Source organism: Nocardia sp. NPDC057353 (genome assembly GCF_042667085.1).
Taxonomy (GTDB): domain Bacteria; phylum Actinomycetota; class Actinomycetes; order Mycobacteriales; family Mycobacteriaceae; genus Nocardia.
The window spans coordinates 54,589-109,407 of sequence record NZ_JBHVAK010000016.1 but is presented as its reverse complement, the minus strand read 5'-3'; the positions used below and the strand labels follow the sequence as shown (position 1 = coordinate 109,407).

54 protein-coding genes (2 of these 54 cut by a window edge) are annotated in these 54,819 nt (G+C 71.1%); 31 read left to right on the top strand and 23 right to left on the bottom strand.

Features of this window, described 5'->3' with window-relative positions; genetic code table 11:
* The 9 genes in view from ACFUUZ_RS11195 to ACFUUZ_RS11155 are tightly spaced (at most 42 nt apart) and all read left to right on the top strand, a layout consistent with a single transcriptional unit that may run on beyond the window.
* Positions 1-2,255, top strand: the 3' portion of a protein-coding gene (locus ACFUUZ_RS11195) for an ATP-binding cassette domain-containing protein (RefSeq protein WP_378694918.1). Its footprint begins 469 nt before the window's first position; 2,255 of the gene's 2,724 nt are visible here — the last part of the coding sequence; the start codon falls outside the window, past its left edge; the stop codon is at positions 2,253-2,255.
* Complete coding sequence (locus ACFUUZ_RS11190) at positions 2,252-2,968, top strand: ABC transporter ATP-binding protein (RefSeq protein WP_378694916.1); 717 nt, start codon at positions 2,252-2,254, stop codon at positions 2,966-2,968. The genes ACFUUZ_RS11195 and ACFUUZ_RS11190 overlap by 4 nt, the downstream gene beginning before the upstream one ends.
* 41 nt (positions 2,969-3,009) lie before the next feature.
* Positions 3,010-4,257: an ABC transporter substrate-binding protein gene (locus tag ACFUUZ_RS11185; RefSeq protein WP_378694914.1), complete on the top strand. Its 1,248-nt coding sequence runs from the start codon at positions 3,010-3,012 to the stop codon at positions 4,255-4,257.
* 24 nt (positions 4,258-4,281) lie between these two features.
* Complete coding sequence (locus ACFUUZ_RS11180) at positions 4,282-5,379, top strand: dihydrodipicolinate reductase (protein ID WP_378694912.1); 1,098 nt, start codon at positions 4,282-4,284, stop codon at positions 5,377-5,379.
* 1 nt (position 5,380) lies between these two features.
* Complete coding sequence (locus ACFUUZ_RS11175; protein WP_378694910.1) at positions 5,381-5,854, top strand: SRPBCC family protein; 474 nt, start codon at positions 5,381-5,383, stop codon at positions 5,852-5,854.
* Positions 5,855-5,868: 14 nt separating this feature from the next.
* Positions 5,869-6,732, top strand: coding sequence for an SDR family NAD(P)-dependent oxidoreductase (locus tag ACFUUZ_RS11170; RefSeq protein ID WP_378694908.1), 864 nt, complete (start codon positions 5,869-5,871; stop codon positions 6,730-6,732).
* Positions 6,729-7,775 carry a dihydrodipicolinate reductase gene (locus ACFUUZ_RS11165; RefSeq protein ID WP_378694905.1) on the top strand — a complete coding sequence of 349 codons (1,047 nt, stop codon included), beginning with the start codon at positions 6,729-6,731 and terminating at the stop codon, positions 7,773-7,775. Before ACFUUZ_RS11170 ends, ACFUUZ_RS11165 begins: the two co-directional genes overlap by 4 nt.
* 3 nt (positions 7,776-7,778) lie before the next feature.
* A complete protein-coding gene (locus ACFUUZ_RS11160; RefSeq protein ID WP_378694903.1) occupies positions 7,779-9,938 on the top strand; it encodes a molybdopterin-dependent oxidoreductase in 2,160 nt (719 codons plus the stop codon).
* 42 nt (positions 9,939-9,980) lie between these two features.
* Positions 9,981-11,054, top strand: coding sequence for a dihydrodipicolinate reductase (locus ACFUUZ_RS11155; RefSeq protein ID WP_378694901.1), 1,074 nt, complete (start codon positions 9,981-9,983; stop codon positions 11,052-11,054).
* 257 nt (positions 11,055-11,311) lie between these two features.
* Here the strand turns inward: ACFUUZ_RS11155 and ACFUUZ_RS11150 are convergent, their stop codons facing one another.
* Positions 11,312-11,842 carry a TetR/AcrR family transcriptional regulator gene (locus ACFUUZ_RS11150; protein WP_378694899.1) on the bottom strand — a complete coding sequence of 177 codons (531 nt, stop codon included), beginning with the start codon at positions 11,840-11,842 and terminating at the stop codon, positions 11,312-11,314.
* A gap of 88 nt (positions 11,843-11,930) precedes the next feature.
* Positions 11,931-13,004 (bottom strand): dihydrodipicolinate reductase, encoded by a 1,074-nt coding sequence (locus ACFUUZ_RS11145; protein ID WP_378694897.1) that lies wholly within the window; start codon positions 13,002-13,004, stop codon positions 11,931-11,933.
* A 56-nt stretch (positions 13,005-13,060) separates the two neighbouring features.
* Between ACFUUZ_RS11145 and ACFUUZ_RS11140 the strand changes: the two genes are divergently transcribed.
* Together ACFUUZ_RS11140 and ACFUUZ_RS11135 are read left to right on the top strand one after the other, a co-directional pair.
* The gene (locus tag ACFUUZ_RS11140) at positions 13,061-13,948 is read left to right on the top strand and encodes an SDR family NAD(P)-dependent oxidoreductase (protein WP_378694895.1); all 888 of its coding nucleotides are present in this window, start codon (positions 13,061-13,063) and stop codon (positions 13,946-13,948) included.
* A gap of 14 nt (positions 13,949-13,962) precedes the next feature.
* Positions 13,963-15,018, top strand: coding sequence for a dihydrodipicolinate reductase (locus tag ACFUUZ_RS11135; protein ID WP_378694893.1), 1,056 nt, complete (start codon positions 13,963-13,965; stop codon positions 15,016-15,018).
* A 105-nt stretch (positions 15,019-15,123) separates the two neighbouring features.
* Here ACFUUZ_RS11135 and ACFUUZ_RS11130 read toward each other — a convergent pair whose 3' ends face one another.
* The 6 genes from ACFUUZ_RS11130 to ACFUUZ_RS11105 all read right to left on the bottom strand — a co-directional run bounded on the left by ACFUUZ_RS11130 (position 15,124) and on the right by ACFUUZ_RS11105 (position 22,239).
* Complete coding sequence (locus ACFUUZ_RS11130) at positions 15,124-15,744, bottom strand: TetR/AcrR family transcriptional regulator (protein WP_378694891.1); 621 nt, start codon at positions 15,742-15,744, stop codon at positions 15,124-15,126.
* Positions 15,745-15,753: 9 nt separating this feature from the next.
* Entirely contained in the window at positions 15,754-16,641 is an 888-nt protein-coding gene (locus ACFUUZ_RS11125; RefSeq protein ID WP_378694889.1) for a metal-dependent hydrolase, read from the bottom strand.
* Positions 16,638-17,702, bottom strand: a complete 1,065-nt coding sequence (locus ACFUUZ_RS11120) for a hypothetical protein (protein ID WP_378694887.1) — start codon at positions 17,700-17,702, stop codon at positions 16,638-16,640. Before ACFUUZ_RS11120 ends, ACFUUZ_RS11125 begins: the two co-directional genes overlap by 4 nt.
* On the bottom strand, positions 17,699-18,976 hold the full coding sequence (locus ACFUUZ_RS11115; RefSeq protein WP_378694885.1) for a cytochrome P450: 1,278 nt from the start codon (positions 18,974-18,976) through the stop codon (positions 17,699-17,701). The genes ACFUUZ_RS11120 and ACFUUZ_RS11115 overlap by 4 nt, the downstream gene beginning before the upstream one ends.
* Positions 18,973-20,511, bottom strand: coding sequence for a flavin-containing monooxygenase (locus tag ACFUUZ_RS11110; RefSeq protein WP_378694883.1), 1,539 nt, complete (start codon positions 20,509-20,511; stop codon positions 18,973-18,975). Before ACFUUZ_RS11110 ends, ACFUUZ_RS11115 begins: the two co-directional genes overlap by 4 nt.
* Positions 20,512-20,601: 90 nt before the next feature.
* Positions 20,602-22,239, bottom strand: a complete 1,638-nt coding sequence (locus ACFUUZ_RS11105) for an FAD-dependent oxidoreductase (RefSeq protein ID WP_378694881.1) — start codon at positions 22,237-22,239, stop codon at positions 20,602-20,604.
* 100 nt (positions 22,240-22,339) lie between these two features.
* On the opposite strand from ACFUUZ_RS11105, the gene ACFUUZ_RS11100 reads away from it, so the two are divergent.
* Complete coding sequence (locus ACFUUZ_RS11100; protein WP_378694932.1) at positions 22,340-23,467, top strand: NDMA-dependent alcohol dehydrogenase; 1,128 nt, start codon at positions 22,340-22,342, stop codon at positions 23,465-23,467.
* Here ACFUUZ_RS11100 and ACFUUZ_RS11095 read toward each other — a convergent pair.
* Complete coding sequence (locus ACFUUZ_RS11095; RefSeq protein ID WP_378694879.1) at positions 23,464-23,607, bottom strand: hypothetical protein; 144 nt, start codon at positions 23,605-23,607, stop codon at positions 23,464-23,466. The two genes, ACFUUZ_RS11100 and ACFUUZ_RS11095, sit on opposite strands and share 4 nt — an antisense overlap.
* A 134-nt stretch (positions 23,608-23,741) precedes the next feature.
* Between ACFUUZ_RS11095 and ACFUUZ_RS11090 the strand changes: the two genes are divergently transcribed.
* The gene (locus tag ACFUUZ_RS11090) at positions 23,742-24,284 is read left to right on the top strand and encodes a hypothetical protein (RefSeq protein ID WP_378694877.1); all 543 of its coding nucleotides are present in this window, start codon (positions 23,742-23,744) and stop codon (positions 24,282-24,284) included.
* Here ACFUUZ_RS11090 and ACFUUZ_RS11085 read toward each other — a convergent pair.
* Entirely contained in the window at positions 24,281-24,901 is a 621-nt protein-coding gene (locus tag ACFUUZ_RS11085) for a 2'-5' RNA ligase family protein (protein WP_378694875.1), read from the bottom strand. The two genes, ACFUUZ_RS11090 and ACFUUZ_RS11085, sit on opposite strands and share 4 nt — an antisense overlap.
* Positions 24,898-26,154 carry a hypothetical protein gene (locus ACFUUZ_RS11080; protein WP_378694873.1) on the bottom strand — a complete coding sequence of 419 codons (1,257 nt, stop codon included), beginning with the start codon at positions 26,152-26,154 and terminating at the stop codon, positions 24,898-24,900. Before ACFUUZ_RS11080 ends, ACFUUZ_RS11085 begins: the two co-directional genes overlap by 4 nt.
* 414 nt (positions 26,155-26,568) lie before the next feature.
* Between ACFUUZ_RS11080 and ACFUUZ_RS11075 the strand changes: the two genes are divergently transcribed.
* On the top strand, positions 26,569-26,877 hold the full coding sequence (locus ACFUUZ_RS11075) for a hypothetical protein (RefSeq protein WP_378694871.1): 309 nt from the start codon (positions 26,569-26,571) through the stop codon (positions 26,875-26,877).
* Here the strand turns inward: ACFUUZ_RS11075 and ACFUUZ_RS11070 are convergent.
* Positions 26,834-27,670 carry an SDR family NAD(P)-dependent oxidoreductase gene (locus ACFUUZ_RS11070; protein ID WP_378694869.1) on the bottom strand — a complete coding sequence of 279 codons (837 nt, stop codon included), beginning with the start codon at positions 27,668-27,670 and terminating at the stop codon, positions 26,834-26,836. The genes ACFUUZ_RS11075 and ACFUUZ_RS11070 overlap by 44 nt on opposite strands.
* Positions 27,667-28,428 (bottom strand): SDR family NAD(P)-dependent oxidoreductase, encoded by a 762-nt coding sequence (locus ACFUUZ_RS11065; protein WP_378694867.1) that lies wholly within the window; start codon positions 28,426-28,428, stop codon positions 27,667-27,669. The genes ACFUUZ_RS11070 and ACFUUZ_RS11065 overlap by 4 nt, the downstream gene beginning before the upstream one ends.
* An 83-nt stretch (positions 28,429-28,511) precedes the next feature.
* Between ACFUUZ_RS11065 and ACFUUZ_RS11060 the strand changes: the two genes are divergently transcribed.
* Positions 28,512-29,864, top strand: a complete 1,353-nt coding sequence (locus ACFUUZ_RS11060) for a flavin-containing monooxygenase (RefSeq protein WP_378694865.1) — start codon at positions 28,512-28,514, stop codon at positions 29,862-29,864.
* Positions 29,864-30,796 carry an alpha/beta hydrolase gene (locus tag ACFUUZ_RS11055; protein ID WP_378694863.1) on the top strand — a complete coding sequence of 311 codons (933 nt, stop codon included), beginning with the start codon at positions 29,864-29,866 and terminating at the stop codon, positions 30,794-30,796. Before ACFUUZ_RS11060 ends, ACFUUZ_RS11055 begins: the two co-directional genes overlap by 1 nt.
* Before the next feature lie 52 nt (positions 30,797-30,848).
* On the opposite strand, the gene ACFUUZ_RS11050 is transcribed toward ACFUUZ_RS11055, so the two are convergent.
* Genes ACFUUZ_RS11050 through ACFUUZ_RS11040 form a run of 3 tightly spaced genes read right to left on the bottom strand, consistent with a single transcriptional unit; the run spans position 30,849 to position 33,806 of the window.
* Positions 30,849-32,150 (bottom strand): amidohydrolase family protein, encoded by a 1,302-nt coding sequence (locus tag ACFUUZ_RS11050; RefSeq protein WP_378694861.1) that lies wholly within the window; start codon positions 32,148-32,150, stop codon positions 30,849-30,851.
* A gap of 13 nt (positions 32,151-32,163) precedes the next feature.
* Entirely contained in the window at positions 32,164-33,393 is a 1,230-nt protein-coding gene (locus ACFUUZ_RS11045; RefSeq protein ID WP_378694859.1) for an amidohydrolase family protein, read from the bottom strand.
* A 20-nt stretch (positions 33,394-33,413) separates the two neighbouring features.
* Positions 33,414-33,806 (bottom strand): pyridoxamine 5'-phosphate oxidase family protein, encoded by a 393-nt coding sequence (locus ACFUUZ_RS11040; protein ID WP_378694857.1) that lies wholly within the window; start codon positions 33,804-33,806, stop codon positions 33,414-33,416.
* 99 nt (positions 33,807-33,905) lie between these two features.
* Here ACFUUZ_RS11040 and ACFUUZ_RS11035 point away from each other — a divergent pair, with 99 nt between their 5' ends.
* Genes ACFUUZ_RS11035 through ACFUUZ_RS11015 form a run of 5 tightly spaced genes read left to right on the top strand, consistent with a single transcriptional unit; the run spans position 33,906 to position 38,437 of the window.
* Positions 33,906-35,201: an MFS transporter gene (locus ACFUUZ_RS11035; RefSeq protein WP_378694855.1), complete on the top strand. Its 1,296-nt coding sequence runs from the start codon at positions 33,906-33,908 to the stop codon at positions 35,199-35,201.
* Between the two features lie 38 nt (positions 35,202-35,239).
* A complete protein-coding gene (locus ACFUUZ_RS11030; protein WP_378694853.1) occupies positions 35,240-35,671 on the top strand; it encodes a Zn-ribbon domain-containing OB-fold protein in 432 nt (143 codons plus the stop codon).
* Complete coding sequence (locus ACFUUZ_RS11025; protein ID WP_378694851.1) at positions 35,671-36,819, top strand: thiolase family protein; 1,149 nt, start codon at positions 35,671-35,673, stop codon at positions 36,817-36,819. The genes ACFUUZ_RS11030 and ACFUUZ_RS11025 overlap by 1 nt, the downstream gene beginning before the upstream one ends.
* Before the next feature lie 29 nt (positions 36,820-36,848).
* Entirely contained in the window at positions 36,849-37,652 is an 804-nt protein-coding gene (locus ACFUUZ_RS11020; RefSeq protein WP_378694849.1) for an SDR family oxidoreductase, read from the top strand.
* Positions 37,649-38,437: an enoyl-CoA hydratase/isomerase family protein gene (locus ACFUUZ_RS11015; RefSeq protein WP_378694847.1), complete on the top strand. Its 789-nt coding sequence runs from the start codon at positions 37,649-37,651 to the stop codon at positions 38,435-38,437. Before ACFUUZ_RS11020 ends, ACFUUZ_RS11015 begins: the two co-directional genes overlap by 4 nt.
* A gap of 49 nt (positions 38,438-38,486) precedes the next feature.
* Here the strand turns inward: ACFUUZ_RS11015 and ACFUUZ_RS11010 are convergent, their stop codons facing one another.
* Genes ACFUUZ_RS11010 through ACFUUZ_RS11000 form a run of 3 tightly spaced genes read right to left on the bottom strand, consistent with a single transcriptional unit; the run spans position 38,487 to position 41,464 of the window.
* On the bottom strand, positions 38,487-39,560 hold the full coding sequence (locus tag ACFUUZ_RS11010; RefSeq protein ID WP_378694845.1) for a TIGR03857 family LLM class F420-dependent oxidoreductase: 1,074 nt from the start codon (positions 39,558-39,560) through the stop codon (positions 38,487-38,489).
* Between the two features lie 16 nt (positions 39,561-39,576).
* A complete protein-coding gene (locus tag ACFUUZ_RS11005; RefSeq protein WP_378694843.1) occupies positions 39,577-40,374 on the bottom strand; it encodes an SDR family NAD(P)-dependent oxidoreductase in 798 nt (265 codons plus the stop codon).
* A gap of 10 nt (positions 40,375-40,384) precedes the next feature.
* A complete protein-coding gene (locus ACFUUZ_RS11000) occupies positions 40,385-41,464 on the bottom strand; it encodes a phosphotransferase family protein (RefSeq protein ID WP_378694841.1) in 1,080 nt (359 codons plus the stop codon).
* Positions 41,465-41,634: 170 nt separating this feature from the next.
* Here ACFUUZ_RS11000 and ACFUUZ_RS10995 point away from each other — a divergent pair, with 170 nt between their 5' ends.
* From ACFUUZ_RS10995 to ACFUUZ_RS10950, 10 genes are all read left to right on the top strand, one after another.
* Entirely contained in the window at positions 41,635-42,495 is an 861-nt protein-coding gene (locus ACFUUZ_RS10995) for an MlaE family ABC transporter permease (protein ID WP_378694839.1), read from the top strand.
* Positions 42,495-43,349, top strand: a complete 855-nt coding sequence (locus tag ACFUUZ_RS10990; RefSeq protein ID WP_378694837.1) for an ABC transporter permease — start codon at positions 42,495-42,497, stop codon at positions 43,347-43,349. The genes ACFUUZ_RS10995 and ACFUUZ_RS10990 overlap by 1 nt, the downstream gene beginning before the upstream one ends.
* A 4-nt stretch (positions 43,350-43,353) precedes the next feature.
* Positions 43,354-44,595, top strand: a complete 1,242-nt coding sequence (locus ACFUUZ_RS10985) for an MlaD family protein (RefSeq protein ID WP_378694835.1) — start codon at positions 43,354-43,356, stop codon at positions 44,593-44,595.
* A complete protein-coding gene (locus ACFUUZ_RS10980; protein WP_378694833.1) occupies positions 44,592-45,632 on the top strand; it encodes an MlaD family protein in 1,041 nt (346 codons plus the stop codon). Before ACFUUZ_RS10985 ends, ACFUUZ_RS10980 begins: the two co-directional genes overlap by 4 nt.
* A 5-nt stretch (positions 45,633-45,637) precedes the next feature.
* The gene (locus ACFUUZ_RS10975; RefSeq protein WP_378694831.1) at positions 45,638-46,672 is read left to right on the top strand and encodes an MCE family protein; all 1,035 of its coding nucleotides are present in this window, start codon (positions 45,638-45,640) and stop codon (positions 46,670-46,672) included.
* Positions 46,669-47,760 (top strand): MCE family protein, encoded by a 1,092-nt coding sequence (locus ACFUUZ_RS10970; protein WP_378694830.1) that lies wholly within the window; start codon positions 46,669-46,671, stop codon positions 47,758-47,760. Before ACFUUZ_RS10975 ends, ACFUUZ_RS10970 begins: the two co-directional genes overlap by 4 nt.
* Complete coding sequence (locus ACFUUZ_RS10965) at positions 47,757-48,833, top strand: MlaD family protein (RefSeq protein WP_378694829.1); 1,077 nt, start codon at positions 47,757-47,759, stop codon at positions 48,831-48,833. The genes ACFUUZ_RS10970 and ACFUUZ_RS10965 overlap by 4 nt, the downstream gene beginning before the upstream one ends.
* The gene (locus tag ACFUUZ_RS10960; RefSeq protein WP_378694827.1) at positions 48,830-50,098 is read left to right on the top strand and encodes an MlaD family protein; all 1,269 of its coding nucleotides are present in this window, start codon (positions 48,830-48,832) and stop codon (positions 50,096-50,098) included. Before ACFUUZ_RS10965 ends, ACFUUZ_RS10960 begins: the two co-directional genes overlap by 4 nt.
* 15 nt (positions 50,099-50,113) lie before the next feature.
* Entirely contained in the window at positions 50,114-50,707 is a 594-nt protein-coding gene (locus tag ACFUUZ_RS10955) for a hypothetical protein (RefSeq protein ID WP_378694825.1), read from the top strand.
* A gap of 112 nt (positions 50,708-50,819) precedes the next feature.
* Complete coding sequence (locus ACFUUZ_RS10950; RefSeq protein ID WP_378694823.1) at positions 50,820-51,878, top strand: porin PorA family protein; 1,059 nt, start codon at positions 50,820-50,822, stop codon at positions 51,876-51,878.
* 96 nt (positions 51,879-51,974) lie between these two features.
* Here the strand turns inward: ACFUUZ_RS10950 and ACFUUZ_RS10945 are convergent, their stop codons facing one another.
* The 4 genes in view from ACFUUZ_RS10945 to ACFUUZ_RS10930 are tightly spaced (at most 1 nt apart) and all read right to left on the bottom strand, a layout consistent with a single transcriptional unit that may run on beyond the window.
* Positions 51,975-53,165, bottom strand: coding sequence for an acyl-CoA dehydrogenase family protein (locus ACFUUZ_RS10945; protein ID WP_378694822.1), 1,191 nt, complete (start codon positions 53,163-53,165; stop codon positions 51,975-51,977).
* Complete coding sequence (locus ACFUUZ_RS10940; protein ID WP_378694820.1) at positions 53,162-54,355, bottom strand: CoA transferase; 1,194 nt, start codon at positions 54,353-54,355, stop codon at positions 53,162-53,164. The genes ACFUUZ_RS10945 and ACFUUZ_RS10940 overlap by 4 nt, the downstream gene beginning before the upstream one ends.
* A complete protein-coding gene (locus ACFUUZ_RS10935; protein WP_378694817.1) occupies positions 54,352-54,804 on the bottom strand; it encodes a MaoC family dehydratase in 453 nt (150 codons plus the stop codon). Before ACFUUZ_RS10935 ends, ACFUUZ_RS10940 begins: the two co-directional genes overlap by 4 nt.
* A 1-nt stretch (position 54,805) precedes the next feature.
* On the bottom strand, positions 54,806-54,819 hold the final stretch of the coding sequence (locus tag ACFUUZ_RS10930; RefSeq protein WP_378694815.1) for an acetyl-CoA C-acetyltransferase. The gene runs 1,174 nt beyond the window's last position; only the last 14 of its 1,188 coding nucleotides appear in the window; the start codon falls outside the window, past its right edge — the gene reads right to left on this strand; it ends in the stop codon at positions 54,806-54,808.

Below are 54,819 nucleotides of genomic sequence, written 5' to 3'. Positions count from 1 at the left end.
GGATCTATTTCGGGATCAGCATCGTGGTGCTCGCGCTCGCCCTGGCCGCGCTCTACCGGTTCACCCGTTTCGGGCTGGCGACCCGCGCCACCGCCGAGAGCGAGGAGGGCGCCTACGTCAGCGGGCTCTCCCCGGACCGGATCGCCGCGGGCAACTGGATGATCGGGTCCGCGGTCGCGGGCGCGGCAGGCATTCTCATCGCGCCCATCGTCCCGCTCAGCCCGATCGGGTACTCCCTGTTCATCGTGCCCGCGCTGGCGGCGGCGATCATCGGCCGGTTCTCCTCGGTCGTCGCCGCGGTCGCGGCGGGCCTGGTGATCGGCATGCTGCAGTCCGACGCCACCTACCTGTCGCGCACCTACGAGTGGCTGCCCTCGAGCGGGCTGGTCGAACTGGTGCCGCTGGTCGTCATCCTGGTCGTGCTGGTGATCAGGGCCAGGCCGCTGCCCTCGCGCGGCGCGGTCATCGTGACCGAGCTCGGTACCGCGCCCTATCCGCGAAAGATCCTGCTCAGCACCGGAATGGGCGTGCTCGTCGCGGGGGCGGCGCTGATTCTCTCCGGCGGCGACCTGCGGGTCGCCATCATCACGACGCTCATCCTGGCCGTCATCGGCCTCTCCCAGGTCGTGGTGACCGGGTACGCGGGGCAGGTCTCGCTCGCGCAGCTCGCGCTGGCGGGTGCGGCGGCGCACATCCTCGGCCCGATCGCCGCGGACTGGGGTGTCCCGTTCCCGTTCGCGCCGCTGCTGGCCGCGGCGCTCGCGACCGTGCTCGGCGTCGTCGTCGGGCTGCCCGCGCTTCGCATCCGCGGCCTGACGGTCGCGGTCGTCACCCTGGCCCTCGCCTACGCGATGGAGGCGGTGTGGTTCCGCAATCTCGACGTCGTGCCGTCGAGCGGCATCGACATCCCGGACCCGGTGATCTTCGGCCACAGCCTCGGCATCGGGCGCGGCGAGAACTTCCCGCGCCTCGAGTTCGGCCTGCTGTGCCTGGCGGTGCTGGCCGCCGTGGGGGCCGGGGTCGCCGTACTGCGCCGCAGCAGGCTCGGCACCCGGATGCTCGCGGTGCGCGCCAACGAGCGCTCGGCGGCGGCCTCCGGTGTCGACGTGGTCCGCACCAAGCTGGCCGCGTTCGCGATCGGCGCGTTCATCGCCGGGATCGGCGGCAGCCTGCTCGCCTACCAGCAGACCAACGTGTCCTTCCAGTCCTTCACCGCGCTGGCCGGGCTCAGCCTGTTCGCCACCGTCTACCTCGCCGGGACCACCTCGATCGCGGGCGGGCTGCTCAGCGGCGTGCTCGGCGCCGGGGGCGTGGCGTTCCTGCTGCTCGGCAACCTCGGGGAGGCCGCAGGCTCCTGGTACCAGGTGATCGTCGGGATCGGGTTGCTGGTCACCGTGCTGACCAATCCGGAGGGCATCGTCGCCCCCGCGCAGCGGGCCCTCGCCCGCACCGGGCGGAAAACCACGCCGCGGACGGGTGCCGCACCGGCGCTTCCCGCGCGCACCGAGGCGGTGCCCGGCGCTCCGCTCCTCGTGCTGGACGGGGTGACGGTGCACTACGGCGGCGTGTGCGCCGTGGACGACGTGAGCTTCGCGGTGCCTGAGGCCGCGATCGTGGGGCTGATCGGCCCCAACGGCGCGGGCAAGACGACGCTGATCGACGCGATCAGCGGCGCGGTCCCCGCCGGGGGATCCGTGACGCTGGGCGGAGTGCCGCTGGACGGCATGAGCGTGCACCGCCGGATCCACGCCGGGCTGGGTCGCACATTCCAGGCCATCGAGCTGTACGAGGACCTCAGCGTCCGGGAGAACGTGCTGGTCGGCCTCTCCGGCCGGAGCCGGGCCGAACAGGTGGGCAGCGCCGCCGAACTCGACGGGATCTTCGCCCTGCTCGGCTTGACCGAGGTCTGCGACACCCCGGCGGGCGAGTTGTCCCAGGGCCAGCGGCAACTGGTCTCGATCGCGCGGGCGCTGGCGGGCAGACCGGCGGTGCTGCTGCTCGACGAACCCGCTGGCGGCCTCGACACCACCGAGAGCCGCTGGCTGGGCGAGCGGCTGCGGGCGATCCGGGCCAGCGGGGTGACGATCCTGCTGATCGAGCACGACATGAGCCTGGTGCTCGGCGTCTGCGACCAGGTGCAGGTGCTGAACTTCGGCCGCACGCTCGCCGCGGGCACCCCCGAGCAGATCCGCAACGACCGCACGGTCGCCGAGGCCTACCTCGGCACCATGTTCGCCGAGGAGGTCGTCGGATGAGCCTGCGGCTGCACGGAATCACCGCCGGATACGGCAAGCTCGCCATCGTCCGCGACCTCGACCTCAAGGTCCGCTCCGGGACGGTCACCGCGCTGCTCGGGCCCAACGGCGCCGGGAAGACCACGCTCATGCTGACCGCCGCGGGGCTGCTCCCGGCCCTGGGCGGGGAGATCGCCGTCGGCGGCACCCCGCTGCCGAAGGGCCGCCCCGCGCGCGCCAACCGGGCCGGGGTGGTCCTGGTCCCGGACAACCGGGCGCTCTTCACCGGCCTGACCGTCACCGAGAACCTCGCCATCGCCCGGCGCCGCACCGGCCGCGCGCTCGACGACATCTTCGACCTGATGCCCGCGCTGCGGCCGCGCCGGAAGGTCGCGGCGGGTGCGCTCTCCGGCGGCGAGCAGCAGATGCTCGCGGTCGGGCGCGCGCTGATCCAGGGTCCCCAGGTGCTGCTCATCGACGAGATGAGCATGGGGCTGGCGCCGGTCATCGTGGAGGAGCTGCTCCCGGCCGTCCGCCACATCGCCGACGATGCCGGCGTCGCGGTCGTCCTGGTCGAACAACACGTGCGGCTGGCCCTCGCGGTCGCCGACGACGCCGTCGTGCTGGTGCACGGCGACGTGACCCTGCGCGGCACCGCCGCGGAGCTGCGGCGGGCGCCCGAGCGCCTCGAAGCCGCCTACCTCGGTGGCGAAACCGCCACAGCTGCCTCTTGATTCACCCCGGTCGAGCCGACCACCGTCCCCAGGAGATCGTCATGTCCTTCCGCACCCGTACCCGATGGGCGGTGCTGCCCTGTCTCGCCGTCACGGCCGCGCTGCTCGCCACCAGCTGTTCCAGCGACGACGGCGCCGCGTCGGGCCCGGCCGACAAGTCGGTGCTCGGCCAGGAGAACAAGGCGACCGGCGCCCCGGTGCGGATCGGCCTGATCACCACCGGCCCGAAGGCGCCGGTGTACACCGAGGAACTCGAGGTGGCCCAGGCGACCGTCACCTACGTCAACGACTACCTCGGCGGCATCAACGGCCGCCCGATCGAGCTGATCACCTGCGAGGACGAACTCCAGGTGAGCCTGGCGCGGAACTGCGCCAACAAGTTCGTCCAGTCCGACGCGGTCGCGGTGGTCAGCGGCGAGGCCAACAACGCCGACACCGTCGCCTCGATCACCTCACCGTCGGCGCTGCCCTACCTCACCGCCGCGGGTGGCCAGCAGTCGCTGATGCTGCCGAACACCTACGTGCTGATCAACGCGCTCAACTCGCTCGCGGGCGTGCCCGCCGCCTACGCCGAGCAGCAGAACTTCAAGAAGGTCGCCATCCTGGCGGTGGACTCGCCGACCGCCATCGACCCGCTGAAGCAGCTCGGCCCCTTCGCCTTCGGCAATGCCGGCGCGCAGGTCGACGTGGTGCCGGTGCCGCTCGGCACCGCGGACATGACCCCGCAGATCCAGGCCGCGCTGGCCGAGCAGCCCGAGATGTTCCACCTGCTCGGCGACGTCTCGTTCTGCACCGCGGCGATCAAGGCCATGCGGACGCTCAACACCCCGCAGCCGGTCATGGCGGTGACCCAGTGCGTCGGCGACGCCGACACCGCCGCGCAGATCCCCGGCGGCTACGAGGGCGTCAAGATCATCGTCAATACCGTGTTCGACCCCGCCCAGCCGGACACGAAGCTGTTCGACGCGGTCGTCGACGGCTCGGGCGCCGAGGACCCGAGGAAGGCCGCCTCGGTGTTCCGGACCGTCCTCGCCCTGCGCTCCGCGCTCGACGGCATGCCCGACGAGCTCAGCAGGCAGTCGGTGAACGCGCGGCTCGGCGCCATGCCGCAGCCCGCGCCGCTGACGCTCTCCGACGGCGGCACCTTCCAGTGCGGCAGCAAGCCCGTTCCGGTCGTCGCCAATATCTGCTCGGACGAGGCCCTGCTCGGCACGCTGGACGAGGACGGCGTCCCGACCGATGTCGCGGCGATCGACACCAGCGGCATCTTCTCCATGCCGGGCCGCTGACCCATCTCCGAAAGGTAGTGACGGATGGATATCGAGAAGCCGTACCGGGTCGTGCAGTGGGCCACCGGCAGCGTCGGCAAGGCCGCGCTCAGGCACTTCGCGCAGAGCCCGGTGTACGAGCTGGTCGGCGTGCTGGTCTTCGCCGCCGAGAAGGCGGGGAAGGACGCCGGTGAGATCGCCGGCATCGGCCCCATCGGGCTGGCCGCCACCGACGACGTGGAGCAGATCATCGCGCTCGACGCCGACTGCGTCTTCTACTCGCCGCTGTGGCCGGACACCGACGCCGTCTGCCGGTTGCTGCGCAGCGGCAAGAACGTCGTCACCTCGACCGGGCCGTATTACCCGACCGAGATCGCCAGGGATGATTTCGCGCGGATCGAACAGGCCTGCGCGGAGGGCGGCACCTCGTTCTACGGCGGCGGCATCCACCCGGGCTACGCCGGCGACCTGCTGCCGCTGACGCTGGCCCGGATCGCCAGCCGGGTGGACCACGTGCACGTGCACGAGGTGGTGAACTTCCGGCAGGAACCGTCGAAGTACATCGAGTGGACCGGCATGGGCAAGACGCCCGAGCAGTTCCGCGCGGAGCCCGCGCTGCTCGGTGCATCGGTTCCGTACTTCGCGCAGTCCATGGCGGTGATCGCCGACGGACTGGGCCGAACCATCGACGAGGTCACGGTCGACGAGATCGAGATCGCCACCGCCACCGCGGACATCCACTACACCGGGACCGAGACCAGCGACATCCCCGGCGTGCACGGCGTCGTGCCCGCCGGAACGGTCGCCGGTCAGCACCACCGGTGGACGGCGTGGTCGGGCGGGACTCCGCTGATCACCTTCCATGCCAAGTACACGATGGGCGACGACGACATCGAGCCCGCGTGGAACTACGGCCACAGCCACTACCTGCTGGTGATCGACGGCGACCCGCCGACCGAGCTGGTGCTGCGCGCGGGCGCCGGGCCGGACGGCAACCCCGTCTACCTCGGCTACACCTGGACCGCCATGGCCGCGGTGAACGCCATCCCCGCGGTGTGCGCGGCCGCGCCGGGGCCGCTCGGCCACCTCGACCTCGGGCTGCTCCGGTTGCCCGGCGTCGTGCATCCGAAGCCGGCGGACTGACGTGGGCCGGATCCGGGAGGGCGAGGTCCTGAGCGCATCGATCGACATCGCCGCCCCGGCCGCCGCCGTATACGCGCTGGTCTCCGACGTCACCCGGATCCCGGAGTGGAGCCCGGAGACCGTGCGTGTGCGGCGGCTCGGCCCGGCCGGGTTCCGCTCCTGGAACCGGCGGCGGCTCGGCGTCTGGCGCACGGACGCGACGATCGTCGAATCGATTCCGAGCGAACGGTTCTCGTTCGTGGTCCAGGCCATGGGCGGGGACTGGACGCAGTGGACCTACCGCCTGCAGCCGAGTGGTGACAGCACCCGGCTGACCGAGGAGTTCCGGATGTGCGTGGCGCTCCCCGCTTCGGTCCTGGTGTTCGAATGGCTGTTCCTCCTGGTCCGGGATCGCCGGGCCGACCTGCGGCGGAACCTGGAGACCTCCGTCGCGCGCATCGGAGCCATCATCGAGTCCGGCGCCGCGCGCCGGTGAAGGGGAGATCATCCGTGAAATATCGCAACCGGGTCGCGGTCGTCACCGGCGCGGGCTCCGGTATCGGGCGGGCGCTGACCATCGCGCTGGCCGCCGATGGCGCCCGGGTGGCGGCCTCGGACATCGACGCCGCCGGGCTGGCGGCGACCAGCGCGGCCTGTGCGCCGGACAGCGTGGTCACCTACCGGCTCGACGTCGCCGACCGGGCCGCGGTGCGTGCGCACGCCGAGCAGGTGCGTGCCGATCTGGGGCCGGCCTCGATGCTGTTCAACAATGCCGGTGTCGACCTGATGGCCGAGATCGAGAGCATGGACCCGGCGGATCTGGACTGGCTGTTCGGCATCAATTTCGGCGGCGTGGTGAACGGCACCACGGCCTTCCTGCCGCAGCTCATCGAGGCCGGGAGCCCGGACCGCCCGGCCCGGCTGATCAACTTGTCCAGCGCCTTCGGGCTGATCGCCGTCCCCGCGCAGGGTGCCTACTGCGCCTCGAAGTTCGCGGTGCGCGGGCTGACCGAGACCCTGCGCCAGGAGATGATCATGAACGACCGCCCGGTCACCGTGCACTGCGTGCACCCGGGCGTGGTGAAGACCAATTTCGGCAGGAACATGCGCACCAGCGCCGAGGACGCCGAGGTGGCGCGGACACTGTTCGACAAGGCGGCGCTGACCACGCCGGAGCGCACCGCGCGCACGATCCTGCGCGGCGTGGACCGGGGGCGGGCACGGATTCTGGTCGGCCCCGACGGCCGCGTCGCCGCTGCCCTCCCGCGCCTGCTCGGCGTCTCCTACACGACGCTGCTCGCGCGCGGTTCGCGCGTGACCTCGCGTCGACGCACCACGAAGTCACCGTCCGTCGAGGAAAGGAATCCGCTGTGACACTGCGGATCGTGCAATGGACCACCGGCAATGTCGGGCGCGCGGCACTGGGGTCGATCGTCGAGCGCGACGACATGGAGCTGGTCGGGCTGTACGCCTTCAGCGCCGACAAGGTGGGGCGGGACGCCGGTGACCTGGCCGGGCTCGGCCGCACACTCGGCGTCGCGGCCACCGACGACATCGACGCGATCATCGCGCTGCGACCCGACGCCGTCTCCTACATGCCGCTGTTCCCCGACGTCGAGCACCTGAGCAGGCTGCTCGAGGCCGGGATCAATATCGTCACCACCGCGGAGTTCATGACCGGCGCCGCACTGGGCGCCGAGTCGAGGGCCCGGTTGGAGCGGGCCGCCGCGGCCGGTGGCGCCAGCCTGTTCGGCAGCGGCGTGAATCCCGGGTGGATCGAGTACCTGGCCGCGGCCGCCTCCGGGGTGACACGCAATCTGCGCTCGCTGCGCGTGATCGAGCAGTTCGACCTGATGGTCCTCTCCGCGGACGGGAACCAGGACGACTTCGGCTGGGGCAGGCCGGCCGGTGACCCCGGCCACGCCGACGACGTCGCGACGGGCGTCGCGGAATTCCGCGACGCGGTGGAGGTGGCGGCGCGGGTGCTCGGCGTCGAGCTGGACGAGATCCGCTACGACGTCGAATTCGCCCACGCCACCGAGGATCTGAAGGTCGCCGCGCGCACCGTCACCGCGGGAACGGTTGCCGGCATCGAGATCACCTGGTCCGGCATCGTCGGCGGGGCCGCGGTGATCGAGCTGGTCGCCCGCTGGACCCTCGGCAGCAAGATCGAGCCCGCCTGGACCACCGACATGGGCTACACCGTCGAGGTGAACGCCGACCCGCGGGTGATCATGCGGGTCGACTTCCTCCCGGCGGACCTCGAGCAACTCACCGCCGAGGGCATGGCGATGATGGGCACGGTGCTGACGGCCTCGCCCGCGATCAACGTCATTCCCGCCGTGGTGGCGGCGGCGCCCGGCATCGTCACCTATGCCGACCTGCCGCCGATGACGGCCAACCTCGCCGGACGGTGACCGATGACCGAGACCGCGGTGACCTTCTGCCGCATCTGCGAACCGCTCTGCGGCATGATCGCGACCGTCGAGGACGGGCGGCTGACCGCCCTGCGCCCGGATCGCGAGCACCCGCTGTCGAGCGGTTTCGCCTGCCAGAAGGGGATCGCCTTCACCGAGGTGGTCAACGATCCGGACCGGGTCACCACGCCGCTGCGCCGGGGGCCGGACGGGTTCGAGGAGGTTAGCTGGGACGAGGCCATGGCCGACATCGCCGACCGCCTCACCCGGGTGCTGCGCGCGCACGGGTCGGGCGCGGTCGGCTGGTACATGGGCAATCCGGCCGCGTTCAGCTACTCGCACCTGATGGGGGTCATCGCCTTCATCAAGGGCATCGGCAGGCAGTCGCACTACTTCACCGCCTCCACCCAGGACACCAGCAGCAGGCTGCTGGCCAGCCAGTTCCTCTACGGCTCACCGCTGGCTGTGCCGATCCCCGACCTGAACCGCACCGACCTGCTCGTCGTCATGGGCGCGAACCCGCTGGTCTCGCACGGCAGCTTCCTGACCGCGCCCCGGATCAAGGACCGGCTGCGCGACATCACCGCGCGCGGCGGCCGGGTCGTCGTCATCGATCCGCGCCGGACCGAGACCGCCGCCGCGCACGAGTGGCTCGGCATCGTCCCCGACACCGACGCCTTCCTGCTGCTGTCGCTGCTCCAGGTCATGTTCGCCGACGGCGACCGCTCCCGGAGCACCGCCCGCGGGCTGGACTGGCTGCGCGAGCAGGCCGCGCCCTTCACCCCCGAGGTCACGGCGGAGCGCAGCGGGATCGCCCCGGACCGGGTGCGCGCGCTGGCCCGCGCGCTCGCCGGGAACCCGCGCGCCGCCGTCTACGGCCGGTTCGGAACCTGCGTCGGGCAGTACGGCACGCTGACCAACTACCTCATCGACGCCGTGAACCTGGTGGCGGGCAATCTCGACACCCCGGGCGGCAGCGTCTTCAGCACGCTCGGCATCCCGGGGCAGCGGTGGGCGATGCTGGTCATGGGCGCGCTGCTGCGCCGGGCCTACCGGCGCAAGCGGGGCCGCATCGGCGGCTTCGGCTCGGTCATCGGCGCCGAACCCGCCGCGCTGATGGCCAAGGAGATCACCACGCCCGGCCCGCGCCGGATCCGCGCGCTCTTCGTGAGCGCGGGGAACCCGGTGCTCTCGGTGCCCAACGGGGACGAACTGGAGGCGGCGACCGAGCAGCTCGACCTGATGGTCGGGCTCGACTTCTACCGCACCGAGACCGCCGCCCGCTGCGACTACCTGCTCCCGGTGACCACGATGTACGAGCGCGACGACTTCGCGCTCACCTTCCAGCAGTTCCAGGCGACGCCGTTCCGGCAGGTCACCGAGGCGGTGCTGGAGCCGCCGGGTTCAGCCCGGACGGAGTGGGAGATCATCGACGACCTGATGCGCCGAATGTCGCGGCGTACTCCGGTTTTCGCCGTGCTGGCCGGCGTCCGGACGGCGCTGCGGCTGGCCGGGCGGCGCTTCCATCCGCGGCCCGTCGCGGATCTGATCATCCGCCTGTCGCAGGGCGGCGCCCGGCTGCGCCGCACCGGACTGACCTTCGACCGGCTGAGCGGTGAGCACCCGCACGGCGTCGTACTGGCGCCGGAACTGGAAACCGGCGTGCTCGACCAGGTGCTCGCGTATCCGGACCGGCGGGTACACCTCCGGCACGAGGAGATCGGCCGCGAGATCGCGGCGCTGCGCCACGGGCAAGGCCCGGAGCGCTACCCGCTGCGGTTGATCGGCATGCGCGAACCGCGGTCGGAGAACTCCTGGATGCACAACGCGCCACTGCTGCGCCGGGGAGCCGACCGGCCGCACCGTGCCGTCATGCACCGCGCGGACGCCGCCGAACTCGGGATCGCCGACGGCGCGCTCGTCCGGGTGCGCTCGGCGACCGGGGCGATCGAGCTTCCGGTCGAGTTGACCACCGATATCGTGCGCGGCGCCGTCGCCATTCCGCACGGGTACGGGCACCGGGGCACCGGGGGGTGGCGGCTCGCCAACCGGGTGGGCGGCGTGAACGTGAACCTGCTGATGTCGAGTGAACCGGGGGATATCGAGGCGCTGGCCGGGATGTCGCGGTTGACGGGGGTGCCGATCGCGGTGAGCAATGCCTGAACCGACAGGTTCGGGCACAATTCAGGATCGAGGCAGGAAAATATGCGAAAAGTAGTCCAGTTCTCCACCGGTAATGTCGGGCGGCACGCGCTGCGGGCCATCATCGGCCGCCCCGACCTCGAGCTGGCCGGGGTGCACGCCGCGAGCCCCGCCAAGATCGGCCGGGACGCCGCCGAGCTCTGCGACTGGAGCGAGCCCACCGGCGTCATCGCCACCGACGACGTCGAGGCGCTGCTGGCCCTGCGGCCGGACTGCGTGGTCTACACCGCGCTCGCCGAGACCAGGCCGGTGGAGGCGATCGACCAGCTCTCCGCGATCCTCGCCGCCGGGATCAACGTGGTCGGCTCGTCGCTGGTGTGGATGGCCGCTCCCCGGCACGCCGAGGACTGGGTGCGCGAGCCGCTGGAGAAGGCGTGCGCCGCCGGCGGCTCCTCGCTGTACATCAACGGCGTCGACCCGGGCTACTCCGGCGACACCCTGGTGCACACCGCGCTCAGCCTCGCCGCCAGGGTCGAGTCGGTCGCGGTGCAGGAGATCTTCGACTACGGCAACTACGACGACGCCGAATTCACCGGCGCCGCCATGGGATTCGGTGTCGCCGAGGACGAGGAGCTGCCGCCGCTGTACCTGCCCGGCGTGGTCGAGTCCATGTGGGGCGGGCAGGTGCGCAGCCTGGCCGCCGCGCTCGGCATCACCCTGGACGAGACCAGGCAGCGCACCGAGCGGTGGTTCACGCCCGAGCGCATCGACTGCACCATGATGACGGTGCTGCCCGGCCAGATGGCCGCGGTCCGGTTCGCCACCGAGGGCGTGCTGAACGGGAAGGTGGTGCTCAGTCTCGAGCACATCAACCGCCTCACCCCGGCCGCCGCGCCGGACTGGGACTACCCGCCGGAGGGCCACAGCGGCGTGCACCGGGTGGTGGTCGAGGGCGATCCGCGGGTCGAGATCAATACCCACGTCTCGCACCCGCTGTTCGACTCGACCGACGCCGGCTGTATCTCGACCGCCGCCCGGGTGGTCAATGCGATCGACTGGGTCTGCGACGCCCCCGCCGGGCTGGTCTCGATCGAGGACATCCCGCAGGTCGCCGTCCTCAAGGGCCTCATGTGGTGACTTTCGGCGACCGCCTATACCTGGACAGCCGTCTATATTAGTGTCCAAGTATAGGGGGAGTTCGCCGTCGCGCGCACTGCTGCCGGAAAGGACCGGAAGATGACCAGGGTTCCCACCCGCTCGGCCAGCCGACGGTGACCTGCTGATCAAGACCTACTACCCGATGCCCGAGAACATCGGCGCCGACAACGATCCCTACGCGCACCTCCTCGGCGGCGACCCCGACCGGTGAGCAGACCGCAGGCCGGGGCCGCGCGCTACCGGTCGTGCTCGAGGTAGCCGAGCACGACGTCGACGATGGCCGCGTGGTCACGTTCGCTGTCGAGCGGGCCTCCGAACAGCAGCCGGTCCAGCGCCATTCCGCGTAGGGCGAGCAGCAGCACCCGGCCCGCGGTGGTGTCGCCGCCGGGTGCGGCCAGCCGCGCCAGCCTGCCCACCTCGCGGCCGAAGGGCTCGAGCTGCTCGTCCAGCGCGGCGTGCCGTTCGGTCCTGGTGGCGACCAGGATCTCCAGCCCGGCTCTGGCCAGCGGTGTGGTGTAGGCGCGGGAGCCGGCGGCGACCAGCGCCTCGATCCGCGCGCGGGGCGGGGCGTCGGGGATCTCGGCGGAGTTCATCGCCTCGATGAGTTCGCGCAGGCCGGTTTCGATCACCGCGGCGAGCAGGCCGTCCCGGTCACCGAAGTGGTACTGGATCACGCCCCAGGAAACCCCGGCGCGCTCGGCGATGTGCTTGGCGCTGGCCGCGGCGAAACCGCGCTCCAGGATGCAGGCGACGGTCTGTTCGATCACGCGGTCGCGGGTCGCTTCGGCGCGCGCCTGGCGGCCGGTGTTCGGGCGGGTCGGGCGCGCTCTCGATTCGAGGGAGGGAGACACCGCCTCACCCCATCACACGTCCCGCGTACCCGGCCGGGAGGTCGGTGACGCCGAGTATCCCCGGCGGTGCCGCGCGCACCGCGTCGATGGCGTTCACCACCCGGGCCGCGGTGGCGACGACGCCGGCGTGGGTCTCGCTGATCTCGCCGAGGCCGACGTGGCTGTTGATCTCGATCCCCGGATTGCCCTCGATCAGGACGCGGTGCACGCCGGCCCGGCCCGGGGGCGGGTAGGGCCAGTCCGGCGCCGCGGCGGGGGTGAGCCGGTTGACGTGCTCGACCACGATCACCGGGACGCCGTCGCGGATGCCCTCGGCGGCGAAGCGCACCGCGGCGACCCCGCCGGGTTCCACGCGCATCATGACGCAGTCGATGGCGGTCGGCGTCGCCCAGGTCTCCCACCGGTCGCGGACCTCGTCCAGCTCGACGCCGATCGCCTCGGCCAGCAGGCGGACGCTGCCGCCCCACGCCGAGGTGACGACGCCGGGCAGCGCCATGAGTACCGGTTCGGCGTCCGCGTTCGCGCCGAAGCCGAAGGTGGCGCCGGTGAAGTTGCCGTCGTCGTAGTCGGCGTAGTCGAAGACCTCCTGCACGACGACGCGCTCCGCGGTCCCGGCCAGGCTGAGCGCGGCCAGCGCCAGGGTGTCGCCGGAGTACCCGGGGTCGATGCCGTTGACGTACAGCGAACTCTTGCCGAACCGGCAGGCGTGGGTGAGCGGATCGACGATCCAGGCGTCCGCGGTCCGCGGGTTGACCAGCCAGACGAAGGAGGTCGCCACCACGTCGAGCCCGGAGCGCAGCAGCGCGCACAGGTCGACCAGCGCCTCCTCCGGCCTGGTCTCGGCCTGCGCGGTGAACACCACGCAGTCGGCGTCGAGGGCGAGCAGCTCGTCCAGGTTCCCGGTGGCTTTCACCCTGGTCGGGGCGTCGAGCCCGCACAGCTCGGCGGCATCGCGGCCCTGCTTCTCCGGCGACGCGGCGTGCACTCCGACCAGTTCGAGGTCGGGGCGTTCGATGATCATCCGCAACGCCTCCCTGCCCACGTTGCCGGTGGAGAACTGGATGACGCGGTGGGTCATGGGGCGATCCCTCTCGAGTGCTTGTCTGAAATCATAAAGCACTTTATGTTTTAGCCATGACGGAGACAACCCCTGCGGAATCCGACGTCCTGGCGGGCAAGGTCGCGATAGTCACGGGCACCAGCCGCGGTGTCGGGGTCGGCATCGCGCACGAACTGCTCAGGGCGGGCGCCACGGTGGTCGGCTGCTCGCGCCGCGAGCTTCCGGCGCTGCCCGGCGCCGATACCGTTCCCGGCGCGGGGTCGCGGGCCTTCCAGTGGGTGTGCGACCAGGGCGATCCCGACGGGATCGACCGGTTCGTCGGGCGGGTGGTCGAACGCTTCGGCAAGGTCGACATCCTGGTCAACAACGCGGGCGGCACCGTCCCGACCCCGCACGCCGAAGCGGTTCCCGAACTCGTGCAGCGGATGCAGGCCGCGCCGCGGGCCGCCGACGAGTTCACCCGCACGGCGCTGTTCCATTCCTTCGCCGTCCAGATGAATCTGATCAGCCCGCTCTGGTTCGCCGTCCGCGTCTACCGGGAGATGCGCACCGGCGCCGAGCGCGGCGCCATCATCAATATCTCCAGCGGCGCGGGGCATCCGGCCGGCTCCCCGAGCCTGGTCTCCTACGGTGCGGCCAAGGCGGGGCTGAACCACCTGACCCGCTCGCTGGCCGAGGAGTGGGGCGCGCACGCGCGGGTCAACTGCCTGGCGCTCGGCCCGACCATGACCGACAATTTCCAGCAGTTCGTGCTCCCCGCCGACGACCCCGACGGCCGCGACTACTTCGCCGCCGTGCCGCTCGGGCGCGCGGGCACCCCGGCCGAGGTCGGTCGCACCTGCGTCTTCCTCTGCTCCGGCCAAGCCGACTACATCAACGGAACGACGATCGAAATCGACGGCGGCATGCTGCCCGGCGTGCTCTACGACGCCGGTCTGAAAACCATCACCGACCTGCTCTGAAAGGCGACTACACCATGCTCGACACCACCCCGCTGCGGGTCGTCCAGTGGACGACGGGCAATGTCGCCCGCGCCGCCGTCCCCGCCGTGCTGCGGCACCCCCTGCTCGAACTCGTCGGCTGCTACGCCTGGTCGCCGGAGAAGGCGGGCCGCGATGCCGCGCTGCTCTGCGGCCTGCCCGAGCCGTGCGGGGTCGAGGCATCCGCCGACATCCCGGCGCTGCTCGCCCTGAAGCCGGACTGCGTCGTCTACACGCCGTTGCACCTGGACGCGGAGGTGGTCGAGCGGCTGCTGCGCGCGGGGATCAATGTGGTGACCACCGCCGAATTCCTCACCGGCCACAGCGTTCCCGAACTGCGCGAGCGCCTCGACGCCGCCGCCCGCGAAGGCGGGGCGAGTCTTTTCGGCAGCGGCATGAACCCCGGCTACACCCAGTTGCTCGGCGCGGTCGCCACCGGGATCTGTAGCGAGGTGCGGCACATCAGGACCGTGGAATCGGTCGACGTCAGCCACTTCGCCGCGGACTCGAACATGGACGCGCTCGGCTGGGGGCGGCCGCTGGGCGATCCCGGCCACGCCGACGACGTGCGCGCCGCGGTCGCGGTTTTCGAGGACGGCGTGTACGTCCTCGCGGATTGTCTCGGCATCACGCTCGACGCCGTCGAGTGCCGCGTCGAATTCGCCGCCGCCAAGCGCGATCTCGACCTGCCCGGGCGGCCCGTCGCGGCCGGGACCGTCGCCGGGCTGGACGTGCGGTTCGTCGGCATCAGCGGCGGCAGGGAGCTGATCGACCTGCATCAGCGCTGGGTGATGGATCACGAGGTGGAGCCGCCGATGCCCGCCGAGCACGGGTACCGGATCGAGGTCGACGGCAACCCGAAGGTCACGCTGACCCTCGGCCTGCTGCCCGATCAGCCGCTCGACACGCTCACCGCCGCGGACATGCACGGGATCGGGATGCGGATCACGGCGATGCCGATCGTGCACGCGATTCCGCACGTCGTCGCCGCGCGGCCCGGCATCGTCACCTACGCGGACCTGCCGGTCCCCGCCGCCCGCATCATCCGATAGGGACCGGCGGCGCAGCTCGATGCCGCCCACGCCGCCGGCTGGTCAGTGCAGCCGGGTGCCCATGAAATCGCGCGGTGCGCCCGGCCGGGCCGCCGCGCCGGAAGGTCACCGCGTCGGTGTGCCGACGCCGGGACGCCCGGTCCTGGCCTGGATCGCGGGCGCGAGCCAGCGGTGCAGGTAGGCACGCAGCTGTTCGGCATCGCGCGGCGGGTCGCCGCGGTCGGAGAGGAACGACTGCACGACGCGCAGCGCCCACTCGATCAGCTCGTCGAAGACCTCGTCTGCCACCGTCACTTCCGACCAGCCGCCCTCGGTCAGGACCGATTGGGCGATTTCCCGCGCGGCGGAGGAGGTCACGCTGCGCAGCAGCGTGTGGCTGGGTTCGTCGAGCAGCAGCTGGAGATACGGTTCGTCGGACACCTGGGTGACCGTGTGCACGACACCCTCGATGATCGCTTCCGACAGATCGTCGACCCCGCGCAGTCGGACACCGAGCCGCTCGATGAAGCGCCGGGTGCCGTCCTCGGCGGCGGCGATCAGCAGCGCGGCCGTGCTCGGGAAGTAGCGGTACACGGTCGCGCGGCTGACGCCGAGTTCGGTCGCGACCACGGCGAGGGTGGTCCGGGAGCCGACCCGCCGCACACACCGGTGGGTGGCGTCGATGATGCGGCGCACGGCCTCCTCGTCGGTGGCGGGCGGGGCTCCGCTCCAGCCGTGGGTTCGCATGGGCCGAGCCTAGCGGCGGCTGCCGTACCAGTGGCAGACGTCGTCGCCGCGGGCATAGCGCGCGAACCAGTCCGCCGCGAACGCGGGCATCGGCGCCTTTCCCGGGTCGTGGTAGGGCGTCTGGCTGAGCAGGACGCCCCCGATGGCCGACAGCTTCCGCGGCCAGCCGATGCGCGCGAAGGCGGGCGTCGGGCGGTGGCGATGGCGAACGGCGGCGATCAGCCCCGGGAGCGGCCGGATGGTGTGCGCGTCGATCCGGCGTTCCGCCTGCGGCACATGGGTATTGATGCCGTCGCTGATGAGCTCGACCATCCCGAACAGGTGCGCGATCACCCGGGGCAGTACCCGGGTGCGGTAGAACCGGTCGGGTACGACGGCGTTGTAGACGACGAGCGCCGAACTCCGGTGCTCCACCTCCTCGACGAAGTGCCAGAGCAGTAGCGAGGCGACCCGGTCGTCGCCGGGCCGGAAGAGGTGTTCCTCGTGGTCGAGGAGCATGGTGAAGAACGGGGTGAAGGTGGCCTCCAGGTCGGCGATGTAGGCCAGCCGGTACGGCAGTGCGGTGGTGGCGGTGAGTTCGTCGTAGGCCGCCTGCGCCGCGTCGAAGGTCTCCCGCAGCCCGGGGTAGCGGCGGATCAGCGCGCGCACGTGCAGGCGGTGGGCGCCCGCGTGCTGGGCCTCCTGCCGCAGGAAGGCGTCGGCCTCCGCGGCCGCCTCCGGGTCCGTGATCAGCGGCATCGCCTCGCGCACCGCGGCGACCACCATCTTCTCGAAGCAGATGGCGATGATCGAGACCATGTTCATGTAGGTGGAGAACGCCGGGTTCTGGGGATTCCAGTCGAACGGGACGTCGTCCTCGAAGTCGAACGGGAGTCTCCGGATCACCAGGTCCGTCATGGCTTTACCTCGCTTTCTGCCGGGGAGAGGGAGACCGCCGCGATGGCGGCCGCCGCGATGAGGAAGCACACCGTCGCGTACGGGAGGCTGCCTGCGGGGCCGCTGTCGGCGGGCCGCCCGGCGAGCCACAGTGCCGCGAGGGCGATCAGGTACAGCGGGCCGAACACCCGCACGTAGGGATTCGGTGGGAGGGCGCGCCCGCGCCGCCACTGATGCACCAGCGTTGCTCCGCCGACCGCCGCGAACAGCGCCAGATACGCCACATAGACCGCGACCCGCCACGGTCCGTCGGTCGAGACGTACCCGGCGAGCGCTATCGGGATATTGGTCAGAACCAGGCCGACGGGGATCAGGATCGCGGCCGCGAGACCGCGGAGCACCAACCGGCTCGGTGCCCGGGTTCCCGGTCTGCCGACGAGCAGCAGAACGAGCAGCGTGGTGAGCGCCGGGCCGACGGCGGCGAAGAACAGCACGCTGCTCATCGGGACGGCCGCCGGCGCCGGTTGGTTGATCGCGTTGTCGTAATTCCACGCCCACCATCGCAACCCGGGACCGAGCTGGTCGAACACCTCGTAGCAGCAGTGGTGCACGAAACCGACACAGAGCGCGCCGACGACGATGCCGCGGTCGCGGAAGACGCCGAGGCCGCGCACGATCTCGTAGGCGAGCGTCATGATCGCCGGGTAGAGCGCGACGATGTAGAGCGGTAGCCGGTCGTAGAGGAACTGCACCGTGAACACGTTGTGCGCGAAGACGGCGCCGAGCAGCTCCTCGGTGCCGAACACGCTCGGGAAGTACATCGGCGGTTCGACGATGAGCAGGTAGCCGATCGGAACGAACCACAGCAGCAGGTTCACCGGATCGCCGTCGCGGCGCAGCCGATACACGGCCCAGCCCAGTGCGAACGCCGCGCCCAGGACGATCACCAGTTCCAGCACCGGAAGTGTCCAGTTGGCCAGGGCGAACGGGTTGCTCACGCGCACGATCGGCGGCGCGTCGTGGCAGCTGAAGCCGAGTTCGCGGGTGAGCGCGTCGATATCGGGATGGCACTGCCCGGTCATCGCAGCCTCCGCACCGGGATCGAGGTCGGGCCGGACAGCGAGGGCGTCGTGGTCCACCGCACCGGCCCGGCGAGTTCGATCCGCTCGACGGTGTCGAGCAGCCGGTCGAGCGCCACCTCGACCTCGAGCCGGGCGAGCTGCGCGCCCATGCAGAAGTGGATTCCGTGCCCGAACGCGACGTGCCCGGTGTCGGGACGATCGATGTCGAAGCGGTCGGGGTCGGGAAAGCGGTCCGGGTCGCGGTTGGCTCCCGCGTAGAACAGGACGACCCGGGAGCGCGGCGGGATCACGGTCTCCGCGATCGCGAAGGGGGCCAGTGTTGTGCGGGCGACCCACTGCACCGGGGAGCCCCAGCGCAGCGTCTCCTCGGTCGTGGCCCGGATCAGCGTGCGGTCGGCGCGCAGCCGGTCGTAGAGGGCGGGGTCGCGGGCGAGCCGGACCAGGAGCATGCCGAGCAGGTTCGTCGTGGTCTCCGATCCGGCGATGAGCAGGATCACGACCGCGACCAGCGCCTCCACCTCCGACACGACACCGGCGTCGAGCGCGCGGCGGACCCGGCCGAAGACGTCGTCGCCGGGTTCGTCCCGGCGCCGGTCGAGCTCGTCCAGGACGAGCCGGCGGATCGTGAGCATGCCGGGGAAGGCCCGGCCCGCGGCGGCGAGGACGTCGGCGGCCGAGCGCACCGCGAACAGGGCGGTGAAGGCGTCCGAGTAGCGGCCCAGGTCGTCCCACCGGGCGCGGTCCAGGCCCAGGAGCAGCGAGATCGCCGATACCGGCAGCGGGGCGGTCAGCGCGGGGACGAGGTCGACGACGTCGCCGCCTGCCAGCGCGTCGATCCCGGGAGCGGCGAATTCGGCGAGCGAATCGCGCAGTGCGCGCACCGCGCCCGGGGTGAACGCGCCCGCGGTCACCCGGCGCAGCCGCGCGTGGTCGGGCTCGTCGGTGCTCACCACGCCGGGCATCGCGGTCGAGCGCAGCAGGATGCCGGAGCGCGACGACAGGGTGTCGTGCGCGCGCGTGGCCGCGAGGACATCGGCGTGCCGGGCGAGCATCCAGACGTCGAGGCGTTCGTTGACCGCGACGCGGTGCGCGCGGAGGCTTGCGAGGTCGGCGTGCGGGTCCGCGATCGAGGACGGATGCGTCGGGTCGAAGACGGTCCGCGCGACGTCCGGCCCGGCGGCCGCGGCCGCTGTCCGGCGCCGGTCCTCGAGGACGCCCGCGCCCATCATCCGCACCGAATCGCGCAGTGCCCCGGAGAATTCGCGCGGCTTCATCGGGTGAACCGGTAGTCGGCGAGGGACGAGCGCCTGGCGAAGCGCCTGGCGCCGGTGATGGTCTGCGGCCGGTGGTACACGCTCTCGCCCTGCGAGTTGACGTAGTAGCTGGGCACGTGCGGGTGGGTGCGGCCGAGGTAGAGGTGCGCGGTCCGCCCGGCCCGCCGCATGCGGGCGTCCCAGGCGTCGAACGCCTCCTCGCGCACCTCCACGACGGTCGCGCCCCGCGTATGGGCGACACCGATCACCCGGGCCACGTGCGCGGCGATGGTCTCCACGAAGTCCGTCCACCCCACCCCGACGAAGCCGTACGGGCCGACGATCTCCCAGCGATTCGGCAACCGCGGATGCGCGGTGCCCGCGTAGCTGTGCAGGCCGTGGTCGCGGTAGTAGTGGGCCAGGTCGAAACCGTCCGCTCCGACGACGGTTCCGGGCCGGTACGTCTCGGGGTCCGTCCACAGGTGGTAGCCGACCGCTGTGACAATCAGGTCGGCCGCGCGCTCGACCCCGTCGGTGGTCCTGATCCCGGTCGGGGTGACGCACTCGATCGGGGTGGTGATCAACCGGGTCGCGGGGTTGTTGAAGGCCGGGAGGTAGCTGCTCGAGATCACCGGACGCTTGCCGAGGATGCCGTGCCGGGGCAGCAGCTTCCGCCGGACGTCCTGGTCGTCGACGGTCAGCCGCAGCAGTGCGCGGAAGGCCTGCCGAGCGCCCGCGTCGTAGGCGCGGAAGGCGCCGAGCAGCAGCCGCTCCGGAAGCTTCGGCAGCAGGTGCACGACCGGAGTGAGGAACGCGAGGTCGAAGGCGAGCCTGCCCGCCACGTGCACGGCCGCGGCGACGCCGGGGAGGCGCAGCGCCGCGCGCACCGGCGCGGTGATCCGGAAGTCCGTCTTCGGCAGGATCCAGTTCGGCGTGCGCTGATAGACATCGAGCGCCGCCACCGTGCCCGAGAGCGCGGCGACGATCTGCACGCCGCTGGAGCCGGTGCCGACGACCGCGACGCGCTTGCCCGCGGTGTCGTAGGAGCTGTCCCAGGCATTCGGCCGCAGCACCGTTCCGGCGAAGGAGTCCAGCCCGGGGATGTCACCACCCTCTTTGGCGTCGACGTAGCCACCGACGGCGCTGACCAGGAATCTGGCGGTGACCGTCGGGCCGCCCTCGATGTCCAGCCGCCACATCCGCGCCCGGGCGTCCCACTGCTGCCGGCGAACGGTGCAGCCGGGGCGCAGCAGCGGGTAGAGCCCGAGCCGCCGTGCGGTGCCGGTCAAGTAGGCCTGGATCTCGGCCCCGGTGGCGAATACCCGGCTCCAGTCGCTGCTGCGCGCGAAGGAGAACTGGTACCACGGGAACGGGATGTCGACCGCGAGGCCGGGGTAGCGGTTGTCGCGCCACGACCCGCCGAAGTCGGCGCCGCGCTCCAGGATCGCCATCGACGTGACGCCCTGTTTCCCGAGCAGGTGTGCCGTCGCGATGCCGGCCGGTCCCGCCCCGATGATCGCGACCTCGACGTGGGGGGTCGCGCCTCCGTCCACCATGTCGCACCCCTTGCTGTTCGCCATACCGAATGGCTGACGATACATTAGTAGCACCGGTGTATCGCCTGAGTCCAGGGGTGCGGCCGGTGGTCACTCGCGGGCCGCGTCCAGCAGGGCTTTCCTGGTGGTGAATTTGACGCGGGGGCGGCCGGTCGCCGCGCCCGCGGCCTTCTCGGCGGCGTCGATGGCCTTCCATCCGGCGCGGTCGACGAAGCCGGGCCGGCGGGATTCGACCAGTTCGCGTAGTGCGGCGCGGTCGCCGCCGGGGGCCGCGAGTCTGCCCGCGGCGAAGTCGGCGAGGAGTTGCTCGACCGTCTCCTCGGAGTCGACCCGGTTGGAGCCGATCACGCCGCGGGCGCCGCGCTTGATCCAGCCGGTGACATAGACCCCGGGGAGGGGTTCGCCGTCCGCGAGCACCCGGCCCCGCTCATTGGGGACTACGCCGGCTCGGTCGTCGAAGGGCAGCGCGGGGACCGGCCGGCCGCGGTAGCCGATGGAGCGCAGTACCAGCCCGGTCTCGATAATCTCGGTTCGGCCGGTGGGCACGGCGCTGATCTGCCCGTTCTCTTCGACGAGTTCGTTGTGCGCGAACTCGACCGCGGTCACCCGGTCCGTGCCGAGCAGCGCGGTGGGGGAGGCGCGGAAGCGGAACACGATGCGCTTGTGCGCGAGGTCGCGCGGGGCACGCGCGTACTCCTCGGCCAGCGTGTACTTCATGCGCAGCGCGGGGTCGATCTCCTCGGCGCCGAGGTCGTCGGTGGACACCACCACGTCGACGTTCTCCAGGTGCGCGAGCGCCAGGAACTCGGGGGTGGTGTACGCCGCTTGCAGCGGGCCGCGCCGCCCCAGGATCACGACCTCGCTGATATTGCTCGCGCGCAGCGCCTCGAGGGCGTGGTCGGCGATATCGGTTCTCGCCAGCTCGTCCGGGTCGAGGGTCAGCACCCGGGCGATGTCGAGGGCGACATTGCCGTTGCCGACGATCACGGCGCGCCCGCCGGACAGGTCGTAACTGCGGTCGGCGTAGTCGGGGTGGCCGTTGTACCAGGCCACGAACTCCGTCGCCGAGACGCTGCCCGTCAGGTCCTCGCCGGGCACCCCGAGCCTGCGGTCGGTGGCCGCCCCGACGGCGTAGATCACAGCGTGGTGGTGGGCCAGCAGCTCCTCGTGCGTGATGTGCGTGCCGACCTCGACATCGAGGTAGTACTGCAGCGTGTCGCGGCGGAACGCCGCCTCGAACATGCCCGACACCGTCTTGGTGCCCGCGTGGTCCGGCGCCACCCCGGCGCGCACCAGCCCCCACGGCGTCGGCAGCCGATCGAAGAGCTCGACCTGGGAATCGGCGCGCCGCAGGATGGCGTCGGCGGCGTAGCAGGCGGCCGGGCCCGCGCCGACGATCGCCACCCGCAGCGTCCCCAGCTCCTTGGGCACGCGGCCAGGTGCGGGGGCCGGTGCGAACCCGGCCTCCAGCGGGTGGCGCTCGAAGTACTCGGCATTGATGTCCCGGTAGCGCTCGAGCGACGCGGTCAGATCCTCGACGGCGAAGACCGCGTCGACCGGGCAAGCGTCCGCGCAGGCCCCGCAGTCGATGCAGGTGTCGGGGTCGATGTGCAGCATCTCGGCGGTGGCGAACTCGGGCTGACCCGGGGTCGGGCGGATGCAGTCGACCGGGCACTCGGCGACGCAGCTCGCGTCGTTGCAGCACCGCTGGGTGATGACGTAGGCCATGCGCTCGATCCTCGGGTCGGTGCGGACAAATACTGTAAGAGTAACAGTAAGGCTTTCTGCTAGGATGTGGGCGATTGCGTTCGTGCGAGGAGGCCGGTCGATGAAGACCAAGGGTGCGCTGATCTGGGACTTCCACCAGCCGTGGTCGATCGAGGAGATCGAGATCGGGGAGCCGCGCGGCGGTGAGGTGAAGATCCGGATGGAGGCGGCCGGGCTCTGCCACTCCGATCACCACCTCGTGACCGGCGACATCCCGATGGCCTCCTTCCCGATCCTCGGCGGGCACGAAGGGGCGGGCGTCGTCATCGAGGTCGGCGCGGGAGTGGACGATATCGCGGTCGGTGACCACGTCGCGCTCTCGTTCATCCCGGCCTGCGGCCGATGTCCGTCCTGCCGGGCGGGCCGGACCAATCTCTGCGACCTCGGTGCCGGGCTGCTGGCTGGCACCTCCGTCAGCGACGGGTCGTTCCGGGTGCAAGCGCGCGGGCGCGACGTGTATCCGATGTCGCTGCTCGGCACCTTCGCGCCGTACCTGGTGGTGCACCGCAGCTCCGTGGTGAAGATCGATCCGGAGATCCCGTTCGCGGTCGCGGCCCTGCTGAGCTGCGGAGTGACAACCGGGTTCGGCGCGGTGGCGCGGTCGGCGGATGTGCGGCCGGGCGAGGATGTCGCGGTGATCGGGATCGGCGGTCTCGGCGCGGCTGCCATTCAAGCGGCGGTACTGGCCGGGGCCAGATACGTCTTCGCGATCGATCCGATCGCCTGGAAGCGCGAGCAGGCGCTGCACTTCGGCGCGACCCACGCCTTCCCCGACATGGCCGCCGTGTTCGCCGCCGTACCCGAGCTGACGGCGGGCGGGATGGCGGCGAAGGTGATCGTCACCGTCGGCCGCATGGAGGGCCGCGACCTCGACCTGTACCTGGCGCTCACCGCGAAGGCGGGCACCTGCGTCGTCGTGGCCATGGGTGGCGTTCTCGAGACCGAGACGACGCTGAACCTTTCGATGCTGACTCTGTTCCAGAAGAACGTTCAGGGCACAATCTTCGGTGCGGGAAATCCGCAGCACGATATTCCGCGGCTGCTGGCGCTCTATCGGGCGGGGAAGCTCAACCTCGACGACATGGTGACGCGCAGGTACCGGTTGGAAGATGTCAACGACGGCTATCGCGACATGCTGGAGGGGCGCAATATCCGGGGAGTCATTACCTTCACGGACGCCGATCGCTAACTGATCAGTTCAGAATGAGCCGGCGGCGTCAGCAGGGCGCGCCGCTTGTCCGTCCACGACTCACGAGAAAAGCCGATCGTATCGGTCGCCATCGCGTCGGCTTCCGCATCTTGCGCATGTCCGCCGATCACGGACTGCATCGAGGATCCAGGTGTTCACCGCGAAACGCCGTGGCCAGGCTTCGCCTCGTATGCGCCGGGTCCGGCGCTAGACTGCCCGGCCAGACACGCCGTTGCCCTTGCAACGGGGGGCGACCGGCCGAGGGGAGACGCAAGTGCCCGACCTGTTCAACGACGTCGGCGCACCGCGGCCCCGGGTTTTGATGTCACTGCACGCCGAGTACTACGACCTGATCATGGCCGGGGACAAGGTTTACGAATACCGCAAGCGCTACCCCACCACGAGCGCATCAACCTGGTACGTCTACCTCACCGCGCCTACCAGCACGCTGATCGCGGTCATTGACCTCGACGCGCCGATCACCGGCAGCCCCGACGAGATCGCCGAACTCGCCGAACGCGCCCGGCCCGGCAACGGAGCCCCGGTGCGCAACTACCTCGCCCCCGCCGGCCATGGTGTGGCCCTGCCCATCCGGCGCGTGCGCGAATACCCCGGATTGACCGCTACCGAAATCAGTGAAGCGCTCGGCAAATGGCATCCGCCCCAGGGACAGATGCTCATCGACCGTCACCCTCGGCTAGCGAAACTTTGCGACGAGTTGACCACCGCACAGACCGTGCGTGAACGTCACCTTCAACCCGAGGCGTCCGCCGCCCGTCCGCAACGCCGATGTGTCCGCAACACGCTTTTACTCTAGTTGGCTTTCAACGGAACTCGTGCTGCGATCTGCCACGAATACAGATTTCCGCGCTGTTCCAACGCGACCATTACTACCTCTGAGACGACGACGTCGATGCCTTCGATCGTCGCGTTCATCGCCTCCGCAGTCGCCGCTGCTCGCCCAGATAGCCCCTCATAGATCGGGTAGGCAATCGTGACGTGCGGTGGGGATGACGAGTCTTTCACCTGCGCATCCGGCAGTGCGAACAACGTCGCCTCTCTCAGCGAATCGCGGAGGGCAATAACAGATTCGGCAGGCGAGGCGACGAATCCGACCGCACCGCGAAGATTGGTCAGCCGCTCGAACCTGAGCGCGACCGGCGCCTGATCTGCGCAGATCTGGCGCGCGGCCGTCGCGATGGATGCGCGTTGCTCCGGTGCACTTGCTCCGTCATGGGCGATCCGGTCCAACGTGAGATGAAGTCCGTCGACCGGTGTCACATTGAAGTGGGCAGGGTCGATCTTCCGCTGGCAGGTCTTCGTCAGCGCATGAAGTTCCCGCGCGTGCTCGAAGGTCAGAAACCAGTAATGACCGAGCGGGCCGGTGTGCCTGTCACGGGGTTGCGGGCGTGAGCTGTCCGTCGTGCTCGTCATCGCTCCTCACGACTGCTCGCCAAGACGTCCGCCACCGTCCGCAGTTCCGGCGTCGTTCCCCACCGCGCGGCAGCGTCGTGCACGAACTCGGAACCCCGCCGCTGAACTTGCAGCATGAGCTTACCGCGCGTCGGCGTCAGCGCCTCGAGCATGATCGCCACCGCGGCGTCCAGGTCACCGTCCTTGCTGAGAACGCGCGACCGTGCCACGTCGATCATCACCAGTGAACGGCCCCACGGAGAGTTGGCGTCGGTCATTTCTGACAGCGCCACACCGGCGAACAGCTCGACCCGGTCCGATTCCGCCAACGACAAATAGGCCGTGGCCGCGTTCCCGGCGATCTGTGCCGGACTGTAACTCTCCAGCGAGATGCTGGACGGTACGCCTACCGGTGCATCGGCTCCCGGCAACAAATCGTATGCCCGGTCGACGGCGCGGTGCACGCCGTCGACATCGCCGAGTTTGCCGCAGGCTCGCGCGACCCCATTGATCGCCAGCCGAATAGCCTGCGGCCCGGCCCCGGAACGCTCGAGTCCGTCCTCCGCGTAGTGGAGTGCTTTGTCGAATCGGCCCGCATAGTATTCGCAGAAGCTTTGGAGGCCGCGTGCCCACGCTGCGAGATCATCGTCGTGGGCGTAGTCACTGAGCTGGAAGGACTCCTGGCAGTAGGCCCGTGCGAGTGATATCCGGGCACATCCGACGGCGATGTAGCCGAGCACACCCGAGGTCATGCCGGCAATCCTCGACAATCGACTTCGCTGCGCCGGATGGCTGCATCCATCGATGAGTTCCTCCAACCAGGCGCGTTGCTTCTCGAGAGGCGCGACCAGCGCAGCCACGTCGAGCGTTTCGTACCGGGCGATACTCCGGTACGTGCTGTCGTGCAGCTGATCGATGACGTCGAGATCGAGAGTTCGACTCAGCTTTCGAATACGGCCGAGCACCGTCAGTAATTCGTCGGAGACTCCCTGATCGGGACGTAATGCCGCTTCGGCATCGGCGGTGGCGATGTCCGGTGGGGGAGTCACGGCAGGCGTGTGCGCGTGTCGATCCCGCCACGCTGCTTCGCCTTCAGCGACGATTTGCTCGAATCTGGCTCGGTCATCGTCAGATGCCCTCGACTGGTACGTCGTATCCAGAATTGCCTGGGTGTTCGAACGTGGGACTACAGCGCTCAGGCCGCTGCGCCAATTGGCGATCGTGGTTGTGTCCACACCGAGCAGGGCCGCGAAGTCACGGACCGACTTTCTCATGGCCTCCTGCAATGCGGCTGCTTCGAAACCGGTCCATGCCCGCCCTCGTATCATCGCCCTCTGCCTACGTTTGTAGTGCTGACCTGGGCAAACCCCTACCGAAGCCCAACAGTACCCCAACGAACGCCCAGTCCGCGTCAAACCCGTTGTGGGCCAGAGTCGAACGCGGTACCCGGTACCGGGCTGACGCCTGGACCCCCGTCCGGCGCACCAGCCCGCCAGAGTGGCGGGCCAGTGGCGAAACGCCCCCGGTGCCGGGTACCACCGCCCGTTCTACTGCTTCGCCACGGAGGATTTCGGTGATCACCCTTTCGCTCGCCTATGCAAGTGCTCCGGTCGCGATGGGCGCCTCTCCACTCCGGCTACCGGTGCAGACCGAATTGGGCAGCGGGGGCTGAGGATATGCCGCTGTGGGTGAATCTGCTGCTCGCCGGGGTGGCGAGTGTGGGAGCGATTGGGCTGTTGGCCGGCGTGATGATGCTGGCGACCAGTCCGGGCCGCGATTTGAGCGCGGCCGAACCGACGCCGGGCGCCGATCCTGTCCACGCCACGTCAGAAATCTGGACGCACGATGCACCTGCCGAAACGTTCACGGCGGACCGAGCGCACCGCGAAATGCAGAATCACCGCGACTGCCTGCTGAATGAGTGCGCACGGAAGGCCGCCGCTTTCCAAACCCTTATCGAGGCTGGACGGGTGACTCCGGATTCGGGGCGGATGTGAACTGGGTGCGGACGTAGCGCGCGGTGCGGCGGGCGAGGAAGCCGGGCGCGATGCGGCCGATCACCCACCCCGCCCTGGTGCGGGCGGGCACGACGACCCGGGCGCGGTTGCGGGCGACTGCGGTGAGGACGTCGGCGGCGAGCCGGTCGGGGGAGTAGGCCCGCTCGGTGTTCTCGGCGCCGAGGAAGAAGGAGCGGCCGGCGAACCGGCTGCCGGTGGTGCTGTCCAGGATGGGCGTCTCGACCGCGGACGGGCACACCACGGTCACGCCGATGCCGTGGTGCACGGCCTCGGTGCGGAGCGCCTCGGAGAGCCCGACCACGGCGAACTTGGTGGCGCAGTAACTGGTCAGCAACCCGGAGGCCATCAGCCCGGCCGCCGAGGCGGTATTGACGATGTGGCCGCTGCCGGCGGCGATCATCCGCGGGTAGGCCGCCTGGATTCCGTGCACGACACCGCGCAGGTTGATGTCGATAATGCGGTTCCACTGGTCGAGCGTCAGCTCCTCGGTGGGGCCGCCGATCACGATCCCGGCATTGTTGAACAGCAGATCCAGTGGCTCGGCCGCGGCGACCGCCGCCTCGACGGCGGCCGCGTCGGTGACATCGAGCTCGACGCCGATCGCGCTGCCCGGCCCGGTAGCGGCGGCCGCCACCCGGGCGGCGGCCTCGGCGTCGATGTCGGCGCAGTGCACCCGCGCACCGGCCGCTACGAGCGCGCGGGTGAGCGCGGCGCCGATGCCGGAGCCGCCGCCGGTGACGAGGGCGGTGCGGCCGGTGAAGCGCTCGCTCATCCCAGCGCCGCCAGGTGCTTGCGCAGGTTCGGGTACCGCATGAGGTGCGCGCCGCCGTTGATGTCGAGCACCTCGCCGGTGATCCAGCTCGCCTCGTCGGAGCAGAGGAAGACGGCGGCGGCGGCGACCTCCTCGGGGGTGCCGGGGCGGCCGAGCGGCGTGTTCTCCAGGTAGTCCTCGCGGATGCCGGGAATGCCGTCGATGCCCTCGGTGAGCGGGGTGATCACCAGGCCGGGAGCGATGGCGTTCACCCGGATGCCGCGCGGCGCCAGTTCCAGCGCGGCGACCTGGGTGAGCATGGAGAGCCCCGCCTTCGAGGCGCAGTAGGCGGAGAGCCCCTCGCCGGGCTGCCTGCCGTTCAGCGAGGTCAGCGAGACGATGGCGCCGCCGTCGGTGAGCACCCGGCCGGCGTGCTTGAGCACGAGGAAGGCGCCGACGAGGTTCGTGTCGAGCACCCGGCGCCACTCGGCGGTGTCGTGCTCGGCGATCGGGCCCCAGAAGCTGGTGCCGACGGTGTTCACGACGGTGCGCACCGGCCCGAGCGCGGCCGCCTCGGCGAAGAGCTCCGCCACCGACGCCTCGTCGGTGATCTCGGTTTCCCGCGCGGTGCCGCCGATCGCCTCGGCGACGGCGCGGGCCCCCGCGCCGTCGCGGTCGGCGACCAGGACCCGGGCGCCGGTGGCCGCCACGGCGCGGGCGGTGGCCGCGCCGAGCCCGGAGGCCCCGCCGATCACCACGGCTGTTCGATCGTTGCTCACGGTACCTCCGGTTTTTCCTGCCGACAGCTGACCGTTTGCCATACTATTCGACATACCGAAATACCAACAGAAGGTTTGTCGACATGGGAGTGTTCCAGCCGTCTTCGACGGCGATCATCGGCGCGGGCATCGCCGGGCTGACCGCGGGGAAGATGCTCGCCGACTACGGCGTTCCGTACACCTGCTTCGAGGCGTCCGACCGCATCGGCGGCAACTGGGCCTTCGGCAACCCGAACGGCCATTCCAGCGCCTACCGGTCGCTGCACATCGACACCTCGAAGTACCAGTTGTCCTTTCGCGACTTCCCGATGCCGGAGTCGTACCCCGACTTCCCGCACCACAGCCTGATCAAGCGGTACCTGGACGACTACGCCGCCTCCTTCGACCTGCTCGACAACATCGAGTTCGGCACCGCGGTGGTCCGCGCCGAACACCGCCCCGAGGGCGGCTGGACGCTGCACCTCGGCACCGGCGAGCAGCGCGAGGCCGAGTTCCTGGTGGTCGCCAACGGCCACCACTGGGACCCGCGCTTCCCCGACTTCCCCGGCCACTTCGACGGGGAGGTGATCCACTCGCACGCCTACATCGACCCGGCGCACCCGCTCGACCTGCGGGACAAGCGCATCCTGGTGGTCGGGCTCGGCAACAGCGCCGCCGACATCACGGTGGAGCTCTCCTCGCGGGCGCTCGGCAATACCGTGTACCTCTCCACCCGCTCCGGCTCCTGGATCGTGCCGAAGTACATGGCGGGGCGGCCGGTCGACAAGTACGGCGCGGCGCTGCCCTTCGTCCCGCGCCCGGTCTACCGCGCTGCGGTGAACGCCTTCGCCGAGTTCATCTCCGGCAACCCGGAGCGCTGGGGGCTGCCGCGCCCGCAGCACCGGTTCCTGGACGCGCACGGCACCCAGTCGGTGGAGCTGCCGCTGCGGCTCGGCTCCGGCGACGTGCTGCCGAAGCCGGACATCAGCGAGCTGGACGGCTCGCTGGTGCGCTTCGCCGACGGCAGCAGCGCCGAATTCGACGTCATCATCTACGCCACCGGGTACAACATCACCTTCCCCTTCTTCGACCCGGACTTCCTCAGCGCGCCGGGCAACCGCATCCGGCTCTATAAGCGAATCCTGCGGCCGGGCACCCCGGACCTGGCGTTCGCCGGGCTGGCCCAGTCGGTGCCGACGCTGTTTCCGTTCGTGGAGTGCCAGGCCAGGCTGATCGCCGCCTACGCGGCGGGGGAGTACCTGCCACCCGCGGCGGCGGAGATGGAGCGGATCATCACCGCGGACGAGCAGCTCTACCTCGGGCAGGTGCTGGATCGCCCACGGCATACCCAGCAGGTCGAGTTCTTCCACTACGAGCGGCAGTTGCGGCTCACCGAGCTGCCGGAGGGCCGCCGCCGGGCACAGGGTGCCGCACCGGCGCGGGAGCTGGTGGCCTGATGCTGGAGACGACCTTCGACTCCGCCGGGGTGCAGTGCCACGCCTGGCATTTCCCGGCCGGCACCGATCGCCTGGCGAGCCCCGCCGGACGCCCGGCCGTCGTCATGGCGCACGGTTTCGCCGGCACCAAGGACTGCGGCCTCGACTCCTTCGCCTCGGGCCTCGCCGCCGCCGGCGCCGACGTGCTGGCCTTCGACTACCGCGGCTTCGGCGCCAGCGAAGGCACACCGCGACAGGTGATCTCGCCCGCCGCGCAGCTGGCCGACTACCGCGCCGCGCTCGACGCCGCGGCTCGGCTGCCCGGCGTCGACCCGCAGCGGCTGGTGCTGTGGGGCGTCTCCATGGCGGGCGGAACAGTGCTGGAGGCGGCGGCCGGACGCACCGACATCGCGGCGGTGATCGCGCTGACACCGCTGGTCACCGGCGCCGTCGAGCGCTCGGCCCCACTGCCCACCCGCCCGGTGCCGGCGGCGGAGCCGGGCTGGCACCGCGCGGGAACGACCGCGCGGCTGCTCTTCACCGCCGCCCGCGACCGCCGCGCCGCCGCGGCCGGGCGGAGCCGGGTCACCCTGCCCGCCGTCGGCGAGCCGGGCGAGTTGGCGCTGCTCACGCTGCCGGGCGCCACCGCGGACTATCTCTCCATCGCCGGGCCGACCTGGCGCAACGAGGTGAACGCGAGCATCGCCATCGACGCGATCCGCAACGCCCCGGTGCGGGCCGCGGCGCAGGTGCGCTGCCCGGTCCTGTTCCAGCTGGCCGAGTACGACCGCTACGTGCCGCGCGCGGCGGCGCTGAAGGCCGCAAAGCGCGCGCGGGCGCAGGTCCGGCGCTACCCGTGCGACCACTTCGAGGTGTACCCGGGCAAGCGCTGGCACGACCCGATCCGCGACCACCAGGCGCGGTTCCTGAGCCGGGTGCTCGCTCCCGCCTGAAACGAGAAGAGCCCGGACATCCGCGTCGGATGTCCGGGCTCTCCCGCGTGGGTTACTCGGCCGCCTGGTGCGCGGTGGCCGCGTCGATCTGGGACTTGAAAGCGGCCAGCTTCTCCGCGGCCGTCGTCTGGTGGTGGCTCAGTGCCCTGATGCTGACGTCGTGGCCCGCCGAGGCGGCGCGCAGCGCGCCGACGGTGGCCTTCTCCCGCGGCACGTGCTTGAACGGGTCGAAGGAGTACCACTTCAGGGCATTGAGGTGGGTCATCTTGGTGATCTCGTCGTCGGTCACGTTCTCCGCCTCGAAGACCGCGCTCAGCTGCTCGGGGGCGCCGGGCCACATGGAGTCGCTGTGCGGGTAGTCCATCTCCCAGGCGATATTGTCGATGCCGATCTCGTTGCGCAGCCTGACCCCGATCGGGTCGCTGATGAAGCAGGTCAGGAAGTGGTCGCGGAAGACCTCGCTGGGCAGCTTGCCGCCGAAGTCCTGCATGGTCCAGGTGGAGTGCATGTCGTAGGTGCGGTCGATGCGCTCCAGGAAGTAGGGGATCCAGCCGGTGCCGCCCTCGGAGAGCCCGATCTTGAGATCCTTGTACTCCTTCACCGGGCGCGACCAGAGCAGGTCGGCGGCGGCGGAGACGATATTCATCGGCTGCAGCGTGATCATCACGTCCGGCGGCGAGTCGGTGGCCGGGATGGACAGCTTGCCGGAGGAGCCGATGTGCACGTTGAGCACGGTGTCGGTGTCGACGAGCGCCTTCCACAGCGGGTTCCAGTACTCGTGGTGGAAGCTGGGGTAGCCGAGCGCGGCGGGGTTCTCGGTGAAGGTGAGCGAGTGCACGCCCTTCTTCGACACCCGGCGCACCTCGGCCGCGCAGAGCTCGGCGTCCCAGATCACCGGCAGCGCCATCGGGATGAAGCGGCCGGGGTAGGCGCCGCACCACTCCTCGATGTGCCAGTCGTTGTAGGCCTGGACCAGGGCGAGCGAGAAGTCGGAGTCCTCGGTGGCGAAGAGCCGGGCGGCGAAGCCGGGGAAGGACGGGAAGTTCATCTGCGCCAGCACGCCGCCCGCGTTCATGTCCTTGACCCGCTCGTCGACGTTGTAGCAGCCGGGGCGGATCTCGTCGAGGCCCTCGGGCTCGAGGCCGTACTCCTCCTTCGGGCGGCCCGCGACGGCGTTCAGGGCGACGTTCGGGATCACCCGGTCGCGGAACTTCCACATGTCGGCGCCGTTCTCCATGCGCACCAGCTTGGGTGCGTCGTCGGCGTACTTGGCGGGCAGCCTGCCGTCGAACATGTCGGGTGGTTCGATGATGTGGTCGTCGACGCTGACCAGGATCATGTCGTTCTTGTCCACGGGTGGTACTCCTTTACACGGTGGCGGCGACGGGGGGCTCGGCCGCGGCGGGGTCGGGGTTCTCGATCGGCAGCCCCATGAAGCGGCGGGCATTGTCGCCGAGGAAGTCCCAGGTGCGCCGCTCGTCCATGCCCTCGGCGTACTTCCAGTACGCCTTGGGCTCGGGCAGCCCCTCCGGGTGCGGGTAGTCCGAGCCGAACATGACCCGGTCCCAGCCGACGGTCTCGACCACGTCGGCGACCGAGCCCTCCCAGAACGGGCTGACCCAGATATTGCGCCGGAAGACGTCGAGCGGGTCCTCCGGGAAGTTCTGCGGCATCTTCTTCGTCAGATCCTCGAGATCGTGGAAGAGCGGGTGGATCCAGGAGCTGCCGTTCTCCACGCTCGCGATGCGCAGCTTCGGGAAGCGGGTGAGCGTGCCGTGGCAGATGAGGCTGCCGATCATGTCCGAGATCTCCCGGTGCCCGAGCGCCAGCCAGCGGAACGAGCTCATGGCCATGAAGTTCTTGGTGGCGGGCGGCTCCCACTTGTTCACGTACTCGTCCAGCGGGGGCTGGCTGGCGTGCAGCACGATCGGCAGCCCGGCGGCCTCGACGTCGCGCCAGAACGGGTCGAACTCGGGCAGCGCGGGGGAGCGCCAGCCGTGGATGCCCTTGACCGGCGCCGGCTTGATCAGCGCGACCTTGGCGCCGTGCTCCAGGATGTACTCCAGCTCGCGCCGGGCGCCGTCGACCTCGGCGCAGTTGATGATCGGGGTGCTGAAGATCCGGTCCTGGTAGGCGTAACCCCAGTGCTCGAGCATCCACCGGTTGAGCGCGTGGATGATGGCGAGCGTCAGCCTGGGGTCGTCGGCGGCGGAGTGCTCGACCAGGCTGGCGAGGGTGGGGTAGTTCAGCGTCTCGCGCACGCCCTGGCGGTCCAGCTCGGCGATCCGGTCCGCGGGGTTGCGGGTCGCGGCGGGCGCGTCGATGGCCGATCCCTGCATCTCGCGCAGGGTCAGCCCCTCGGTGTTCTCCCCGGCGAAGAACTTCTCGTGCGCGCCGGGGGCAGCGACCCGGTCGAAGGTCGGATTCGGGATGAAGTCGGTGATCCGGCCGTTGATGGCGAGCCGGGTGTGCCGCCCGATCTGCACGTACTGCACCGCCTGGCGGTACTGCTCGGGCAGGTACCTGGTGAGCGCGTCGGCCGTCTCGTACATGTGCGAGTCGGCGTCGAAGATCGGGATGTCGGGGGCCTGTGTCATGTCGGTGCTCTCCTGGGCGGCTATTTGGCGACGAATCGGGTCGCGTCGAGGATCAGGACGACGCGGTCGTCCACGTCGTCGGGGGGACCGCCGTCGGCGTCCCCGTAGAGCCGGGCGAGCTCGGCGTAGAACTTGCCGTCCTCGTCGCCCTGCACGGTCACCAGCCAGCCCCGCGCCTCCAGGCAGCGGGCGGGGGCGTCCGGGTCGGTGAGCACGAACGAGTAGTTCGGGTTGGCCTGCAGGCTGGTGAACTTCCTGCGCGGGATGGTGTGGCTCATCCGCAGGTGCGCGCCGTCCCACTGGAAGCGCATGGGGGACTGGTCGGGTGACCCGTCTGGGGTCACGGTCGCGAGGATGCCGACGATCGGGCGGTGCAGCAGATCCTCGAGTCCGCCTGGAATTCTGGAACTCATCGATATCACTCCGCAACAGCTGGTTCGAAACGGTTACCGTTGATATTACCGTAAGCTACCATCCCGACTGCTGGATTCGGGAGGTCCGAGGAGGACGGGATGGATTCGTTCGCGGTCGCGAGCGGCGCACGGGAGCCGATCCCGCCACAGGCGCGGCGCGCGGCCGCGGCGGGGTTCTTCGGGACCTACATCGAGTACTACGACTTCGCGCTCTACGGCGTGCTCGCGGTGTACTTCGCGCCGCTGTTCTTCCCTGCCGAGGACCGGGCGGTGTCGTTCCTGGTCGGGCTGGCGGTGTTCGGCGCCGGGTTCGTGGCGCGGCCGCTGGGCGGGATCTTCTTCGGGCGGATCGGCGACCGGCGCGGCCGCCGCACGGCGCTGCTCGCCACCGTGGTGCTGATGGGTGTCTGCTCGACCGCGATGGGGCTGCTGCCCACCTACGACACGGTCGGCCTGCTCGCGCCGATCCTGCTGGTCCTGCTGCGGATCGGGCAGGGGCTATCGGCCGGTGCGGAGATGCTCGGCTCGGTCACCTTCGCGCTGGAGTCGGCGCCGCCCGCCCGGCGCACCTTCCTGGCCTCGCTGACCCCGTACGGCGCCGGGCTCGGCGGGTCGAGCGGGGCGGTGCTCGCCGCGGTGCTCGGGACGCTCGCCTCGGCGGACTTCATGACCGGGCACGGCTGGCGGATCCCGTTCCTGGTGGCCGCCCCGCTCACCCTGGTGGCGTACGTGATCCGGCGGAAGGTGGAGGACTCGCCCGAGTTCGTCGCGCTGGTGCGCGACCGCGCGATCGTCAAATCGCCGCTGCGCGAAGTAATCTCGGAGCATCGGAGAGCGCTGCTGATCGCCGGCGCCATCGCGATCGGGGTGAACGGCACGGCCGGGGTCGCGCAGTGGTTCGGCATCTACCTGGCGGGCAACCGGGAGCTGCCCGCCGCCGCCGTGCTCGGCGCCTACGCCTCGGCCATGCTGCTCGGCGCGCTGTGGACGCCGCTCTGGGGCGGGCTCGCCGACCGGATCGGGCAGCGGGTGCTGCTGCGCGCGATCCTGGCCGCGTTCATCGTGCTGGCGGGGCCGATCCTCTGGCTGCTCTCGGTCGCCGAGAATCCGGTGCTGCTGGCCGCGGGCATGACGGTCTACCTGGCGCTCACCAATGCGGTGATGGCGCCCGGCTTCGGGCTGATCGCCGAGCTCTTCCCGGCGCCGGTCCGCTACACCGGCGCCAACCTCGGCCAGAACGTCGGCACGGTGCTCGGCGGCGGCACCGCCCCGCTGGTCTGCGGGGCGCTGCTGCTCGCCACCGGCTCGGTGCTCGGCCCGGTGCTGTGGATCGCCGGCGTCGCCCTGATCGGGCTCGCCGCGCTCGCGGTACCGCGCCGGGCAGCCGTGCTATAAGCTGTACTGTAACCCTATCGGTAGATTCGAGGACAACGATGCAGCGAATGATCGCCCCGGAGATCTCCACCTGGCCGGAGGAGAATTTCCAGCTCGTCGGCGGTGCCTGTACCGCCTGCGCCGCCACGGTTTTCCCGATCCAGCAGCTGTGCCCGCGGTGCAGCGAGCCCGCGATCGAGCGCGTCACCTTCCCCCGGGAGGGCACGCTGGTCGCCTGGACCACCCAGGGTTTCCTGCCCGGCGCGCCCTACCTGGGCGACGAGACGGCCAAGACCTTCACCCCGTTCGGGGTCGGGCTGGTGCAGCTCGGTGACGACATCCGGATCGAGGGCAGGCTTACCGAGAACGACCCGGAGAAGCTGGAGTTCGGCATGCGGGTCGCGCTGACGTCGGTGCCGCTCGGCACCGACGACGCGGGCGCCGCCGTGCTCACCTTCGCCTTCCAGCCGCTGTCCGGTAAGGAGTCCTGATGACCAACGATGTCGCGATCATCGGTGTCGGCCTGCATCCGTTCGGCCGCTTCGAGGGCAAGACCGCCATGCAGATGGGGGCGGACGCGATCCGCGCCGCGCTGGCCGACGCGGGGCTGGTGTGGAAGGACATCCAGTTCGCCGTCGGCGGCAGCTGGGAGGTCGCCAACCCGGACGCGATCGTGAGCCTCATGGGGCTCACCGGAATCCCGTTCACCAACGTCTTCAACGCCTGCGCCACCGCCGCCAGCGCCACCGAGGCGGTGGCCGACGGGATCCGGCTCGGCAAGTACGACATCGGCATCGCGATCGGCCTGGACAAGCACCCGCGCGGCGCCTTCACCGTCGACCCGACCCTGGTCGGGATGCCGAAGTGGTACGGGGAGAACGGCCAGTACCTGACCACCCAGTTCTTCGGCATGAAGGCCAACCGCTACCTGCACGACCACGGCATCTCGCAGCGCACCCTGGCCAGGGTCGCGGCGAAGAACTACCGCAACGGCGCGCTGAACCCGAACGCGTTCCGCCGCAAGCCGGTCGCCGAGGACGACATCCTGGCCGCGCCCATGCTCAACTACCCGCTCACGCACTACATGTTCTGCGCCCCCGACGAGGGCGCCGCCGCGGTGATCATGTGCCGGGCCGATATCGCCCACCGCTACACCGCCAAGCCGGTGTACGTGCGCGCGGTCGAGATCCGGACCCGCGCCTACGGTGCCTACGAGGTGAACACGACCTACGCGCCGGTGCAGGAGGAGGCCGCTCCTTCGGTGCACGCTGCGCGGGCGGCCTTCGAGTCGGCGGGGATTTCGCCTGCCGATATCGACGTCGCCCAGTTGCAGGACACCGACGCGGGTGCGGAGGTCATCCACATGGCGGAGGCCGGGCTGTGCGCGCACGGCGATCAGGAGAAGCTGATCGCCGAGGGTGCGACCGAGATCGGCGGGTCTCTGCCGGTGAACACCGATGGTGGGTTGATCGCCAACGGTGAGCCGATCGGCGCTTCCGGGCTGCGGCAGTTGCACGAGTTGGTGCTGCAGTTGCGGGGGACGGCGGGGGAGCGGCAGGTGGCGGGGGAGCCGAAGGCGGGGTTCGCCCTGCTCTACGGCGCGCCGGGCACCGCGGGCGCGACGATCGTCACCACCTGATGGGGTCTTTGCGGGGCCGGACATTGATCATGTCCGGCGGCAGTCGCGGGATCGGGCTGGCGATCGCGCTGCGCGCCGCCGCCGACGGCGCGAATATCACGCTGATTGCCAAGACCGACGAGCCGCATCCCAAGCTGCCGGGCACGATCCACACCGCCGGTGCCGAGATCGAGCGGGCGGGCGGCGCGGTGCTGAAGGTCGTCGGTGATATCCGCGACGATGACATCGTTGCCGCCGCTGTCGAGCAGACCGTCGACCGGTTCGGCGGGATCGACCTGGTGGTCAACAATGCCTCCGCCATCGATCTGGCCGGCACCGAGGAGGTGTCGATGAAGCGGTACGACCTCATGCAGGACATCAACTGCCGGGGCACCTTCCTGCTCTCCAAGCTCGCGATCCCGGCGCTGCGGAAGTCCGCCGCCACCGGGCGCGACCCGCAGGTGCTGACGCTGTCGCCGCCGCTGAACCTCGACCCCCGCTGGGCGGGCTCCTGCCTCGCCTACACCATCGCCAAGTACGGAATGTCGCTGACGACGCTCGGGCTGGCCGAGGAGCTGCGCGGCGACGGGATCGGGGTGAACTCGCTGTGGCCGCGGACCACGATCGGCACCGCCGCCATTCGGAACCGGCCGGGTGGGGCGGAGCGGTTCGCCGCCTCGCGCACGCCCGAGATCTGCGCGGACGCTGCGTATCTGGTGCTCACGGCCCCGGCCACGACCACCGGCAATTTCTTCCTCGACGAGGAGGTGCTGCGCGCGCACGGGGTCACGGACCTGGACCGGTATCGGGTCACCCCCGGCGACGGCCCGCTGACCGAGGACATGTTCCTGTGAGCGTGCTGCTCCGCTCCGACCGGGACGGGGTGCGGACGCTCACCCTGAACCGGCCGGAGCGGCGCAATGCGCTGAACCCGGAGCTGTGGGCGGCGCTGGACGACGCTCTCCGGGATATCGCGCGTGATCGGACGGTGCGTGCGCTGGTGCTGACCGGGTCCGGCGGTGCCTTCTGCGCGGGTGCGGATGTGGTGAACAGCGATCCGTACGCGGCGCCCTTCGAGAAACTGCGCGCGATCACCGATGTGGCCCAGCAGTTGCACGATCTGCCGATCCCGACGCTCGCCAAGGTGCGCGGCGCGGCTGTCGGCGCGGGCTGGAATCTCGCGCTCGGCTGCGATTTCGTCATCGGCACCGCGGAGGCGCGCTTCTCCCAGATCTTCGCCCGGCGCGGGCTCTCCCTGGACTGCGGCGGCTCCTGGCTGTTGCCGAAGCTGGTCGGGTTGCAGCAGGCCAAGCGGCTGGCGCTGCTGGCCGAGACCGTCGACGCTGCCGAGGCGCACGCCCTCGGACTGGTCACCTGGCTCGTGCCGGAGGCCGAGATCGACGTCTTCACCGACGCCACCGCCGCGCGGCTCGCGGCCGGGCCACCGGTGGCGCTGGCGCAGATCAAGGGGCTGCTCAACGAGGGCGCGGATCGGAGTATGCGCGAGGCGCTGGCCGGTGAGGCGCGCGCCCAGTCCGTCGCCTTCGCCACCGCCGACGTGCCGGAGGCGTACGCGGCCTTCCGGGAGAAGCGGGATCCGGTCTTCACCGGGGAGTGGAACGTGCGCAGGCCCGGCTGAGATCGCGAAGTCCGGGACCTCCATCGAGCACGATGGAGGTCCCGGTCCGTCACGGGCCGGTCAGGACGCCGGCGGGTGCCACCGGCTGGGCCGCACGGTAGGCGGCCACGATCGGGGCGAGCTCGTCGGCGGTCGCACCGTGCAGGATGACCCGGTCCGCGCCGTGCTCGAACTCGGCCCGAATGCGGGCCGCGCACTCCTCGGGCGTGCCGGTGGCCGCGCTCTCGGTCCAGCTCGCGGGAAGCAGTTCTTCGATGTGCCGCAACTGCTCGTCGGTGGCGACGCGGTCGATCGCACCGGGAATCGACTGCACCACCGGATCCTCGCGGAAGCGCCGCAGCACGGCGGGGTCCCAGTCGTTGGTGCGGACCATGAGGTCGCCGTAGCCCTGGAGATAGGTCGCGAGCCGCCCGACCAGCCGGTTTCGCCGCACCTCCTCGGGGAGGTGGTCGCCGATGGTCGCCAGGCACGACCACACCCGGACCTTCCCGGGGTCGCGGCCGGCCCGCTCGGCGGCGTCCTTGACGATGCCCGCGCAGCGGTTCAGCGTCGCGGGGGAGAAATAGGTGTGCAGCACCACGTCGTCGAAGGCGCGCCCGCCCAGCGCGAGGCTCTTCGGGCCGAAGGCGACCAGGCCGAGCGGGATCTCCTCGCGGAAGTCGCCGTCCAGGTAGAGCGTGCGGTACTGCCCGAGCGGGCCGTCGTAGTCGCTGATCACGCCGCCGCTCCAGAGCGTGCGCATCACCCGCGCGAACTCCTCCATCTGCGCGGTGGTGACCGAGGGGATACCGAACAGGTCGTAGAGCCCGGGCACGCCGCGGCCGATGCCGAGGGTGAACCGCCCGCCGGAGAGCCGGTGCAGGGTGGTCGCCCAGGAGGCGGTGATGAGCGGGTGCCGGGTGTTGTGGTTGGTGGCGGCGGTGGCGACGCGCAGCCGGGTGGTGGCCGCGCAGGCGGCGGTGCTGAGCGTGGCCGCCTCCTTGATGTTCCAGCGCTCGGAGACGAAGGCGGTGCCGAGGCCGAGCTCCTCGCCGCGGCTGGCTTCGTCGAGCACGCCGGCGGGGCCGGCGCCGCCCGCGCCGGGCAGGAGGTAGTAGCCGAGTTCGTCGAGGGTGCGGGTCATGGTGTGCTCCGGGAGGTCAGGTGAAGTCCGAGCCGCCGTCGACGTTGATGTCGGCGCCGGTGGTGTAGGAATTGCGCCGCGAGGCGAGGAAGGTGGCGACCGGGGCGATCTCCTCGGGGCGCCCGGCGCGCGGCATGTGCGCGGGGTGGCCGAAGTGCTCGCCGATCGCCGTCATGAGTTCGTACGGGTCGTCGGTGTGCACGCCGGCCGAGCGGGCCCAGTCGAGCAGCGCCGGGGTGACGAAGGTGCCGGGGGAGACCACGTTCACGAGGATCTCCTCCGGCGCCAGCAGCAGCGAGAGGTTCTTGGAGATGCTGGTGACCATGGCCTTGGCGGCGGTGTAGGCCACCAGGTTCACGCTCTGGCGCTGGGTGGAGTGCGCCGAGAAGTTGACGATGCGCGCCCAGTCGGCGCGGCGCAGCAGCGGCAGCGCGGCCTGCACGCAGTGCACCATCGGCATGGCGCCGTAGTCGACGGCTTCGCGCCAGCTCGCCGGGGTCAGCGTGTCGAAGCTGCCCTGCACGTTCGGGCCCGCGGTGTTCACCAGGGCATTGAGGCGGCCGTCCCAGCGCGCGCCCAGCTCGTCGAAGACGCGGCGCACGGCGTCGGGATCGGCGGCGTCGGCGGCGATCCCGACCGCGTCCGGGCTGCCGCGCTCGGCCAGGTCGTGTGCGGCGGCGGCCACGTCGGCGGCGGTGCGGCCGACCACCGCGACGCGGGCGCCCTCCTCGGCCAGGCAGCGCGCGGTGGCGAGCCCCATCCCGCGGCTGCCGCCGACGACGACGGCGGTCGCGTTCTGCAGTCCCAGATCCACGGTCGGTCTCCTAAGCGGTGGCGCCGGCGGCGCGCACCAGGTCGAGGGTGCCGAGTTCGCGGATGGCGCGGCAGCTGCGGCGCAGCATCACCCGGAACAGGTCGTCGCCGCGCTCGGTGGCGGCGGCGAAGGCGGCACCGAGCGCGATGATCAGCGGGCCCTGCAGCATGCCGAGGCGGTAGTCGGCCAGGCAGGTCTCCAGGTCGTAGCCGCGCACGCCGTGCCGGAGCAGCTCCGCGTGGTAGGCCGCGACCAGGCGCTGCTCGGTCTCGGCGCGCAGCTCGGGGTCGAGGCAGGTGCCGATGAAGTAGGCCAGGTCGCGGGCGGGCAGTCCGACGCCGAGCGTCTGCCAGTCCACGACGAAGAGCCGGTCGGCGTCGAAGAGCAGGTTGTCCAGGCGGTAGTCGCCGTGCATGAGCGCGTAGCGGCCGGTGTCGGTCAGCAGCCACGGCCCCATGAGCTCGAGCGCGAGCCGCAGCGTCTCCCGGTCGGCGGCGTCCAGGAAGGAGCCGAAGCGCTCCAGGATGCCGGGGGCGACCATCTCGACGACCTGGCCGAGCCCGCCCGCCGCGGCCGCGTCGCCCGGTTTGGGCATCGAGCCGACCGGGAGGGCCAGCCAGGCCGGGTCGCACCAGCTCGGGCCGTGCAGCCCGGCCAGCGCGGTCACCGCGCGGCGCGCGGTCTCCTCGTCGCAGCCGGAGACCTGGTCGCCCTGCTGCGCGGGGTCGAGATCGTCGAGCAGCAGCACGTATTCGGAGCCGTCCGCGTTGATCGCGCTGTGGTGACAGCGCGGCACCGGCACGCTCGTGCGGTGCGCGACGCCCGCGTAGAACTCGACCTCGGCGAGGTAGCCGAGGGTGACCCCGGCGCGCACCGCGTCGTCCTGCGCGGGCAGCTTCGCCACCAGGGTGCGCGGGTGCCCGGCCGGCGCCGGGTAGTCGACGGTGAGCCGGTAGGTGGCGCCGGTCTGGCCGGTGCCGACCGGCGTGACGACCACGCGGTCGACGGCGACCGGGGTGGCGCCGCCGAGCACCGCGCCGAGCCAGCTCGGCGTCAGGTCGTCCGGGCCGTGCGGGATGGCTGGGGTCATGGTCGTCCTCCAAGACTGCACTGTAATGGCAACGGTACAACTTACCGTCACTTCCCGGTTTGCGGACCGGGTTAGCACGGAATGAGCTATAGTTAGCGCAACGGTAAGTGACACCGTATGCTCTCTGCGGGGAAGAGCTGCCGGATCGGCAAACAGAGCGGAAGAATGCGATGACGACCACTGACGTGCCGCAGCAGGGTGAGGCTGCGGCATCCCGGCAAATCGGCCGCTGGTTGCGCGGCTGGGTCGATCGACATCCCGGCACCGCGCTCGCCACCGTCGGTGGTCAATTCCTGCTCGGCGTACACACGGTGAAGTACCTCGTCCTCGACCTGCTCGCCGGGCGCTTCCCGTTCCGGGAGGCGGTGCGCCAGGGCGCCTTCATGGCCTCGACCGCGCTGCTGCCGACGATCTTCGTGGCGCTGCCGATCGGCGTGACGCTCTCGATCCAATTCGGCCTCCTGGCCGGGCAGGTCGGCGCCACCTCGCTGGCGGGCGCGGCGAGCGGGCTCGCCGTGATCAGGCAGGGCGCCCCGATGGTGGCGGCGCTGCTGATGGCGGCCGCGGTCGGCTCGGCCATCTGCGCCGACCTCGGCTCGCGCAAGATCCGCGAGGAGCTCGACGCCATGGAGATCATGGGCGTCTCGGTGATCCGGCGGCTGGTGGTGCCGCGCTTCGCCGCGGCGATCCTGGTCGGGGTCGGGCTCACCGGGGTGGTCTGCTTCGTCGGGTTCCTGGCCGGTTACGTGTTCAACGTGGTCGTGCAGGACGGCGCCCCCGGTAGCTTCGTCGCCTCCTTCGCCTCGTTCGCGACCGTCGGCGACCTGGTGCTGACCATCGTCAAGGCGGTGGTCTACGGCGCGATCGTCGCGGTGGTGGCCTGCGAGAAGGGGCTCACCACCCGGGGCGGCCCGGCCGGGGTCGCCAACGCGGTGAACTCGACGGTGGTCTCCTCGATCCTGCTGCTGATGGCGGTGAACGTGCTCTTCACCCAGCTGTACATGGTCTTCTTCCCGCGGCAGGGGCTGTGATGGCCGCCCCGTACCGGCCGCCGGGCACCAGGACCTTGGTGCTCGCCGGCGCCGCGCTCGGCGATTCCTTCCAGCGCCTCGGGCACATGCTGACGTTCTTCGTGCGGGCCGTCGCCGGGATACCGGTCATGTTCCGGCACTACCGCAAGCAGTTCATGACCGTGCTCTCCGACATCACCTGGGGCAACGGCTCGCTGGTGGTCGGCGGCGGCACCGCGGGGGTGGTGATCGTGCTCGGCGCGGCCGGGGGCGCCATCGTCGGGCTGGAGGGGTACAACGCGCTGCATTTGCTCGGGATGGAGCCAGCGGTCGGGCTGATCGCCTCCACCGCCTCGACCAGGGAGCTGGCGCCGATCATGGCCTCGCTGGCCTTCGCCGCGCAGGCCGGGTGCCGCTTCACCGCGCAGCTCGGTGCGATGGGGATCGCCGAGGAGATCGACGCCATGGAGTCCATGGCGGTGCACGCCATCCCGTTCCTGGTGACGACCCGGCTGGTGGCCTCGGTGGTCGCGGTGATCCCGCTCTACCTGGTGTGCCTGGCCGCCAACTACCTGGCGGTCGAGCTCGTGGTCGCGAGCTCGGGCGGGCTCTCGACCGGCACCTACCAGCACTACTTCCAGCTCGTGCTGACCGGCCCCGACATTCTCTACTCGCTGCTCAAGACGGTGGTGTTCGTGCTGCTCACCTCGACCCTGCAGTGCTACTACGGCTTCTACGCCGCCGGTGGGCCGCAGGGGGTCGGGATCGCGGCGGGCCGCGCCATGCGGGCCGCGATCTCGGTGATGATCGTCGTCAATCTGCTGCTGACCGTTGCCATCTGGGGCATCGGGACCAGCGCCCGGCTGGGTGGGTGAGGCCGTGCCGGTGATTCTGGACAAGGACGGGCGCGGCCCGTCGGTGACCGCGCTGATCGTGCGCGGGGTCGTGCTGCTGCTGCTGATCACCGGCGGGGTCGGCGCGGTGCTGCTGAAGTCGGCGGGCCGGTTCGAGGAGCGGGTGGAGGTGGTCGCGCTGCTCGAGCAGCTCGGCGACGGGCTGCCGCCGCGCTCCGACGTGAAGTTCCGCGGCGTGCTCGTCGGCACCGTCTCCGCGGTCCGGCCCGCGACCGGCTCGGAGCCGAATCAGGTTCTGCTGCAACTCGACCCGGTCTACGCGCCGGGCATTCCGGCGAACGTGACCGCGCGGGTGGTGCCCAGCAACCTGTTCGCCGTCTCCTCGGTGCAGCTGGTGGACAACGGGCCCGCCCCCGCGCTCACCGCGGGCGCCGAGATCGCGCAGGACCGCAGCCTGTCCACGGTGCAGCTGCAGACCGCGCTGACCAAGCTGCGCGACATCCTCGCCGCGAGCGCGCGGGTCGGGCAGAGCGACGTGGTCGGGGTGCTCACCACCGTGGCCGAGGCCACCGACCGCCGCGGCGCGGAGCTGGTGCAGACCGGCGCGCAGCTCGATCGGATCACCCGCGAGTTCGGCGCGCTGGTCGCCCCGCCCGGCTCGGCCTCCACGCTCGGCGCGCTGACCGAGTCGGTGCGCGGGCTCGCCGACGCCGCCCCCGAGCTGCTGGACACCCTGCACCACGCCGTGCTGCCCATGCAGGCCCTCGCCGAGCACGAGCAGCGGCTGCTCGACCTGGTCGGGGCGGGCACCGGCACCCTCGGCACCGTGAACGGCGGGCTGGAACGCCACGGCGACCAGCTGACCGGGACGATCGACCAGTTCGCGCCGGTCATGGACGTGGTGGCCGCGGGCTCGCCGAGCTTCACCGGGATCGTGGGCAGCATCAGGCACTTCGCGGACAAGTGGTTCGCCGAATTCTGGCGTCCCGATATCCAGAACGGCATCGGCAAATTCCAGATCCGGCTCTCCGCGGACACCCCGTACGTGCGAGCCGACTGCCCGCGCTACGGCGCCCTCGAGGGGCCGAGCTGCCACACCGCGCCGCTGGAGCCCTACGTCGCGCCGCCGCCACCGGGGTACGAGCCGGTGGCGCCGAGCCCGGAGTTGAGCGAGCTGATCACCCGGCTGCTCGGCGGCAATGCCGACGGCGCCGACCGGCTGCTGGGCGGGTTGCTCGGCACGCTGCCCAGGGAGGGGGACCGGTGACCGGTTTCCGCCGCTCGGCGGTCGGGCTGAGCCTGTTCCTCGTGGTGTCGTTCGCGCTCATCTGGATGACCTTCGTGACCCTGAACCGCGGCGTCGACGGCGAAACCCGTTCCTATACAGCGCTGTTCAGCGACGTGACCGGGCTGCGGACCGGCGACGACGTCCGGATGGCCGGGGTGCGGGTGGGCCGGGTCGACGCCGTCGACCTGGACGGCACCACCGCGCGGGTCCGCTTCCGGGTCGATTCGGGGCAGTCGCTCTACCGCGACACCGTCGCCTCGATCACCTACCAGAACGTCATCGGCCAGCGCTACGTCGGCCTTGCCCGCGGCCCGGTGCCGGACGCCACCCGGCTCGCCGACGGCGCCGAGCTCGGGCTCACCAACACCGAGCCGTCCTTCGACCTGTCGGCGCTGCTCAACGGGTTCGAGCCGCTGTTCGCCGGGCTCGACCCGGCCCGGGTGGACGACCTGACCGCCGCCCTGGTGCGGGCGCTGCAGGGCGACGCCGGTTCGCTCACGGTGCTCATCGAGCAGATGTCGGCCCTGGCGCAGTCGCTGGCGGGCCCGGACCAGGTACTCGGCGCGGTCATCACCAACCTGAACACAGTGGTCGGCGGGCTCGCGCTGCGCAGCGGCGACCTGCGCACCCTGATCAGCCGGACCCGCACCCTGGTCGACGGCCTGGCCAGGCACCGCGCGGAATTCCTCGACACGCTGTCCGACACCGCCGCGGTCACCGCCAGGATCGCCACCATCGTCGAGCAGGACCGGCCCGCGCTGGACGGCATGCTGCGCCGGGAGCCGGGCTTCACCCGGCACTTCCTGGACAACAAGGACCAGTTCGCCTATCTCGGATTCAACCTCCCCGCGCTGCTCAAGGGCATCGCGCGGGTGAGCCAGGAGGGTTCGCACTTGAACGTCTATCTCTGCAACCTGAACTTCACCGCACTGCCGGCGCTGTCGCAGGTCATTCCCGGCATCGTGGCGCTGGCCTCGCCGAGCGGGACCGCCCAGCAGTCCCCGATCTGCCGGTGACCGGGATGGCGACGCGGTCGCAGTGGTGGCGGGTGCCGACCCCGTTCGGGCCGCGCACGATCGGCGCGCTCGCGCTCGCCACCCTGGCCGCCGTGCTGCTCGCGGCGCTCGGCGTCAACACGCTGGGGCCAGGGCAGCGCAGCTACGAGTTCGAGTTCGCGCAGGCGGCCGGGCTCAGCGTCGGGGACCGGGTGACCGTGGCAGGCGTCGGGGTCGGCACCGTCACCGAGCAGGAGCTCGCCGGTGACCACGTGCTGGTCACCGCGCGCATCGAGGACAGCGTCCGGGTCGGCGCCGACACCCGCGCGGCCATCAAGCTGACCACGCTGCTCGGGGCCCGCTACCTGGAGCTGAGCCCGGCCGGGGACGGCGCGCCGCCGGACGACCGCATCCCGCTGTCGCACACCAGCGTTCCCTACGACCTGCAGCAGGCGCTGGAGAACGCCGCCACCACCTTCGACCAGGTCGACGCCGCCCAGATCGGGCGCTCGCTCGACACGCTCGCCACCCAGCTCGACGGGCTGCCCGCCGTACTGCCCGAGGTGCTGGCCAACGTCCGCTCGCTGGCCACGCTGCTCGGCGACCGCCGCGCCGACCTCGGCTCGCTGCTCGCCGGGGTCAGGGAGCTCAGCACCGTCCTGCGCGACCAGCAGGACGACCTGGCCACGGTCGCCACCGTCGGCCGGGACCTGCTGCGCGACATCGTGGCCCGCCGCGACGTGCTCACCGGGCTGATCGGGGCGGTCACCCGGCTGGTGGAGCAGGTGCGCGGGCTGGTGGTGGACGACCGGGCCCGGATCGACGAGCTGGTGGCCGGGCTCGGCGGGCTGCTCGGCAGCCTCGCCAGGCACCAGGATCTGCTGCGTTCGACGCTGGAGATCCTGCCGGTGCCGGTGCGCAACCTGACCAATGCCTCCGGCACCGGCAACGACGTCGACTTCACCGCCCCGGCCGGCGTGCTGGTCGACTCCTGGATGTGCGCGCTCTCCGGCCGCGCCGACGGGCTGAACCTGCCCCCCTACTTCGGAGACTGCCGATGAGCGCGTTGCTGCGGGTCCTCGCCCTGATCGTCCTCGTCGTCGCCGCGGGAGGTTGTGCCGGCCCCCGCGGCGACGACCGGATCGAGGTCGTCGCGGCCTTCGACAACAGCGCCGGGCTCTACGTCGGCAATGCCGTCGCCGTGCTCGGCATGCCGGTCGGGAAGGTCACCGCGATTACGCCACGCGGGGATCACGTCGACGTCGCCATGGAGCTCGACGCCGACGTGCCCGTTCCCGCCGACGCCACCGCCGTCATGCTCTCCACCTCGGTGCTCACCGACCGGCACATCGAGTTCACCCCGCCCTACCGGGGTGGGCCGGCGCTCGCCGACGGCGCCCGGATCGCGCCCGACCGCACCCGCACCCCGGTCGGGATCGACAAGCTGGTCGGCGCCGCCGAACGGATGTCGGGCGAGCTCGGTGGCGACGGCGCCGGGAACGGCCCCATCGCCCGGCTGCTCGAGGTCGCCGCCGCCAGCACCGACAGCCGCGGCGCCGACATGCGCGCCACCCTGGACGAACTCGCCCGCGCGCTCCAGGTCGGCGCCGACGGCGGTGCGCAGACCCGCGACACCGTCACCGCGATCGTGAACCAGCTCTCCGAGCTGACCGGGGCCGCGGCCCGCAACGAGCAGGTCATCGCCGAGTTCGGCACCTCCGCCGGGCAACTCGGCGACGTGCTCGCCGACCTCGAGATCGGCTCCGGCGACACCGGCGCGCAGCTGACCGCGCTGCTCACCGAGGCCGAACAGCTGCTCACCGCGAACCGGGAGCCGCTGCGCGCCACCACCGCCGACGCCGACGCGGTGCTCGGCGCGGTCGCCGAGTACCGCGACCAGGTCGCCGAGTTCCTCGACCTCACCCCGATGCTGCTCGCCAACGGCTACAACGCCGTCGACATCCCGAACCGGGGCTTCCGGGTGCGGGCGCTGCTGGACAAGGTCTTCTTCGACGGCCAGATGGTCAAGGAGGTCTGCAATATCCTCGGCCTGCGCCAGCTCGGCTGCGCCACCGGCACCCTGCGGGACTTCGGCCCCGACTTCGGAATCAGCGACCTGCTCGAGGCGATGGCGACGGTGCCGCGATGATCACCAGGACCGCCGTGCTCGCGCTCTGCCTGCTGACCGCGGGCTGCGGGGTCGGGCTGCAGGACGTGCCGCTCGCCCCGCCGGGCACCGGGTCCGGCTACACCCTGCGCGCCACCTTCGCCAGTGCGCTGAACCTGCCCGACCGAGCCGCGGTGCGGCTGCTCGGCGCCGAGGTCGGCGAGGTGCGGCGGATGGAGGTGCGCGACTACACCGCCGTCGTCACGCTGCGCATCGACGAGGGCGTGCGGCTCCCGGTCGGCACCGGCGCCGAGCTGCGCACCGCGACCCCGCTCGGGGACGTCTTCGTCGCGCTCACCCCGCCCGCCGCCGCGGGCCCGGAGGTGCTGCGCGACGGCGACGAGATCCCGCGGGCCGCGACCCGCGCCGCCGCCACCGTGGAGGAGCTGCTGACCACCGCCGCCCTGCTCGTCAACGGCGGCGCCATCCGCAACCTCACCGATGTCGTCGACGGGCTCGGCGGCGCCGTCGGCGCCAAGGGCGAGCGGCTCGACGCCCTGCTCGACCAGTCGACGACCCTGGTGCGGACGCTCTCCGCGCGCTCCGGCGAGATCCAGGCGGCGCTGGCCGAGACCGCAAGGCTCACCGGCGAACTCGCCGGACGGCAGCCGGATATCGACGGCTTCCTCACCGCCGCCGGCCCCGCGCTGGAGACCGCGGACGCCGCGGCGCCCCGCGCGCTGGAGCTGATCCGGGTGCTCGACGCGCTCAGCGGCGAACTGTCCGCGCTGCCCGGCATCCGGGGCGACTCCGTCGGGCTGGTCGCGAACCTGGACCGGATCGCCGCCGAGCTGAACAACGCCGCCACCAGCCCGGACGCCAGCCTCGCCACGCTCAACGCCATGCTCCCCACGCTGCTGAAGCTGACCAACAGCACGTCGGCGCACGGCAATATCGACCTGGAGGACTTCGCGGTGGGGTCGCTCCCGGATTTCGCGCACGAACCCGACCCCGGCAGCCGCATCCCGGACGGCGGCGACCTGAGCTCCATCGTCGGCAGCCTCACCTACACGCTGCTGAAGCTGCAGGACCGGCTGAACGGGGCGGGCCGATGAGCGCGATCGTGGAGCTCCCGGCCCGCGCGCTGCTGGCCGCGGTGCGGGCGCTGGTGCCGCATCGGCTCGCGCTCTCCGCGGCCGGGCTGGCGGTGACGCTGGTCGTCGCGGGCGGCTACCTCACCTTCGGCGCGCTCGGCGCCGACCCGGCCGCCGAGACCTTCACCGTCCGGGTCCGGCTCGCCGAATCCGGCGGGCTGCTGCCCGGGCAGGAGGTGACGGTGCGCGGCTTCCCGGTCGGCGAGGTCCGCGCGATCCACCTGGAGGGCGGCGGGGTCGTCGCCGAGGCCGAGATCGATGCCGCGTACCCGATACCGGACGACGGCGCCGTCCAGGTCGTCGACCTCTCCACCGCGGGCGAGCAGTACCTGGACTTCCGGCCCACCCGCTCGACCGGCCCCTACCTGGGCGACGGCTCGGTGATCGGGCCGGAGCGCACCGCGACCCCGGTCCCGCTGTGGCGGCTGCTCGGAACCCTCGACTCCACCCTCGCACAGGTGGATCCGCGCCGGCTGGAGGCCATGGTGGCCGAGCTGGGCGCGGGCCCGGAGGCGCCGCGCAAGCTGGGCGACATCGTGCGGGGCGGGATGTTCCTGGTGGCCACGCTCGACTCGGTGCTGCCGCAGACGGTCGCGCTGATCCGCGATACCGCCGTGGTCTCGTCCACGGTCGCGGGCGGTACCGACGAGCTGCGCGCGCTGGCCGCCGACACCGCGCAGACCATGCGGGGTGTGGAGGCGAAGACCGGCGGCTACGTCCGGCTGCTCGACACCGCGCCCGGCACGCTGGCCGCGGTGGACGCGGTGCTCGCCGCCAGCGGGCCGTCGATCGTCGGGCTGCTCACCGGGCTCTCCACGCTGGCCGAGGTGACGAACTCCCGGGTGCCCGCGCTGCAGGAGTTCTTCTTCCCGGCCCAGCGCGCCGGGTCGGCGCTGGACGCGCTCTCGGTGATCATGCGCGACGGCGGCATCTGGGGGCTGGTGAACCTCTACCCGCGCTACTCCTGCGACTACGACGTCCCCCGGCACGCGCCCTCGGTGCCCGACTACGCCGAGCCCTACCTCTACACCGGGTGCCCGGCGCACGACCCGTCGATCCTGGTGCGCGGCGCGAACAATGCCCCGCGCCCGCCGGGCGAGCCGATCCCCGGCCTCGCCCCGCCCGGCGCCGACCCGCACACCACCGCGGGCCCCGCCCCCGTCGGGCCATGGACCATCCCGCTGCCGATCGACGACACCCGCGACACCGTGCAACCGCCGCGCTGAACCCGAGGAGACCCGATGTCGAAGAACACCAGCACCGCCGAGCCGGCCGACGCTTCCGCGCCGCCCGCGGAAGCGGAGGCGCCGTTCGTGATGCCGAGCAAGGGCAAGCTGCTGCTGCTCGTGCTGGTGGCGACCCTGCGGCGCTTCGCGCTGCCGATCGTCGCGGCGGTGGCGGTCGCGGCACTGGTCGCGGTGGCGATCCTGGCTTGGCAGCTGCGCGAGCAGCGCGCCGTCGATGACGCCGCCGCCGCGGCGCTGGACGCCGCCCGTGCCTACGGCACCACCCTGACCAGCGTCGATTCCAACAATCTCGACCAGGGCTTCGCCGCGGTCCTGGACGGCTCGACCGGCGAGTTCAAGGACATGTACTCCCGCTCCAGCGGCCAGCTGCGGCAGCTGCTGGTAGACAACAAGGCGACAGGGCAGGGCACCGTGCTCGACGCCGCGGTGAAATCGGCGACCGAGACGAAGGTCGAGGTGCTGCTCTTCATCGACCAGACGGTGACCAATGCCGCCGCCCAGGACCCGCGGGTGGACCGCAGCCGGGTGGCCATGACGATGGAGCTGGTCGACGGCCGCTGGCTCGCCAGCCGGGTCTACCTGCCGTGATCCCGGATTCGAAAATCCCGGCGGCGGAATGTGCTTCGTTTGCTAACGGTGGGGTAACGGTTGTGACTACGGTCGAACCGCTCGTCTTTGCCGATATAGGGAGTGTCGTTCTGTGACACGCAAGATTCTCGTTTCCGCTCTCGCCGTTCTCGGTGTCCTGCTGGTGGCCGCGGCCGTGCTCGCGCCCGGACAGTTACGGGACTCCGCGGTGCGGGTGCCCTCGGATTTCACCCAGGAGACCGTGCTGGCGGGCACCGCGAGCCTGCTCGACCGGTCCAGCGTGATGGTGCCGGGGCCGCTGAAGGTGGACGACGGGACCGAGATCCGCATCGACACCACGACGAAGGCCGAATCGAGCACCGACAGCGGTGATCTCGTGGTGCGCACCGAGGCGCGCGGCGTCACCGGCGCCGGCACCGAGTTTCACAGCGCGATCGACGTCGTGACCGTCGACCCCGGCACCAGGATCGCCGTCGCCGCACCGGAATCGACCATGCAGGCCCCCGCGGCCGCCACCGCCAAGCCGACGCCCGCGCGCACGGGCACCTACTGGACCTTCCCGGCCGACACCGCGCGCAGTGACTACTCGTACTTCGACACCGCCACCCTGACCCCGGTGACGGCCAGGTACCTCGATGCCGACCGGGAGATCGAGGGGCAGCAGGTGCTGCACTTCCGCTTCGAGGTGACCGACTACGACATGGCGGGCTCACCCGCGAACAGCCAGCCGGCGCGGCTCCCGCTGCCCGCGTCCAAGTGGGGGCTGCCGGGTGACGAGCTGATCGTCGGGAACCTGTACTACACGCTGGTGCAGGACATGTGGGTGGAGCCGGAGACCGGGTCGGTCCTCGACACCGTCGTCCAGCCGACCTCGTACTTCGCCTCCGCGCCCGGCGATCCGAACAAGGTCGTGGTGTACGCGGGCGAGCTGCGGTTCACCCCGGAGACGGTGGCGTCGCTGGCGCGGACCGCGCAGGACGGGCGGGACTCGCTGCGCCTGGTCTTCGTCTACGTGCCGATCGGCGTCGCAGTCGTGGGCGTGCTGCTCGTGCTCTTCGCCGTTTACCTCGCGGTGCGCGGCAGGCGCCCCGGCTCCGGCGGCGGAACCGCCGGAGCGGCACCGGCCACCGCGACGGAGGATCGGCCGGATCCCGTCTCGGCCGGCAGCTGAGTTCCCGGCGGAAAGCCGCGACGCGGCCGGTAGCTGAGTTACCGGCCGCGGGGGACCCGCGCGGCGGGCGCCGGGGGGATCGAGCCGGCGTGCGGCTCAGAGCCGGTAGTCGGTGAGGACCCCGCGGGCGATGATCCGCTTCTGGATCTCGCTCGTCCCCTCACCGATGAGCAGGAACGGCGCCTCGCGCATGAGCCGCTCGATCTCGTACTCGGAGGAGTATCCGTAGCCGCCGTGGATGCGGAACCCGGCCTGGGTCACCTCGTTGCAGAACTCACTGGCCAGGTACTTCGCCATCCCGGCGGCCACATCGCTGCGCTCCCCGGAGTCCTTGAGCCGCGCCGCGTTCACCATCATCAGGTGCGCCGCCTCCACCTTGGTCGCCATCTCGGCCAGGGCGAACTCGATGGCCTGGTGCTGCACGATGGGCTTGCCGAAGGCCGAGCGCTGCTGGGCGTAGCGCGCCCCGAGCTCGAAGGCGCGGATGGCGATCCCGCAGGCGCGAGCCGCGACATTCACCCGCCCCACCTCGATCCCGTCCATCATCTGCTTGAACCCGCTGCCCGGCGCCTCGCCGAGCACGGTGTCGGCGGGCGCGCGGTACCCGTCGAGCAGCAGCTCGGTGGTGTCGATGCCCTTGTAGCCCATCTTGTGGATGCGCCCGGGAATCGTGAGCCCGGGCGCGACCTCGCCGAGCCCTGCGGGTTTCTCGATGAGGAACGCGGTGAGGTTGTCGTGCGGGCGCTCGTTGCCCTCGTCGGTGCGGACGAGCACCGCGACCAGGGTGGCGGTGGAGCCGTTGGTGAGCCACATCTTCCTGCCGTCGATGGTGTATCCGTCGTCCTCCCCGCGCACTGCCTTGGTGCGGATCGCGGCCACGTCCGAGCCGAGTTCCGGTTCGGACATGGAGAACGCCCCCCGTACCTCCCCGGTCGCCATCCGGGGCAGGAACCGCTCCTTCTGCGCGGCCGTACCGTGCCGCTGCAGCAGGTAGGCGACGATGAAGTGGGTGTTGATCACGCCGGAGACGCTCATCCAGCCGCGCGCCAGCTCCTCCACGCACAGCGCGTAGGTGAGCAGCGATTCGCCGAGCCCGCCGTACTCCTCGGGGATCATGAGCCCGAACAGCCCCAGCTCGGCCATCCGGTCCACGATGGCCTGCGGGTAGGTGTCGGTGTGCTCGAGTTCCTGGGCGACCGGGATGATCTCCTTGTCCACGAAGGTGCGGACGGTGGCGAGGATGTCGGTCTGGATATCGGTCAGGCCGTGGGTCTGCGCGAGTTTCACGAGGGGTTCCGTTCCTGCAGCAGGGCTTCGGTGTCGGCGCCGAGCAGCGGCGCCGGGCGGGCGGGGGAGTGCGCGCCGTCCACCGTCATCGGTGAGCCGGGTGCGGGCAGGTCGCCGATGCCCGGCTGGTGCACGGTGGTGAAGAGCGGGTTGCCGGTGACGCGGGGGCTGTCGACCAGTTCCAAGAAGGTGCGGTAGCGGTCCCACAGCAGCGAGGTCCCGCTCAGCGCCTCCTCGATCTCGGGGCCGGTGCGCTCGCGGAACCAGGGGGTGAAGAGCCCGGTGAGCACGTCGCGGTGCCGGTAGCGGTCGCCCTCGTCGGCGAAGTCGGCGTCCAGGGCTTTCGCCAGCGCGTCGACGGCGGCCGTGGTGCCGGTGAGGGCGACGAGATCGGCGAAGTGCCGTGCGGTGAGCGCGACGATCATGAAGGTGGCGCCGTCGGCGGCGGTGAACGGGGCGCCGTACTGGCCGAAGAGCGCGTTGCCGATGCGGGGGCGTTCGGCCCGGTTCACCGCCGCCTCGCCGAGGAAGCCGAGGTGGCCGGCGATCGCCAGGGCCACGTTCTCCAGCGGGAGCACGATCCGGCTTCCGGCACCGGTGGCGTCGCGGTGGCGCACGGCGGCGGTGATCGCCAGCGCCGCGTAGAGCCCGCAGGCGACATCCCAGGCCGGCAGTACGTGGTTGACCGGGCCCTCGTGCTCCGCCGGGCCGGTGACGAGCGGGAAGCCGGTCGCGGCATTGACGGTGTAGTCGACGGCGGTGCCGCCGTCGGCCCGGCCGGTGATCTCCAGGTGGATGAGATCGTCCCGCAGTGCGCGGATGGCGTCGTAGCCGTGCCAGGGCCGGGCGGCATTGGTGAGCACGATGCCGCTGCCGTCGGTGATCAGCCGGAGCACCGACGCCCGGCCCTCTGTCGAGCGCAGATCGACAGTCACCGAGCGCTTGCCCTTGTTCAACCCGGTCCAGTACAGGCTCTCGCCTTCGGCGGTGAGCGGCCAGCGCCGGTAGTCCGGGCCGCCGCCGAGCGGGTCCACCCGAATCACCTCGGCGCCGAGCTGGGCCAGGGTCAGCCCGGCCAGCGGTGCGGCGACGAAGCTGGATATCTCGACGATTCGGAGCCCCGCCAGTGGAGCCGCGGCGGCAGCGCCGTGCCCGGGATCCGCAGGCACGCTGTCGGCGGGTGCGCTCACAGCACGACCAGGGTGCGGGTCTCGGCGACGCAGGCCGGTTTGGCGCTGCCCTCGTTCTCCACCGTCCAGCGCAGGGTCAGCATCACCCGTTCCGCGCCCGCCTCGACCTCGGTGATGGTGGCCGACGCGCGAATCCTGCTGCCCGCCGGAACCGGTGCGGGGAACCGCACGCTGTTGCTCCCGTAGTTGATCCGCGCACTGCCGAACTGCAGCGAGAACAGATCGCGGCCGAGCAGCGGCAGCAGCGAGAGGGTGAGGTACCCGTGCGCGATGGTGCCCCCGTAGGGCCCGTCGGCCGCGCGCGCGGGGTCGACGTGGATCCACTGGTCGTCGCCGGTGGCGGCGGCGAAGGTGTCGATCCGCTCCTGGTCGACGGTCAGCCACTCGCCGGGGCCGATGACCGTGCCGACGGCGCTGCGCAGACTCTCGATCGATCGGAATATCCGCATGTCAGCTCACCTTCT

What these genes read in the sequence shown, in the direction of transcription:
- ACFUUZ_RS11190 (WP_378694916.1), top strand. Translation starts at nt 2,252, where the DNA reads ATGAGCCTGCGGCTGCACGGAATCACCGCCGGATACGGCAAGCTCGCC.
- ACFUUZ_RS11185 (WP_378694914.1), top strand. Translation starts at nt 3,010, where the DNA reads ATGTCCTTCCGCACCCGTACCCGATGGGCGGTGCTGCCCTGTCTCGCC.
- ACFUUZ_RS11180 (WP_378694912.1), top strand. Translation starts at nt 4,282, where the DNA reads ATGGATATCGAGAAGCCGTACCGGGTCGTGCAGTGGGCCACCGGCAGC.
- ACFUUZ_RS11160 (WP_378694903.1), top strand. Translation starts at nt 7,779, where the DNA reads ATGACCGAGACCGCGGTGACCTTCTGCCGCATCTGCGAACCGCTCTGC.
- ACFUUZ_RS11155 (WP_378694901.1), top strand. Translation starts at nt 9,981, where the DNA reads ATGCGAAAAGTAGTCCAGTTCTCCACCGGTAATGTCGGGCGGCACGCG.
- ACFUUZ_RS11145 (WP_378694897.1), bottom strand. Translation starts at nt 13,004, where the DNA reads ATGACCCACCGCGTCATCCAGTTCTCCACCGGCAACGTGGGCAGGGAG.
- ACFUUZ_RS11140 (WP_378694895.1), top strand. Translation starts at nt 13,061, where the DNA reads ATGACGGAGACAACCCCTGCGGAATCCGACGTCCTGGCGGGCAAGGTC.
- ACFUUZ_RS11135 (WP_378694893.1), top strand. Translation starts at nt 13,963, where the DNA reads ATGCTCGACACCACCCCGCTGCGGGTCGTCCAGTGGACGACGGGCAAT.
- ACFUUZ_RS11130 (WP_378694891.1), bottom strand. Translation starts at nt 15,744, where the DNA reads ATGCGAACCCACGGCTGGAGCGGAGCCCCGCCCGCCACCGACGAGGAG.
- ACFUUZ_RS11125 (WP_378694889.1), bottom strand. Translation starts at nt 16,641, where the DNA reads ATGACGGACCTGGTGATCCGGAGACTCCCGTTCGACTTCGAGGACGAC.
- ACFUUZ_RS11120 (WP_378694887.1), bottom strand. Translation starts at nt 17,702, where the DNA reads ATGACCGGGCAGTGCCATCCCGATATCGACGCGCTCACCCGCGAACTC.
- ACFUUZ_RS11115 (WP_378694885.1), bottom strand. Translation starts at nt 18,976, where the DNA reads ATGAAGCCGCGCGAATTCTCCGGGGCACTGCGCGATTCGGTGCGGATG.
- ACFUUZ_RS11110 (WP_378694883.1), bottom strand. Translation starts at nt 20,511, where the DNA reads ATGGTGGACGGAGGCGCGACCCCCCACGTCGAGGTCGCGATCATCGGG.
- ACFUUZ_RS11105 (WP_378694881.1), bottom strand. Translation starts at nt 22,239, where the DNA reads ATGGCCTACGTCATCACCCAGCGGTGCTGCAACGACGCGAGCTGCGTC.
- ACFUUZ_RS11100 (WP_378694932.1), top strand. Translation starts at nt 22,340, where the DNA reads ATGAAGACCAAGGGTGCGCTGATCTGGGACTTCCACCAGCCGTGGTCG.
- ACFUUZ_RS11095 (WP_378694879.1), bottom strand. Translation starts at nt 23,607, where the DNA reads ATGCAGTCCGTGATCGGCGGACATGCGCAAGATGCGGAAGCCGACGCG.
- ACFUUZ_RS11085 (WP_378694875.1), bottom strand. Translation starts at nt 24,901, where the DNA reads ATGACGAGCACGACGGACAGCTCACGCCCGCAACCCCGTGACAGGCAC.
- ACFUUZ_RS11080 (WP_378694873.1), bottom strand. Translation starts at nt 26,154, where the DNA reads ATGAGAAAGTCGGTCCGTGACTTCGCGGCCCTGCTCGGTGTGGACACA.
- ACFUUZ_RS11070 (WP_378694869.1), bottom strand. Translation starts at nt 27,670, where the DNA reads ATGAGCGAGCGCTTCACCGGCCGCACCGCCCTCGTCACCGGCGGCGGC.
- ACFUUZ_RS11060 (WP_378694865.1), top strand. Translation starts at nt 28,512, where the DNA reads ATGGGAGTGTTCCAGCCGTCTTCGACGGCGATCATCGGCGCGGGCATC.
- ACFUUZ_RS11055 (WP_378694863.1), top strand. Translation starts at nt 29,864, where the DNA reads ATGCTGGAGACGACCTTCGACTCCGCCGGGGTGCAGTGCCACGCCTGG.
- ACFUUZ_RS11045 (WP_378694859.1), bottom strand. Translation starts at nt 33,393, where the DNA reads ATGACACAGGCCCCCGACATCCCGATCTTCGACGCCGACTCGCACATG.
- ACFUUZ_RS11040 (WP_378694857.1), bottom strand. Translation starts at nt 33,806, where the DNA reads ATGAGTTCCAGAATTCCAGGCGGACTCGAGGATCTGCTGCACCGCCCG.
- ACFUUZ_RS11035 (WP_378694855.1), top strand. Translation starts at nt 33,906, where the DNA reads ATGGATTCGTTCGCGGTCGCGAGCGGCGCACGGGAGCCGATCCCGCCA.
- ACFUUZ_RS11030 (WP_378694853.1), top strand. Translation starts at nt 35,240, where the DNA reads ATGCAGCGAATGATCGCCCCGGAGATCTCCACCTGGCCGGAGGAGAAT.
- ACFUUZ_RS11025 (WP_378694851.1), top strand. Translation starts at nt 35,671, where the DNA reads ATGACCAACGATGTCGCGATCATCGGTGTCGGCCTGCATCCGTTCGGC.
- ACFUUZ_RS11020 (WP_378694849.1), top strand. Translation starts at nt 36,849, where the DNA reads ATGTCCGGCGGCAGTCGCGGGATCGGGCTGGCGATCGCGCTGCGCGCC.
- ACFUUZ_RS11010 (WP_378694845.1), bottom strand. Translation starts at nt 39,560, where the DNA reads ATGACCCGCACCCTCGACGAACTCGGCTACTACCTCCTGCCCGGCGCG.
- ACFUUZ_RS11000 (WP_378694841.1), bottom strand. Translation starts at nt 41,464, where the DNA reads ATGACCCCAGCCATCCCGCACGGCCCGGACGACCTGACGCCGAGCTGG.
- ACFUUZ_RS10995 (WP_378694839.1), top strand. Translation starts at nt 41,635, where the DNA reads ATGACGACCACTGACGTGCCGCAGCAGGGTGAGGCTGCGGCATCCCGG.
- ACFUUZ_RS10990 (WP_378694837.1), top strand. Translation starts at nt 42,495, where the DNA reads ATGGCCGCCCCGTACCGGCCGCCGGGCACCAGGACCTTGGTGCTCGCC.
- ACFUUZ_RS10975 (WP_378694831.1), top strand. Translation starts at nt 45,638, where the DNA reads ATGGCGACGCGGTCGCAGTGGTGGCGGGTGCCGACCCCGTTCGGGCCG.
- ACFUUZ_RS10970 (WP_378694830.1), top strand. Translation starts at nt 46,669, where the DNA reads ATGAGCGCGTTGCTGCGGGTCCTCGCCCTGATCGTCCTCGTCGTCGCC.
- ACFUUZ_RS10965 (WP_378694829.1), top strand. Translation starts at nt 47,757, where the DNA reads ATGATCACCAGGACCGCCGTGCTCGCGCTCTGCCTGCTGACCGCGGGC.
- ACFUUZ_RS10960 (WP_378694827.1), top strand. Translation starts at nt 48,830, where the DNA reads ATGAGCGCGATCGTGGAGCTCCCGGCCCGCGCGCTGCTGGCCGCGGTG.
- ACFUUZ_RS10955 (WP_378694825.1), top strand. Translation starts at nt 50,114, where the DNA reads ATGTCGAAGAACACCAGCACCGCCGAGCCGGCCGACGCTTCCGCGCCG.
- ACFUUZ_RS10935 (WP_378694817.1), bottom strand. Translation starts at nt 54,804, where the DNA reads ATGCGGATATTCCGATCGATCGAGAGTCTGCGCAGCGCCGTCGGCACG.